Origin of the sequence: Salipiger aestuarii (genome assembly GCF_003259905.1) — a bacterium.
Classification (GTDB): Bacteria; Pseudomonadota; Alphaproteobacteria; order Rhodobacterales; family Rhodobacteraceae; genus Salipiger; species Salipiger aestuarii.
Map to the genome: position 1 here is coordinate 1 of NZ_QLMG01000027.1, position 51,549 is coordinate 51,549.

Annotated in this window: 46 protein-coding genes and 1 pseudogene; 25 read left to right on the top strand and 22 right to left on the bottom strand. The window is 65.5% G+C overall.

What is annotated here, in order from left to right:
* Nucleotides 1-291: pseudogene (locus ATI53_RS14140) on the top strand (hypothetical protein); the annotation flags it as partial.
* On the opposite strand, the gene ATI53_RS14145 reads toward ATI53_RS14140, so the two are convergent.
* From ATI53_RS14145 to ATI53_RS14180, 8 genes are all read right to left on the bottom strand, one after another.
* Complete coding sequence (locus ATI53_RS14145; protein WP_009503564.1) at nucleotides 288-968, bottom strand: hypothetical protein; 681 nt, start codon at nucleotides 966-968, stop codon at nucleotides 288-290. The pseudogene ATI53_RS14140 and the gene ATI53_RS14145 sit on opposite strands and share 4 nt — an antisense overlap.
* Before the next feature lie 36 nt (nucleotides 969-1,004).
* Nucleotides 1,005-1,697 (bottom strand): DUF1194 domain-containing protein, encoded by a 693-nt coding sequence (locus tag ATI53_RS14150; RefSeq protein WP_111550676.1) that lies wholly within the window; start codon nucleotides 1,695-1,697, stop codon nucleotides 1,005-1,007.
* A 99-nt stretch (nucleotides 1,698-1,796) separates the two neighbouring features.
* Nucleotides 1,797-2,435, bottom strand: a complete 639-nt coding sequence (locus ATI53_RS14155; RefSeq protein ID WP_009503562.1) for an adenosylcobinamide amidohydrolase — start codon at nucleotides 2,433-2,435, stop codon at nucleotides 1,797-1,799.
* Nucleotides 2,436-2,459: 24 nt separating this feature from the next.
* Nucleotides 2,460-4,418, bottom strand: a complete 1,959-nt coding sequence (gene parE / locus ATI53_RS14160) for a DNA topoisomerase IV subunit B (RefSeq protein ID WP_009503561.1) — start codon at nucleotides 4,416-4,418, stop codon at nucleotides 2,460-2,462.
* Between the two features lie 82 nt (nucleotides 4,419-4,500).
* On the bottom strand, nucleotides 4,501-4,788 hold the full coding sequence (locus tag ATI53_RS14165; protein WP_009503560.1) for a hypothetical protein: 288 nt from the start codon (nucleotides 4,786-4,788) through the stop codon (nucleotides 4,501-4,503).
* A gap of 84 nt (nucleotides 4,789-4,872) precedes the next feature.
* Complete coding sequence (locus ATI53_RS14170) at nucleotides 4,873-5,466, bottom strand: outer membrane protein (RefSeq protein WP_009503559.1); 594 nt, start codon at nucleotides 5,464-5,466, stop codon at nucleotides 4,873-4,875.
* Nucleotides 5,467-5,851: 385 nt separating this feature from the next.
* Nucleotides 5,852-7,342: a replicative DNA helicase gene (locus ATI53_RS14175; protein ID WP_009503558.1), complete on the bottom strand. Its 1,491-nt coding sequence runs from the start codon at nucleotides 7,340-7,342 to the stop codon at nucleotides 5,852-5,854.
* Between the two features lie 226 nt (nucleotides 7,343-7,568).
* Nucleotides 7,569-8,246 (bottom strand): orotate phosphoribosyltransferase, encoded by a 678-nt coding sequence (locus tag ATI53_RS14180; RefSeq protein ID WP_009503557.1) that lies wholly within the window; start codon nucleotides 8,244-8,246, stop codon nucleotides 7,569-7,571.
* Between the two features lie 194 nt (nucleotides 8,247-8,440).
* Here ATI53_RS14180 and pyrC point away from each other — a divergent pair, with 194 nt between their 5' ends.
* Nucleotides 8,441-9,475 (top strand): dihydroorotase, encoded by a 1,035-nt coding sequence (gene pyrC, locus ATI53_RS14185; protein ID WP_009503556.1) that lies wholly within the window; start codon nucleotides 8,441-8,443, stop codon nucleotides 9,473-9,475.
* 28 nt (nucleotides 9,476-9,503) lie between these two features.
* On the opposite strand, the gene ATI53_RS14190 is transcribed toward pyrC, so the two are convergent.
* Entirely contained in the window at nucleotides 9,504-10,700 is a 1,197-nt protein-coding gene (locus tag ATI53_RS14190; RefSeq protein ID WP_111550677.1) for a cytochrome b/b6 domain-containing protein, read from the bottom strand.
* A 203-nt stretch (nucleotides 10,701-10,903) separates the two neighbouring features.
* On the opposite strand from ATI53_RS14190, the gene fabD reads away from it, so the two are divergent.
* From fabD to ATI53_RS14230, 8 genes are all read left to right on the top strand, one after another.
* Complete coding sequence (fabD, locus tag ATI53_RS14195; RefSeq protein ID WP_009503554.1) at nucleotides 10,904-11,845, top strand: ACP S-malonyltransferase; 942 nt, start codon at nucleotides 10,904-10,906, stop codon at nucleotides 11,843-11,845.
* A gap of 77 nt (nucleotides 11,846-11,922) precedes the next feature.
* Nucleotides 11,923-12,660 (top strand): 3-oxoacyl-[acyl-carrier-protein] reductase, encoded by a 738-nt coding sequence (gene fabG, locus ATI53_RS14200; protein ID WP_111550678.1) that lies wholly within the window; start codon nucleotides 11,923-11,925, stop codon nucleotides 12,658-12,660.
* A gap of 217 nt (nucleotides 12,661-12,877) precedes the next feature.
* Nucleotides 12,878-13,111 carry an acyl carrier protein gene (locus ATI53_RS14205; protein ID WP_007800270.1) on the top strand — a complete coding sequence of 78 codons (234 nt, stop codon included), beginning with the start codon at nucleotides 12,878-12,880 and terminating at the stop codon, nucleotides 13,109-13,111.
* 242 nt (nucleotides 13,112-13,353) lie between these two features.
* Nucleotides 13,354-14,670: an aspartate aminotransferase family protein gene (locus ATI53_RS14210; RefSeq protein ID WP_034451911.1), complete on the top strand. Its 1,317-nt coding sequence runs from the start codon at nucleotides 13,354-13,356 to the stop codon at nucleotides 14,668-14,670.
* A gap of 51 nt (nucleotides 14,671-14,721) precedes the next feature.
* Complete coding sequence (locus tag ATI53_RS14215; RefSeq protein ID WP_111550679.1) at nucleotides 14,722-16,173, top strand: aldehyde dehydrogenase family protein; 1,452 nt, start codon at nucleotides 14,722-14,724, stop codon at nucleotides 16,171-16,173.
* Nucleotides 16,170-16,673, top strand: a complete 504-nt coding sequence (locus tag ATI53_RS14220; RefSeq protein ID WP_146609932.1) for a hypothetical protein — start codon at nucleotides 16,170-16,172, stop codon at nucleotides 16,671-16,673. Before ATI53_RS14215 ends, ATI53_RS14220 begins: the two co-directional genes overlap by 4 nt.
* A 70-nt stretch (nucleotides 16,674-16,743) precedes the next feature.
* On the top strand, nucleotides 16,744-16,938 hold the full coding sequence (locus ATI53_RS14225) for a hypothetical protein (protein ID WP_009503549.1): 195 nt from the start codon (nucleotides 16,744-16,746) through the stop codon (nucleotides 16,936-16,938).
* A gap of 24 nt (nucleotides 16,939-16,962) precedes the next feature.
* Nucleotides 16,963-17,262, top strand: a complete 300-nt coding sequence (locus ATI53_RS14230) for a hypothetical protein (protein ID WP_111550681.1) — start codon at nucleotides 16,963-16,965, stop codon at nucleotides 17,260-17,262.
* A gap of 345 nt (nucleotides 17,263-17,607) precedes the next feature.
* Here the strand turns inward: ATI53_RS14230 and edd are convergent, their stop codons facing one another.
* Nucleotides 17,608-19,413 (bottom strand): phosphogluconate dehydratase, encoded by a 1,806-nt coding sequence (gene edd / locus ATI53_RS14235; protein WP_111550682.1) that lies wholly within the window; start codon nucleotides 19,411-19,413, stop codon nucleotides 17,608-17,610.
* Between the two features lie 218 nt (nucleotides 19,414-19,631).
* Here edd and ATI53_RS14240 point away from each other — a divergent pair, with 218 nt between their 5' ends.
* Complete coding sequence (locus ATI53_RS14240) at nucleotides 19,632-20,825, top strand: RSP_2647 family RNA methyltransferase (protein WP_111550683.1); 1,194 nt, start codon at nucleotides 19,632-19,634, stop codon at nucleotides 20,823-20,825.
* Nucleotides 20,822-21,376 (top strand): RSP_2648 family PIN domain-containing protein, encoded by a 555-nt coding sequence (locus ATI53_RS14245; protein ID WP_009503545.1) that lies wholly within the window; start codon nucleotides 20,822-20,824, stop codon nucleotides 21,374-21,376. The genes ATI53_RS14240 and ATI53_RS14245 overlap by 4 nt, the downstream gene beginning before the upstream one ends.
* Here the strand turns inward: ATI53_RS14245 and ATI53_RS14250 are convergent.
* A complete protein-coding gene (locus tag ATI53_RS14250; RefSeq protein ID WP_111550693.1) occupies nucleotides 21,373-22,068 on the bottom strand; it encodes an NAD-dependent deacylase in 696 nt (231 codons plus the stop codon). The genes ATI53_RS14245 and ATI53_RS14250 overlap by 4 nt on opposite strands.
* A 53-nt stretch (nucleotides 22,069-22,121) precedes the next feature.
* Between ATI53_RS14250 and ATI53_RS14255 the strand changes: the two genes are divergently transcribed.
* Nucleotides 22,122-22,574, top strand: a complete 453-nt coding sequence (locus ATI53_RS14255; protein WP_009503543.1) for a low molecular weight protein-tyrosine-phosphatase — start codon at nucleotides 22,122-22,124, stop codon at nucleotides 22,572-22,574.
* Here the strand turns inward: ATI53_RS14255 and ATI53_RS14260 are convergent.
* From ATI53_RS14260 to secG, 3 genes are all read right to left on the bottom strand, one after another.
* Nucleotides 22,562-22,744 carry a hypothetical protein gene (locus ATI53_RS14260; protein WP_009503542.1) on the bottom strand — a complete coding sequence of 61 codons (183 nt, stop codon included), beginning with the start codon at nucleotides 22,742-22,744 and terminating at the stop codon, nucleotides 22,562-22,564. The genes ATI53_RS14255 and ATI53_RS14260 overlap by 13 nt on opposite strands.
* 480 nt (nucleotides 22,745-23,224) lie before the next feature.
* Complete coding sequence (gene pyrG / locus ATI53_RS14265) at nucleotides 23,225-24,868, bottom strand: CTP synthase (protein WP_009503541.1); 1,644 nt, start codon at nucleotides 24,866-24,868, stop codon at nucleotides 23,225-23,227.
* A gap of 175 nt (nucleotides 24,869-25,043) precedes the next feature.
* On the bottom strand, nucleotides 25,044-25,424 hold the full coding sequence (gene secG / locus ATI53_RS14270; protein WP_009503540.1) for a preprotein translocase subunit SecG: 381 nt from the start codon (nucleotides 25,422-25,424) through the stop codon (nucleotides 25,044-25,046).
* A 309-nt stretch (nucleotides 25,425-25,733) separates the two neighbouring features.
* Between secG and ATI53_RS14275 the strand changes: the two genes are divergently transcribed.
* On the top strand, nucleotides 25,734-26,675 hold the full coding sequence (locus ATI53_RS14275; protein ID WP_034451904.1) for a DMT family transporter: 942 nt from the start codon (nucleotides 25,734-25,736) through the stop codon (nucleotides 26,673-26,675).
* On the opposite strand, the gene ATI53_RS14280 is transcribed toward ATI53_RS14275, so the two are convergent.
* Entirely contained in the window at nucleotides 26,596-27,285 is a 690-nt protein-coding gene (locus ATI53_RS14280; protein WP_009503538.1) for a thiamine diphosphokinase, read from the bottom strand. The genes ATI53_RS14275 and ATI53_RS14280 overlap by 80 nt on opposite strands.
* Nucleotides 27,286-27,423: 138 nt before the next feature.
* On the opposite strand from ATI53_RS14280, the gene ATI53_RS23625 reads away from it, so the two are divergent.
* Nucleotides 27,424-30,078, top strand: a complete 2,655-nt coding sequence (locus tag ATI53_RS23625) for a hypothetical protein (protein WP_205912146.1) — start codon at nucleotides 27,424-27,426, stop codon at nucleotides 30,076-30,078.
* 106 nt (nucleotides 30,079-30,184) lie between these two features.
* Here the strand turns inward: ATI53_RS23625 and ATI53_RS14290 are convergent, their stop codons facing one another.
* Nucleotides 30,185-30,643, bottom strand: coding sequence for an Lrp/AsnC family transcriptional regulator (locus ATI53_RS14290; RefSeq protein ID WP_111550694.1), 459 nt, complete (start codon nucleotides 30,641-30,643; stop codon nucleotides 30,185-30,187).
* Nucleotides 30,644-30,727: 84 nt separating this feature from the next.
* Between ATI53_RS14290 and ATI53_RS14295 the strand changes: the two genes are divergently transcribed.
* The 7 genes from ATI53_RS14295 to ATI53_RS14325 all read left to right on the top strand — a co-directional run bounded on the left by ATI53_RS14295 (nucleotide 30,728) and on the right by ATI53_RS14325 (nucleotide 40,324).
* Nucleotides 30,728-31,867 carry a type III PLP-dependent enzyme gene (locus ATI53_RS14295; protein ID WP_111550684.1) on the top strand — a complete coding sequence of 380 codons (1,140 nt, stop codon included), beginning with the start codon at nucleotides 30,728-30,730 and terminating at the stop codon, nucleotides 31,865-31,867.
* Nucleotides 31,868-31,947: 80 nt separating this feature from the next.
* A complete protein-coding gene (locus ATI53_RS14300) occupies nucleotides 31,948-34,239 on the top strand; it encodes a xanthine dehydrogenase family protein molybdopterin-binding subunit (RefSeq protein WP_009503534.1) in 2,292 nt (763 codons plus the stop codon).
* 331 nt (nucleotides 34,240-34,570) lie between these two features.
* Nucleotides 34,571-36,256, top strand: coding sequence for a putative transporter (locus tag ATI53_RS14305; protein WP_240778584.1), 1,686 nt, complete (start codon nucleotides 34,571-34,573; stop codon nucleotides 36,254-36,256).
* 40 nt (nucleotides 36,257-36,296) lie between these two features.
* Nucleotides 36,297-36,740, top strand: coding sequence for a CoA-binding protein (locus tag ATI53_RS14310; RefSeq protein ID WP_009503532.1), 444 nt, complete (start codon nucleotides 36,297-36,299; stop codon nucleotides 36,738-36,740).
* Between the two features lie 155 nt (nucleotides 36,741-36,895).
* Entirely contained in the window at nucleotides 36,896-37,639 is a 744-nt protein-coding gene (locus tag ATI53_RS14315) for an RNA methyltransferase (RefSeq protein WP_009503531.1), read from the top strand.
* Nucleotides 37,640-37,706: 67 nt separating this feature from the next.
* Entirely contained in the window at nucleotides 37,707-38,852 is a 1,146-nt protein-coding gene (gene ctaA, locus ATI53_RS14320; protein WP_009503530.1) for a heme A synthase, read from the top strand.
* The gene (locus ATI53_RS14325) at nucleotides 38,849-40,324 is read left to right on the top strand and encodes a carboxypeptidase M32 (RefSeq protein ID WP_009503529.1); all 1,476 of its coding nucleotides are present in this window, start codon (nucleotides 38,849-38,851) and stop codon (nucleotides 40,322-40,324) included. The genes ctaA and ATI53_RS14325 overlap by 4 nt, the downstream gene beginning before the upstream one ends.
* A 112-nt stretch (nucleotides 40,325-40,436) precedes the next feature.
* Here the strand turns inward: ATI53_RS14325 and purL are convergent, their stop codons facing one another.
* The 3 genes from purL to ATI53_RS14340 form a co-directional block, all read right to left on the bottom strand.
* Nucleotides 40,437-42,596, bottom strand: a complete 2,160-nt coding sequence (purL, locus tag ATI53_RS14330) for a phosphoribosylformylglycinamidine synthase subunit PurL (RefSeq protein ID WP_009503528.1) — start codon at nucleotides 42,594-42,596, stop codon at nucleotides 40,437-40,439.
* A 61-nt stretch (nucleotides 42,597-42,657) separates the two neighbouring features.
* Entirely contained in the window at nucleotides 42,658-43,227 is a 570-nt protein-coding gene (locus tag ATI53_RS14335; RefSeq protein ID WP_009503527.1) for a DUF6151 family protein, read from the bottom strand.
* Nucleotides 43,228-43,474: 247 nt separating this feature from the next.
* Nucleotides 43,475-44,380 (bottom strand): LysR family transcriptional regulator, encoded by a 906-nt coding sequence (locus ATI53_RS14340; RefSeq protein WP_009503526.1) that lies wholly within the window; start codon nucleotides 44,378-44,380, stop codon nucleotides 43,475-43,477.
* A gap of 165 nt (nucleotides 44,381-44,545) precedes the next feature.
* Between ATI53_RS14340 and ATI53_RS14345 the strand changes: the two genes are divergently transcribed.
* The 3 genes from ATI53_RS14345 (at nucleotide 44,546) to ccmE (ending at nucleotide 49,394) form a co-directional block, all read left to right on the top strand.
* Nucleotides 44,546-47,968 (top strand): indolepyruvate ferredoxin oxidoreductase family protein, encoded by a 3,423-nt coding sequence (locus ATI53_RS14345; protein WP_111550686.1) that lies wholly within the window; start codon nucleotides 44,546-44,548, stop codon nucleotides 47,966-47,968.
* A gap of 66 nt (nucleotides 47,969-48,034) precedes the next feature.
* Nucleotides 48,035-48,847, top strand: a complete 813-nt coding sequence (locus tag ATI53_RS14350; RefSeq protein ID WP_111550687.1) for a glutamate racemase — start codon at nucleotides 48,035-48,037, stop codon at nucleotides 48,845-48,847.
* Between the two features lie 97 nt (nucleotides 48,848-48,944).
* Nucleotides 48,945-49,394 carry a cytochrome c maturation protein CcmE gene (gene ccmE, locus ATI53_RS14355; protein ID WP_009503523.1) on the top strand — a complete coding sequence of 150 codons (450 nt, stop codon included), beginning with the start codon at nucleotides 48,945-48,947 and terminating at the stop codon, nucleotides 49,392-49,394.
* Between the two features lie 96 nt (nucleotides 49,395-49,490).
* Here ccmE and grxD read toward each other — a convergent pair whose 3' ends face one another.
* From grxD to xth, 3 genes are all read right to left on the bottom strand, one after another.
* On the bottom strand, nucleotides 49,491-49,853 hold the full coding sequence (grxD, locus tag ATI53_RS14360) for a Grx4 family monothiol glutaredoxin (protein ID WP_009503522.1): 363 nt from the start codon (nucleotides 49,851-49,853) through the stop codon (nucleotides 49,491-49,493).
* 85 nt (nucleotides 49,854-49,938) lie between these two features.
* The gene (locus ATI53_RS14365; protein ID WP_009503521.1) at nucleotides 49,939-50,181 is read right to left on the bottom strand and encodes a BolA/IbaG family iron-sulfur metabolism protein; all 243 of its coding nucleotides are present in this window, start codon (nucleotides 50,179-50,181) and stop codon (nucleotides 49,939-49,941) included.
* 92 nt (nucleotides 50,182-50,273) lie between these two features.
* On the bottom strand, nucleotides 50,274-51,053 hold the full coding sequence (gene xth / locus ATI53_RS14370; RefSeq protein WP_009503520.1) for an exodeoxyribonuclease III: 780 nt from the start codon (nucleotides 51,051-51,053) through the stop codon (nucleotides 50,274-50,276).
* Nucleotides 51,054-51,549: the final 496 nt, after the last annotated feature.

Genomic DNA, 51,549 nt, shown 5'->3' on the forward strand with positions numbered 1-51,549 from the left:
AAGCCGCCTCAGACCGACGGTATGATCCCCTTTTATGGTTTGAAGCCAAACTATTGCGGGGCAAGGGAACGGTTCAGCGGTCGCATTGAAGAGGGGCTGCAAAGCCATCCCCTCCGATCCGGCAAGGAACTGGAAACCACGCTGCTCCGCTATGCCTGGGCTTCCTACCAGCAGCTTCCGCAATCAGCCTTGAGCAGCAAGACGCCCTTGCAGGCGATGAAGGACTGGCACGAGCTAAAGCCGGAACTGATTAACAAGCAGCCGTATTGTCTCCCGGGATGTGACAGCTAGCGGCAGATGCCGTCGGGCTGGATTCCCGCCCAGGGCACCACCACCTCGGGCTTGTCCAGCGCCGCCTCAAGCCGCGCCACCGGCATTTCCGCCCCGATCATGTCGCGCAGCCGCTTCGTGCGCGGGGCGTCGGGGTCAAGCACATGGCAGCAAACGTATTCCTCGACGATCGCGCCCTGCTGTTCGTAGCCATGATCGAGAAACCGCGCCGCACCGTCGGGATCGAAGAGGTAGGGGTCGGCTGACGCCCCGTGTTCGGTCATTGCCTTGATCGGCGTATAGCCGGTGCGCGCCCGATTCTGCCATTGCCACACATGCACCGCCTCATGCGCGAGCAGCATCGCGTCCAGCAGGTCGATACGGTCGGGGTAATCCGGCAGGAAATCGTCGCGATACAGGTCCTTGCGGTAGAACACCCGTTGAAACAGGGTCATCGCTCCGGGGGACACCGACACCGTTTCGCCCCTGGACGGCGGCCAGATCCGTTCCATGCAGGTCAGGCGCGGGCGAATGGGCCGCGTATAGCTGACCGACCCCGCCGCCAACCCGTCGTGAAACCGGATGCGCGACGTATCCAGCTGGTCGCCCTGGATGGCGCGCAGAAAGGCGGATTCGTTCGGGGTCAGGGACCGTCCGCAGGACACAAGCAACAGCAAGGCGATCAGGATCAGGCGCATGCGTGCACCAAAGCCCGCCTTGGGTCCGGGCGCAAGTCACCGCCGCGTGACGACCTGTTGGCCGGGCATCGTCCCCGAAATTTCAAGGATCAGCTTGCGCTTGACCGCCTCGGCGAAATCCGCGCGGCTGTGGGCGGCGACGACGAAGGCGCCGTTGCCGCCGATGACGCGGTCTTTGTAGGTCTGCGCAAGGCCGGGGTAGCGTCCTGCGTCGCGCAGGATCGGCAGGGCGTTGATGGTGATGCCACTGGCAACCACGGCATCGCGGGCCTGTTCGATGCCCGGCCCCGAGAAATTGCCCGCGCTGTCACCGGAAAAGTCGATCACCCTGCGCCAGCCGTCCAAATCGTTGCGTTCGATCAGGGCCTTGCCGGTCAGCAGCGCGCGGCCAATGGCGTTGCGCCCGAACGCCATGCGCGGGCTGGTCAACAGCCTGTCGGCAAAGACGGCGGCGTCTTCGCGGTTTGCGATGCGCATCCATTTCACCACCTGGCCCTGGTTCGCGGCCCATTCCACATAAGTAACGGCAATGTGCCCATAGGCCGTGTTGCCGATCACGGCGAGCACCTCGGGGTCGGTCATGGCCTGCGCGTAGCCTTCGCGCTGGAACATCAACTCATTGGCGGTGATCGACCCGGACGCATCGGCCAGCAGCACCAGTTCCAGATCGGTGTCCTGCGCCAGCGCGGGGCCGGCCAGCAGAGCAAGGGCGAGTGTCAGGCAGCGCATGTCCGGTTCTCCGATCCGGGGCAGGTCAAGGTTAGCTGTCCGGCCGCGTTTCACAAAGCGCCGCGCGCCGATGCTGACGGCAACGTGAGCGTGTGGCCGTCACCACGCCGCGCTTTCGCGCAGCCAGTCGTGGATGGCGGCGGCGGTGGCGTCGTGCGCAGCGCGCCCCAGCGCGTGGCCAACGGCTGTGTGCTTGCCCGCAAAGGGCCGGGTGCCGGGCGGCGCGGCCACGGCGATGCAATCGGTGCCCGTGCCGGTGGCGTGGCCGCCGGGCAGGTCGATCCGCGCGTCAAGCACCGCAAGCGTGCGGGCCTCGGCCACCAGGGTGATCGCCTCGACCAGAGCGATGTCGCTCAGCGGTTGCGACAGGCGCAGGGCGACGTTGATCGTGCCCCACTCTTTCCAGGTCCGGGGCTGGCGTGTTCCGATCCGCTCGGCATTGCCAAGGCCCGCCGTGACGATCGCGGTTGCACGGACATCGTCCACGGTGGCCTGCCGGACGACATGGGCCGCGATCTTGCGCGAGGTCAGGAAGCAGACGGCATCCTCGGCGCCGATGCGGCGCAATTCGCCCCGCAGCCAGTCGGGCACGTCAAGTTCGGGGGTCAGATCGGCGTTGCGCACCTGGCGCCACAGAATGCGCCGGGCGGTTCGATAGCCGCCGTTATGGGGCGCAAAGCTGAGCACCCGCATCGGCTGGCCAAGGTCAAAGGTCAGCCAGGGCGGCAGCAAGCGCATGACCTTCTTTCCCGGACGGGCGTCTTACACGTCCAGCTCTTCGACAAACCGCGCGTTTTCCTGAATGTACTGATAGCGCAGCTCGGGTTTCTTGCCCATCAGCCGTTCGACCAGATCGCCGGTTTCGCCGGGTTCGTCCTCGTCGATGGTGACGCGGATCAGCTTGCGGGTGGCCGGGTCCATGGTGGTTTCCTTGAGGTCCTTGGCATCCATTTCGCCAAGACCCTTGAACCGCTGCACGTCGATCTTGCCCTTGCCGCCAAGGCCCCTGGCCAGCATGTCCTCTTTTTCGGTGTCATCGGCCACATAGATGCGCCGCGCGCCCTGCGTCAGCCGGTACAGCGGCGGACAGGCCATATACAGGTGCCCCTGGTCGATCAGCGGGCGCATCTGGGTGTAAAAGAACGTCATCAAAAGGGCTGCGATATGCGCGCCGTCGACGTCGGCGTCGGTCATGATGATGATCTTTTCATAGCGCAGATCGTCGACGTTGAACTTCGTGCCCAGCCCGACGCCAAGCGCTTCGCACAGGTCACGGATTTCGGCGTTCGAGCTTAGCTTGTTCGATGCGGCGCCCAGCACGTTGAGGATCTTGCCCTTGAGCGGCAGCAGCGCCTGGGTTTCGCGGAACCGCGCGCCCTTGGCCGATCCGCCGGCCGAGTCGCCTTCGACGATGAACAATTCGGTGCCTTCGCGGGATTTGGCGGAACAGTCGGTCAGCTTGCCCGGCAGGCGCAGTTTCTTGGTGGCCGACTTGCGGGCGGTTTCCTTTTCCTGTCGCCGTTTCAGGCGCTCTTCGGCGCGCAGCACAAGGAAATCCAGGATCGCCCCGGCGGATTTGGTATCCGACGCCAGCCAGTTGTCGAAATGGTCGCGCACGGCGCCTTCGACAAGGCGCTGCGCTTCGGTGGTGGCGAGGCGATCCTTGGTCTGGCCGACAAATTCCGGCTCGCGGATAAAGCACGACACCAGGGCGCAGCCGCCGGTGATAAGGTCGTCGCGGGTGATCTGCGCGGCCTTGCGGTTGTTCACCAGCTCGCCGTAGGCGCGGATGCCCTTCAGGATCGCCGACCAGAAGCCCGCCTCATGCGTGCCGCCCTCGGGGGTGGGAACGGTGTTGCAATAGCTCTGGATGAAGCCATCGCGCGAGGGCGTCCAGTTGATCGCCCATTCGACCTTGCCGGGGGTGTTGAATTTCTCCTTGAAATCAACCGTGCCGCCAAAGGGCTTGTCGGCGTAGACAGAGGCACCCGACAGGGTTTCGCTCAGATAGTCGGACAGGCCGCCGGGAAAGTGAAAGGTCGCCTCGGTCGGGGTTTCCGCGTCGTCGATGGCGGATTTCCAGCGGATTTCGACGCCGGAAAACAGATACGCCTTGGACCGCACCATCTTGAACAGGCGCGCGGGCTTGAAGCGGTGCGCGCGAAAGATCTGTTCGTCGGCATGGAAGGTCACGGTGGTGCCGCGCCGGTTGGGGGCCGCCCCGATCCTTTCGACGGGTCCAAGCGGGATGCCACGCGAAAACCGCTGTTCGAACAGCTCCTTGTTGCGCGCGACCTGCACGACCATGGAATCGCTCAGCGCGTTGACCACCGACGCACCGACGCCATGCAGACCGCCCGATGTCTCATAGGCATCGCCCGAGAACTTGCCGCCCGCGTGCAGGGTGCACAGGATGACCTCCAGCGCGGATTTGCCGGGAAACTTGGGGTGCGGGTCGATGGGGATGCCGCGCCCGTTGTCGCGGATCGTCACAGCGTGATCGGCGTGCAGTTCCACCTCGATGCGGTTAGCATGGCCCGCGACCGCCTCGTCCATCGAGTTGTCGAGCACTTCGGCCACAAGGTGATGCAGCGCCCGTTCATCGGTGCCCCCGATATACATGCCGGGTCGTTTGCGGACCGGTTCCAGCCCTTCGAGCACCTCGATGGACGAGGCATCATAGGTCGTGGCTTCGGTTCCGGCGAGAAGGTCATCGGCCATGGGCTGCTGCTCGTGTTTTGCTGTTCTTGTGTGCAGCAAGTATGGCAGAGCGCGGGGGCGGGGGAAAGCCCGGTGGTGCCGCTCAGGCCGGGTCACGCGGGGAAAGGTCGGACCAGCCTTCGCCCATGGCCACGATACAGGATGTGCCCGACGCATAGGCGATGATCATCGTCCAGTCGCCGCGGTCGTCAAGCCACAGCTCGACCACCTCTTCGGGGTTGCGCAGCCCGGTCGAGGCCAGCGAGGCGCCAAATCGCGATGTCATACGGTGGGCCATGCGCGGGCTGGGCTCGCACAGCACCTCGGCGATGGGCGAGGCGGCAAGGGCGGGCTGGCCAAGCATCATGAGAATCGCAAGCGGGATACGCATGCACGCGATCGTAACGGATTAATGACGCCTGACAAGAAAATGCCCCGAGGCCGCGCCTCGGGGCATGATGCGATCCGGTCAGGATCAGAAGCGGTAGTTCACGCCGAGCGTGGCGGTTGTCGCGCCGACCTCAAGATCCGTGTCGTCGAAGTCTTCGAAGACGTTATAGCTGACTTCGCCGTTCAGGGTGACGTTGGGGGCGACATAGGTCTCGACGCCCACACCGACGAAATAGCCGTCGGACGAATCGGAATCGTCGGTCGTGGCGTGGGCATAGCCCGCGGAACCGTAGTACAGCGCGTTGCCGCGGTCATAGCCAAGACGTCCACCAAGCTTGGCCATGCTGTCCATGTTGCTGCCGTCGTCGAGTTCGAGGTCGGTGCCCTGGTAGTCCAGCACGCCGCCCGCGACCCAGTCGCCGTAATCACGATCATAGGTGCCGCGCAGGCCGTAGACGCCGCCGCCCTCGTTTTCGTCGTATTCGGACGTGCCCGAGCCAAGCTGCAGGCCGAGCGAGGCGCCGGTCCAGTCGGTGCTGGCGGCGGGCGGCGCGACAGACACGACAGGGGCCGCGGGCCGTTGTTCGACAGGCGTGGAGTCAAGCGAACCGGCAAGCACCGGGGTTGCAAGAACCGGGGCCGCGAGAAGGGGAAGGATGAAAAGCGGTTTCAGAGACATGGTAATTTGCTCCTGTGTTTGTTGATTCGGTGCCGCGTACGTTGTGAATGCGGACAGACCTTCCCAGCTGAGATAGGGCACTGTGAGGGCTGTTTCCCGCTTTTTCAGGTCACAACATCGTGCTGTTGCAGCGATGCACCGAAATGCCGGTTTTGCCGGGGGATGAGCATAAAATCGCCTGCCCTGACCGCCCCAAGCACGGGCCTGTGTGGGGCTGGCGCCACACCGAGGGAACCCTGATTGCGACCAGCCGCCACATTCGGCTATCATGCCACGACCCATATGGCAAAGGGTCGCCCGGGACGTCCCTTTGATGCCAGGTCGGACGCAAGCGCGCCGCGGTCGGGCGCAGTCCCTTGCCGCGGCGTTTCGGCGGGCAGGCGGATCAGAACGCCGCGTCGCGGGCCTCTTGCTGCCAGGCCTTGGCAAGGTTGCCAAAGCGGGTGAACTGGCTTTCGAACGACAGCTCGACCGTGCCGATGGGGCCGTGTCGCTGCTTGCCGATGATGATCTCGGCCTTGCCGTGCAGGCGCGCCATCTTTTCCTGCCATGCGGCCATTTCATCCAACCGATCATCCGACGGTTTTTCGCGTTCGGTGTAATATTCCTCGCGGAACACGAACATCACCACGTCGGCGTCCTGTTCGATCGAGCCCGATTCCCGCAGGTCGGATAGCTGGGGCCGCTTGTCCTCGCGCGATTCAACCTGACGCGACAGCTGCGACAGGGCGATCACCGGGATGTTCAGTTCCTTGGCGATGGCCTTGAGGCCCATGGAGATCTCGGCGATTTCCTGCACCCGGTTTTCGGCGGTGCCACGCAGAAGTTGCAGGTAGTCGACGATCAGGATGTCCAGCCCATGCGTCCGCTTGAGCCGCCGCGAACGCGCCGCAAGCTGCGAAATCGGCAGCGCGGGGGTGTCGTCGATGAACAGGGGGCAGGCTTCAAGCTCTTTGGCGGCATCGACAAAGCGGCGGAATTCGCGTTCGTCCATGTCGCCCTGACGGATCTTGTGCGAGCTGATTTCCGACGCTTCGGCCAGAATACGGCTGGCCAGCTGTTCCGCGCTCATTTCCAGCGAAAAGAACCCCACGACGCCGCCATCCACGGCGCCCTCGGTGCCATCGTGGCGCTGTCCGCGCCGGTAGGCCTTGGCGATGTTGAAGGCGATGTTGGTGGCCAGCGATGTCTTGCCCATCGACGGACGCCCCGCAAGGATCAAAAGGTCGGACGGGTGCAAGCCGCCCAGCTTCTTGTCAATGTCATCAAGGCCGGTGGAAATGCCCGCCAGCCCGCCGTCGCGCTGATAGGCGGCGTTGGCCACATGCACCGCATCGGTGACAGCGCGCAGGAACGACTGAAAGCCACCGTCGGTGCTGCCCTGTTCGGCCATCTTGTACAGCGCCTGTTCGGCTTCGACGATCTGTTCCTTGGGTTCGGATTTCACATCGACCTTGGCGGCCTTGTCGGCGATGTCGCGCCCCAGCCGGATCAGATCGCGCCGCACCGACAAATCGTAGATCATCTGCGCATAGTCCCGCACCGCAAAGCTGGACACCGCGGCCCCGGCAAGGCGCACCAGATAGGCCGGCCCGCCCAGTTCCTTCAGCCCCTCGTCCGCTTCCATGAACGCCTTGAGCGTCACGGGTGAGGCAAGGTTGTTCTTGGCGATTCGCGCCGCGGCGATTTCAAAGATCCGCGCGTGCACAGGTTCGTAGAAATGCCCCGAATTCAGGATCGCCGCGATGCGGTCGTAGACATCGTTGTTGGTCAGGATCGCGCCCAGCAGCTGCTGTTCGGCCTCGATCGAATGCGGCATGGTCTCGGCCTGCTCGACCTCGATGCCGGACGCGTTGAATGCGCTGTGATCGTTCATTGCTCTGCCCCTATGTCCCGTCTGCCGTCGCGGTTCGTGCGCTATAGCCAAAGCCGCGGCCGGGACCAATCTGGATATGTTTGTGGAGAACTGGCGGACAACCGCGGGATGACTCGGCGCGGCGCCCGGCTCTCGGCTCATATCGTAGCAGATCGCAGGATTCTCGCAACATCTGGGGTGGGGCTGCGCGATTCGGCGGCGGATTATTTGCCCCGCCGCCCATTCGTCATGCGCTGTTTCTTGCCTGCCAGTCGCGCGGGTCCGCAAGGAACGCCTCGACCTGCGCCAGGGTGTCCGCGCCGAACCCGCCGCGGGCCCTGGCCTCGGTCAGAACGTCGTGCCAGGTGCACAGGTAATGCAGCGAGACGCCGTGGTCGCCCAGCGTCCCGACCGTCTCGGGGAAGATGTCGTAATAAAAGATCACGGCCGTGTGCGCGCAGGTGGCGCCGGTTTCACGGATGGCATCGACAAAGGACAGCTTGGAGCCGCCATCGGTGGTCAGATCCTCGACCAGAAGCACCCGCTGGCCTTCGCTCATCACGCCTTCGATGCGGGCGTTGCGTCCATAGCCCTTGGGCTTCTTGCGCACATAGGTCATCGGCAGCGCCATACGTTCGGCCACCATGGCGGCAAAGGGGATGCCGGCCGTTTCGCCGCCGGCGATATTGTCGAACGCCTCGAACCCGGCGTTGCGCATCACGGTGACGGTCAGGAAATCCATCAGGGTCGAACGCACGCGCGGAAAGGAATTGGGCTTGCGACAGTCGATATAGACCGGCGAGGGCAGGCCGGAGGCCAGCCGGAACGGTTCGCCCTCCATGAAATGCACCGCGCCGATTTCCCACAGCATGCGGGCGGTCAGGCGGGCCATCTCTTCGGGCGACGGATAGGACGAGGGGATCATGGGGCGCGCTCCTGTTCGGGTTGCGTTTCCTCTAGCGCGAAGCTGGCGGTATTGAGAACCCCCGTTGGTGCCGTTACCCGGTTTCTTCCGGCTGCCATCAACCCGGCGGCGTGCCCTGTGCGTCAGATCCCCGCGCGTCAGATCGCCGTGCCCCGCCTCTGGTCGGTCGCGCTGCCGCGTGGTATCGCGGCGTCATGACCCAGATCACCCTGCGCCGACCCGACGACTGGCACCTGCATCTGCGCGATGGCGAGATGCTGCGCGCCGTGGCCCCCGAAAGCGCGCGCCATTTTGGCCGTGCGATCATCATGCCCAACCTCGTGCCCCCGGTCGTCACCGGCGCCGAGGCTGCGGCCTATCGCGACCGTATCCTTGCGGCGCGCCCCGAGGGCAGCGGGTTCACGCCGCTGATGACGCTGTACCTGACGGAACAAACCGATCCGGCGGATGTGGTGCAGGCGGCGCGTGACGGCATCGTGACGGCGGTGAAACTGTACCCGGCGGGGGCGACGACCAATTCGGCCTCGGGGGTGCGCGATTTCGACAAGGTGCGCCGGGTGCTCGACGCCATGGCCGAGGCGGGCATACCGCTGTGTGTCCACGGCGAGGTGGTCGACGGGGATGTCGACATCTTTGACCGCGAGGCGGTGTTCATCGACCGCGTGCTCGATCCGATCCGGCGCGCGACGCCGGGGCTTCGGGTCGTGATGGAACACATCACCACGCGCGACGGCGTCGATTACGCCCGCGCGGGCGGCGATACGCTGGGCGCGACGATCACCACGCATCACCTTGTCATCAACCGCAACCATATCCTGGTGGGCGGGATCAAACCGCATTATTACTGCCTGCCGGTCGCCAAGCGCGAAAGCCACCGCCGGGCATTGGTCGAGGCGGCGACCTCGGGCGATGCCAGCTTCTTTCTGGGCACCGACAGCGCACCGCACACCGATCCCGCCAAGGAAAGCGCCTGCGGTTGTGCCGGGTGTTTCACCGCGACCAACACGGTGTCGATCCTTGCCGCGGTGTTCGAGGCGGCGGGCGCGTTGCACAAGCTCGAATCGTTTGCCTCGCTCAACGGGCCGGCATTTTACGGGCTGGCGCCCAACGAAGACACGCTGACCCTGCGCAAGGGCGATCCGGTGGCCTATCCGCCCAAGCTGAATACCGGGGCGGGCCCGGTGACGGTGTTCGACCCCGGCTTCCCGCTGCACTGGCGGGTCGACTGATCGCGCCCTCGCGCCGCCGCCTGCTGTTTCACCTGGCGGCGCGGGTCGCCACCAGGTCCACCAGTACTTCGACGTCATAGGCCAACTGGCCCGGATCAGTCATGCCCGTGCCGACGGCGTAGTCGCGCCGGTCCAGCGTGGCCTGCCCGGTCATCCGCGCCGTGTCGCCGTCGAGCGTCAGATCGAAGGGCAGGGTGATCGGCACCTCGGCATCCTTCAGCGTCAGCGTGCCCTGGGCCTCGCGCCCGGTTTCGGTGCGCAGCAGCGTCGCGGAAAAGGTTGCGGTGGGAAAGCTGTCCGCAGCCAGGAAATCCGGCCCGAGCGCCTGTTTCGACACCGACCCGAGCGTCAGCGAAGGCACGCTGATCCGGACGGTGACATCGCCTTCGGGGCCGGGGGTGTCCCGCGGCTGCCAGGCGATGGCGGCGGTCCAGTCGGCAAAGCTGCCGGTCACTTGCGCCCCCATCTGCGTGACGCGGATGGCCAGCGTGCCGTCCTGTATCTGCCAGTCGGACACGGCAGGCTTCAGGTGCGCGGCGGGGCGCGTTGCGTTCGTGCCCAACAGACCCGCGGCGGCGGCGCCTCCGAACAGCGCGACCCAGGCCAACAGCGCCAGGGCGGCGGGGGCGGCGTGCGATGTCCGCACCGCCGGGTTCCCGCCGGGGGTACCGCGCACCATGCGGGCCAGGGTGGCATCCCGGTCGATCGCCGCGTGCCTGATCGCGCCGGTCACATGCAGCGCCAGCATCCCCACAAGCAGCCATTGCGACAGGAAATGCACCGTCGCAAACGTTTCGGCAACGGCGGGCGCGGTCGGCACCATTGGAAGGTTCTGCCCCAGTGGCCACCAGATCGGAGCGAACCCTTCGGTCGCGGCGTGTTCGATCCAGCCTGTCAGCGGCACGATGACCAGTGCGGCATAAAGTGCCCAGTGCACGGTTTCGGCCAGCAGGGTTTCGGCCCGGCGTTCGGGATGCAGCGGCACCGGGCGCGTTTGACCCAGCGCCCAGACGATCCGCGCCAGCGCGATGGCGAAGAGTCCGACGCCCAGCGTCTTGTGGGCGGAAAACAGCGTGGTCTTGGTGGCGATCTGCGCCGCCTCCTGCATTGGCCACAGATGGGCGGTCCAACCCAGCGGCACCATGATCGCGATGCCAAGCGCGATGGCCCAGTGAAAGAACCGCGTGAGTCCGCCATAGGCGGTGGAGGTATTGGAAAGCGACATGGGGCAGCTCCTGTCACGCAAACGGCGTTGGCGGAATATCTGCCCTGCAAGGCGCCAGGGCGCAATTCCGGCCCCGCGCACAGGACTCGTGCGGCCCGCGCTGGCGTTGCGGTGACGAGCGTTGCGAAACCGCGCCGGGGACGTTAAGGAACGCCCCCAACGCGGGCGCAAGGCGCCTTTGACGCATCAACGGAGGGGTTCCCATGTCGCGCGCATTCATCTTCCCGGGCCAGGGGGCCCAGACCATCGGCATGGGCAAGGCGCTTTGCCAGGCCTACCCTGCGGCCCGTGCCGTGTTCGAAGAGGTCGACGCAGCCCTGGGCGAATCCCTGTCCGCGCTGATCTGGGAGGGCGAGGCCGAGACCCTGACCCTGACGCAGAACGCCCAGCCGGCCCTGATGGCGACCTCGCTTGCCGCGATGCGCGCGCTTCAGTCCGAGGGCGTGCAGGTCGGGGCGGCGTCGTTTGTCGCGGGGCATTCGCTGGGCGAATATTCGGCGCTGACCGCCGCGGGATCGCTCGGCGTGGCGGACGCGGCGCGCTTGTTGCGCACGCGGGGTCTTGCGATGCAAAGCGCGGTGCCGGTGGGCGAAGGCGCGATGGCGGCTCTGTTGGGCCTTGACCTTGCGACCGCGCGAGAGGTCGCCGCCGAGGCGGCGGCGGACGGGGGCGTCTGCGCTGCGGCCAACGACAACGACCCCGGTCAGGTGGTGATTTCGGGCAGCAAGGCGGCGGTCGAGCGGGCGGTCGACATCGCCAAGGCCAGGGGCGCCAAGCGGGCGATGATGCTGCCGGTCAGCGCGCCTTTCCATTGCGCGCTCATGGCGCCCGCCGCCGAGACGATGGCGCGGGCGCTGGCCGAGGTCGAGATCAAGGCGCCCGCCGTGCCGCTGGTGGCCAATGTGCGCGCGCAGGCCGTCACCGACCCGGCGCAGATCCGGGCGCTGCTGGTCGAGCAGGTGACCGGGTCGGTGCGCTGGCGCGAGTCGGTGGAATTCATGGTGGCGCAAGGCGTGACCGAGTTCTGGGAAATCGGCGCGGGCAAGGCGCTGTCGGGCATGGTGCGCCGGATCAACCGCGCCTCCGGCGTGCACAGTATCGGCACGCCCGACGATGTCGCAAAGGTGCTTGCGGTGGCGCAGTAGGCGCGTTGCGCTTGCGGACCGTGGCGCCGACAGGGCATCACATATCTGGATGAAACACGGAAAAACAGGGGTGAGCAATGTTCGATCTGACGGGAAAATGCGCGTTGGTGACCGGCGCATCGGGCGGCATCGGTGGCGAGATCGCAAGGGCGCTGCATGCGGCGGGCGCGACGGTGGGGCTTTCGGGCACGCGCGGCGCGCCGCTGGAGGCGCTGGCGGCCGAACTGGGCGAGCGGGCTTTCGTGTTGCCGTGCAACCTGTCCGACCCCGAGGCGGTTTCGGCCCTGCCCAAGCAGGCGATCGCGGCGATGGGCGCGGTCGATATTCTGGTGAACAACGCGGGGATCAACCGCGACAATCTGATCATGCGGATGTCGGATGAGGACTGGCAGTCGGTGATCGACGTGAATCTTACCGCGACATTCAAGCTGTGCAAGGGCGTGCTGCGCGGCATGATGAAGGCGCGCTGGGGCCGGATCGTGAACATCTCATCCATCGTGGGGGCCACGGGAAACCCCGGCCAGGGCAATTATGCCGCATCCAAGGCCGGCATGATCGGCATGTCGAAATCGCTGGCCTTCGAGGTCGCAAGCCGGGGCATCACCGTCAACGCCGTGGCGCCGGGCTTTATCGAAACCGCGATGACCGACAAGCTGAACGACGAGCAGAAGACGGGCATTCTGGGCCAGATCCCGTCGGGTCGCATGGGCTCGGCGCAGGAAATTGCTGCGGCTGTGCTGTATCTTGCAAGCCCCGAGGCGGGCTATGTCACGGGCAGCACGCTGCATGTGAACGGCGGCATGGCGATGCTTTGACAGCGCGGGTCCTGGCGCGGCGGAAAGCATTTGCCATCCCGCGCGGCTGTGGTATAGGCGCGCAAGGATTAGGGCCAGGGGCGCGGGGAACCGCGTTGCAAGGCCTGTCCCGGAACGACCGGGACGAGCCGCCCGAAACCGGGCGACATGAGCCGGCACCCCGGTGGGGCGAAGGCAGAGATGGGCGAGTGGCCCGGAAAGATGTGAGGACGGAAGTATGAGCGATATTCCTGATCGCGTGCGCAAGATCGTGGTCGAGCACCTTGGCGTTGAAGAGGACAAGGTGACCGAGAGCGCCTCGTTCATCGACGATCTTGGTGCGGACAGCCTGGACACGGTCGAGCTGGTGATGGCCTTCGAGGAAGAGTTCGGGATCGAAATCCCGGATGATGCGGCCGAAACGATCCAGACCTTCGGTGACGCGGTCAAGTTCATCAAGGAAGCCTCGTAAGCGCGTCTTTCGGGTCGGTTGATTTATGAAAACGGCGTTCCTTGCGGAGCGCCGTTTTCTTTGTGTCTGATGTGGGATGGGGACGGCGCTCGTTCCTGTGGAACGTCGCCCCGCCCACCATCCCGTCGAGATGGTGGGCGATCCGGGGTTCGCGGCCGGTGCGGGGCGCTTTTGCGATTGTCCAGGCCCCGCGCGCGGGCGTAGCGTTGCGCAAGACAACAGGTCAGGCTGAGGGAACCGGGATGACAAGAGCGGACAGGAGCATTGCGCGCGACGAGTTGTGGCAGCAGGTGGATGACCACGTCATGCGCTATGGGCCAGTGTTTGAGACGCGGGTGATCCTGTCGGCCGCGGGGTCTTTCATGACCGCTGGCGACGGGCAGCGCATTCTGGATTTCACCTCCGGACAGATGAGCGCCGTTCTTGGGCATTCGCATCCCGAAATCGTGCGCACGGTGCGCGACCAGATCGGACGGCTGGACCATCTGTTCAGCGGGATGCTGTCGCGCCCGGTGATCGACCTGTGCACGCGGCTGGGGCGTATGGTGCCGGGGCTGGAAAAGGTGATGCTGCTGTCCACGGGGGGCGAATCGAACGAGGCGGCGATCCGTCTGGCCAAGGTGGTGACCGGCAAGCATGAGATCGTCGCGTTTTCGCGCAGTTGGCACGGCATGACGGGGGCTGCCGCCGCGGCCACCTACAGTGCGGCGCGACACGGGGCGGGACCCGCGGGGGTTGGCAATTTTGCCATTCCCGCGCCGTACGCCTATCGGCCGCGATTCACCCATGCGAATGGCACGCTTGATTGGCAGAGCGAACTGGACGACGCATTTGCCATGGTCGATGCGCAATCGACCGGCAGTCTTGCGGCCTTTATCGCCGAGCCGATCCTGTCGTCGGGCGGGATCATCGAGCTGCCCTTGGGCTATCTTGCCGCGCTTCGGCAAAAATGCCGGGAACGCGGCATGTTGCTGATCCTGGACGAGGCGCAGACGGGCATGGCGCGCACTGGCGACATGTTTGCCTTTCAGCGCGATGGCGTGGTGCCCGACATTCTGACGCTGTCAAAGACGCTGGGGGCGGGGTTGCCGCTGGCCGCCGTGCTGACCAGCCGCGCGCTGGAGCAAGAGGCGTATGACAAGGGCTATATCTTTCTGACCACCCATGTGTCGGACCCGTTGCCCGCGGCTGTGGGGCTGACCGTGCTTGACGTCATTGAGCGCGAGGGCCTGGCGGCGCGTGCCGTCACGGCGGGCGCGCGGTTGCGCGACGGTCTGATGTCGCTGCATCGTCGGTTCGACTGTGTTGGCGATGTGCGCGGGCGCGGTCTGTTGATGGGGCTGGAAATCGTCACCGACCGGGCCAGCCGTGTGCCCGATCTGGACATGGGCGACCGGATCGCGGCAGAAGCGATGGCGCGCGGACTCAGCATGAACATCGTCAGGGTTCCGGCGATGGGCGCGGTGTTCCGCATCGCTCCGCCGCTGACCGCGAGCGATGAAGAGATCGATCTTGGGATCTCGATCATGGCCGAAGCGATTTCCGCAGCGGGGGGCTAGAGCCGGGCACCCGGCGGCGCTATCGTCGCTTCGAACCGACAGGAGACCGCCATGACCGTCTTTGATACCCCGCTTCGCTCTGGCCATTTCATCGCGGGGCGGTACATCGACGGGGAGGGCGCGATCGAGGTCGGCTCGCCCTCGACCGGGGCCGCGCTTGGCGCGATCGCATGCGCGGATGCCGATGTGGTGGACAGGGCTGTGCAGGCGGCGCGCGCGGCGCTGGTGTCTTCGGGGTGGGCCGGACGTGCCCCCCGCGAACGGGTGCGCGCGATGCACGCCTGGGCCGATCTGATCGACGCCGAGGCCGCGACCATCGCGCGGCTTGAGGCGGTGTGTTCGTCGCGCCCCCAGGCCGAGGCGCGCGTCGGCGACGTGGTGACCAGCGCCGAGCAGATCCGCTTTTTTGCCGAGTTCGCGGATAAGGAAGCGGGCACGCTGGTGCCGACCTCGGACGCGGCGTTCGGGTTCATCGACGACGCCCCTTACGGGGTGATCGGGGCGATCACACCCTGGAACTTTCCGCTGAACATGGCCGCATGGAAGCTGGGCGCGGCGCTGGCGGCGGGTAATGCGGTGGTGATCAAGCCATCGGAAATGACCCCGTGGACAACGCTTTATGTGGCCGAACTGTCGGTCAGGGTTGGCATACCCGAGGGGCTGATAAATGTGGTGATGGGCGACGGGCCGGTCACGGGGGCCGCGATCACCGGCCATCCGGGCATCGACAAGGTCTCGTTCACCGGCTCGACCCGCGCCGGGGCCGCGATCATGGAAAACATCGCCAGAACAGGCATCAAGCCGATGACGCTGGAGCTGGGCGGCAAGAGTCCGATGGTGGTGTTCGCTGATTGCGACCTGGATCACACCGCCGATTGCATCGCGCGCGGCATCCTGCCCAACGCCGGGCAGTTCTGCGTTGCAGGCTCGCGCGTCATCGTGCAGGACAGCATCGCCGAGGCGCTGGCCGACCGGCTGAAAGACCGCTTCGCTCGGGTGGTGCCGACCGACACGCTGGCCGACACGCCCGGCTTTTCGCCCATCATTTCCGACAAGCAGCTGCGCCGCATCGACGGCATCGTGCAGGCTGCCGTGGGTCAGGGGGGCGAACTGTTGTGCGGCGGTGGGGCCTTTGACCGTGCGGGGGCGTTCTACAAGCCCACCCTGATTGCGGGCGTCACCGAAACCAGCCCCGCGGTGACCGAGGAAATCTTTGGCCCCGTCGCCACGTTTCAGACCTTTGCCACCGAGGATGAGGCGATGCAGCTTGCCGGTCACCCGACCTATGGGCTGTGCGCGGGGCTGTTCACCCGCGATGTCGGCCGCGCGCTGCGCCTGACCCGCAGGCTTGAGGCGGGCACCGTCTGGGTCAATCGCTATGGGCGCACCCGCGACCACATCCTGCCCACGGGCGGCTGGAAGGCATCCGGTCTTGGCAAGGATCTGGGGCGCGAGGCCTATCACGGCAACCGGCGCACGAAATCGGTTCTGATCGACCTGTGAGCGGAATTTCGGAAAAGACACTTGTGGCCGCGCTGGTCAGCTATGCGGCGCAGGACGGGCTGGGCGAACAGGTCGCCTGGCCCGACATCGAGGCGGCCATCGCCACGCTGGCGTGCGATCCCGTGGGCCCCAAGGCGTTGCGGGAGGCGGTGCGCGCCATGAACGACCGCGACGTGGTCGAAACGCTGGAAGACTGGTTGCTGTCCGAAGTGGCCCGGCGCGAGGCCGCCGCCCGCGCCGCCGCCCGCCCATCGGAAAAGATCGTGGCGCCGATCCAGTCGGTCAGCTTTGGCGCGGGCGTCACGGCGGCGGCGCTGGCTTTGGCCGGAACGGTGAGCTTGGTGCCTGCGGCGATCATGGGCACGGCCGCGCTGTGTTCGGGATTTGCGGCAAGCTGGTACCGGATGCGCTTTGCCCGCGCCGAGGACGATGCCCAGGCCGAGGCCGCCGCGATCCGGCGCCTGGCGGAAATCTGCGCATCCGAAAAGCGGAACAATTAGGCATCTCGCGGCGTTATGGTGGCAATCCGCTTCGGGGGATGCTATATATGGCTCGTCAAGGAGGACCTGAATGACCTCGTTCGAAATCGCCCTGAGCGTCGGATCCGTGGCTGCGGCCGCATCGTCCATTGCCTATATGGCGCATCTGCTGCGCTCCAGTGTCCAGCCGCTGCGTGTATCGCGCGACCGGCTTGATCGCTTTGTGCAGAACGCGCCCTACCATCGTCTCGACAAGCGCCTGACCGGGCGCGGCCTGACGAAATAGTATCGTCGATTCATCCGTGTATGGATGAACCGGCTGACCGGCCCGCCGCATGTGGCGGGCCTTTTTGATTTCAAAGCAACGGATTGGCAGGCGTATTTAACGCACCGTGATGATCTGTTGCGGGACCAAATAATCTTCGAGTGCGTATATCGGCATATCGTTGCCGTAGCCGGGCCGCGCAAGCGCGCTATGGGGCGGCTTTCGGTCTCCCGGATGAAATGCGTGTTCACCCTGGCGCAGCCATCCGAGGACATCCAGCGCGCACCCGGCGTCGCCCGACCATACCGGCCGCCCTGGCTGTCATTCGCGCAGGTTACCGGCTGATCTGGCTTGTCGAATCGGGTGATCGCCACCACGGGGCCGAAGCCCTTACGCTGAGCGACGTCGCCGGTTTGCGCTGCGTCCCCGGTCGTCCCGGACGCGTCAAGGAACCCTGTCGCCCTCGCGATCGGGCAGCGGGCGATCCAGCGGCCGTCCAGACTGAAACGCCGATATCGTAGCAATTGTCGCGTGCGGCGTCATCCGGCCGCGCAGGCCGATGACAGCGCAGCCCCGATGACCGGTCCACGTTCGGTCACCGCCACGAAATACTGCAAGTGTCCGGGGGCGAGCGAAAGCCCCGCTCTTCTTGTGAATCAAGCAGAGCGGGAAAGGAAAGTCAGCGCAAGGTCAGACGACCACCGCCGCGCCATTCGACGCCAGCCCGACGTTTTCGCGGAAGGCGGCGAACAACTCGCGTCCGACGCCATGGCCATTGCCGGCCAGATCGGCCACGATGGGGTCGCGATCCTCGAACCCCTCGGTGAGGCAGGCGAGCGTGCCGTTCACCGCATCCACCCGCACAATATCGCCGTCGCGCAGTTTCGCCAGCGGGCCGCCCGCCGCCGCCTCGGGCGAAACGTGGATGGCGCTTGGAACCTTGCCCGACGCGCCCGACATGCGGCCGTCGGTCACCAGCGCCACCTTGAGCCCGCGATCCTGCAACACCGCAAGCGTGGGCGTCAGCGAATGCAGTTCGGGCATGCCGTTGGCCTTGGGGCCCTGGAAGCGCACGACCACGATGGTGTCGCTGGTGAATTCACCGGCCTTGAAGGCGACCTTCACATCGTCCTGATCGTGGAAGACGCGGCAGGGGGCCTCGACGATGTGGCGTTCGGGGGCGACGGCAGAGACCTTCATCATGCCATGCCCGAGATTGCCGCGCATCTGGGACAGTCCGCCGGTCTTCTGAAACGGGTTCGACGCGGGGCGCAGGATCTTGTCGTTCTGCGTTTCGCGCGAGGCGGGTTCGTAGCGGACCACGCCGTCGCGCAGCTTGGGTTCCTGAGTGTACAGCGACAGCCCGTCGCCCGCGACAGTCTTGACGTCTTCGTGCACGAGACCGCCATCGAGCAGTTCGGCGATCAGGTACTGCAAGCCCCCGGCGGCGTGGAAATGGTTCACGTCCGCCAGCCCGTTGGGATAGACCTTGGCCATCAGCGGCACGACGGACGAGATCGCTTCGAAATCCTCCAGCGTGATCTCATGCCCGGCGGCGCGGGCCATGGCCGGCAGGTGGAGCACGAGGTTGGTGCTGCCGCCCGTCGCCATCAGCCCGACGATGCCGTTGACGAACGCCTTGGCATCCAGAATGTCGCAAACGGGGCGATAGTCATTGCCCAGCCCGGTGATCTCCAGCGCGCGTTTCGCCCCGGCCACGGTCAGCGCGTCGCGCAGCGGCGTGTTGGGGTTCACGAAGCTGGCACCGGGCAGATGCAGGCCCATGATCTCCATCAGCATCTGGTTGCTGTTGGCGGTGCCATAGAACGTGCAGGTGCCCGGACCGTGATAGGATGCCATCTCGGCTTCCATCAGCTTGTCGCGGCCGACCTCGCCGGTGGCAAACTGCTGACGGACCCTGGATTTCTCATCGTTGGGCAGGCCGGACGTCATCGGTCCCGCGGGCAGAAAGATGCCGGGGATGTAGCCAAAGGTCGCCGCCCCGATCACCAGACCCGGCACGATCTTGTCGCACACCCCAAGGTAGACGGCGGAATCGAACACGTTGTGCGACAACGACACCCCCGTGGCCAGCGCGATCACGTCGCGCGAAAACAGCGACAGTTCCATGCCGACCTGGCCTTGGGTGACGCCGTCGCACATCGCCGGCACGCCGCCCGCGACCTGTGCGGTACAGCCCGACGCGCGCGCCGCGTCGCGGATGATCTGAGGAAAGCGTTCGAACGGTTGATGCGCCGACAGCATGTCGTTGTAGGATGTCACGATGCCCAGATTGGCCGCCAGCCCTTCGGCAAGCGCGGTCTGGTCGCTGCCCATGGCGGCATAGGCGTGGGCCTGGTTGCCGCAGGTCAGGTGGGCGCGGCGGGGGCCTTCGTCGGCGGCGCGGCGCATCCGGTCAAGATAGGTGGCGCGCCGGGATCGGGAACGGGCCTCGATGGTCTCGGTGACCTTGGCGATCGTGGAATCGAGCGGCATGGGTCTCTCCATATCTGGCGTCGGCCTCGCGGCGGCGAGGCGCTGGCTTGGGAATTGAATTATACCGGTTAGCGTTAACAGTAAAGCGCGCGCGCGATAACAGTTGGGTGCGGGCACGGTGACGGGGCTGCCTGCGTATCGGGCAGCCGCGTCTGCCACATTTCGGGGCGGTTGTTTCGCGCATTCCCTTGGACGGGACAGCGCGCTATAGGGGCGGCATGAACGCTTCTCTTCCTGTCGTGCGCCTGACGCCGAAAGCCAACGCCCGCGCCCTGCGCCGCGGGTTCCCGTGGGTCTATTCCAACGAGCTGGTGCTGGACCGGCGCACCAAGGGGCTGGCCCCGGGTACGGTGGCGCTGCTTGAGGATTGCGAGCGCACGCCGCTGGGGCTTGTGGGCGTGACGCCCGGCTCCAGGATCGCGGCGCGTATGCTGGATCGCGACACCGGGACCAGCATCGACAAGACCTGGCTGACCGCGCGGCTGCGCAAGGCGTTGTCGCTGCGCGAACGGCTGTATGATGCGCCGTTCTATCGGCTGGTCCATGCGGAATCGGACGGGCTGCCGGGGGTGATCATCGACCGTTTCGGCGATGTCGCGGTGATCCAGCCCAACGCGGCCTGGGCCGAACTGCTGCTGCCGGAACTGGCCGAGGCGCTGGCCGGGGTGACGGGTGTGGGCTGCATCCTCAAGAACTCCGGGTCGCGCGGGCGCGCGCTGGAAGGTCTGGATGACGCGAACGCGGTGCTGCTGGGCGAGGTCCCCGCCGCGCCGATCGCGGTGCAGATGAACGGCGCCACCTATCTGGCCGACCTCACGGGCGGGCAAAAGACCGGCCTGTTCTTCGATCAGCGCCCGAACCAGGCTTTTGCTGCCTTGCTGGCACAGGGGCAGACCGTGCTGGACGTGTTCAGCCATGTGGGCGGTTTTGCGCTGGCGGCTTTGGCGCAGGGCGCGACATCGGCATTGGCGGTTGACGGATCGGCCCCCGCGCTGGCGCTGGCAACCGAAGGGGCGGCACGCATGGGGGCGGCGGACCGCTTTGCCACACGCCAGGGCGATGCGTTCGACACGCTCGCGGCCCTTGGCGTCGAAAAGGCCCGCTTTGGACTCGTGATCTGCGACCCGCCCGCATTCGCGCCCGCCAAACCCGCGCTTGAGGCGGGCTTGCGCGCCTATGAACGCATCGCCAAGCTGGCGGCACCCCTGGTGGACGAGGACGGCTATCTCGTGCTGTGTTCCTGCTCGCACGCAGCAGACCTCGGCAGCTTTACCGGCGCCTGTCTGCGGGGCATCGGGCGGGCCGGACGCCGCGCGCAACTGCTGCACACCGGCTTTGCCGGGCCGGACCATCCGCTGTTGCCGCAACTGGCGGAATCGGGTTATCTCAAGGCGCTGGTCTTTCGCCTTTGAAGGTGCTGCTGGACACCTGCGTGATCTATCCCACGGTGATGCGTGAAATCCTGCTGGGGGTGGCCGCGCAAGGTGTGTTCCAACCGCTGTGGTCCGCGCGCATCCTGGAAGAATGGGCGCTGGCCGCGCGCAAGCTGGGACCGATGGGCGAGGTCCAGGCGCGCGGCGAAATCGCCCGGGTGCGCGCCGCCTGGCCCAGGGCCGAGGTGCGGTACAAGCCCACGCTGGAAGCGCGGCTGTGGCTGCCCGATCCGAACGATGTGCATGTGCTGGCCGCAGCGGTCGCGGGCAGCGCCGATGTGATCGTCACCGAGAATGCCAAGGATTTTCCCCGCGGCGTGCTGGCCGAAGAAGGCCTGTCGCGCGTCGATGCCGACGGGTTCCTGCGCGGCTGTTTCGAGGGCAGCCCCATCCCTGTGCGCACCGCCTGCGAGGCCGTTCTGGCCGAGGCCCGCCGCCTGTCAGGCGACGACTGGACCATGCGCGGATTGCTGAAAAAGGCGCGCTTGCCACGGCTTGGCAAGGCGCTGGAACTTCAGGCCGGCGCCTAGCGGCTGTTCAGCAAACCCGCGACCCAGCGGGGCACTACCTTGCTGGCCGGGCCGACAAGATGGTCGTCAAAGGCGTGGCTGGTGTCGCTGTCGCGCAGGTTCATTTCGACCGTGCGCGCGCCGGAGTTGCGCGCTTCCTGCACGAAGCCTGCGGCGGGGTAGACCTGCCCCGACGTGCCGATGGCGGCGAAGATCTCGCAGTCTAGAAGATGATCCGAGATTTCGTCCATGTGATAGGGCATCTCGCCGAACCAGACGACGTCGGGGCGCGCGGCTGGCGCATGACAGGCCGGGCAGGATGCGCCCGGTGCCATTTCGGACGGCGAGTCCCACCGGTGCGCGCAGGCGGCGCACAGCGCCGTGGCCAGCGTCCCGTGCATGTGGATCGCCCGGGCGCCGGCCTTTTCGTGCAACCCGTCGACGTTCTGGGTGACGATCACCACCTCACCCGGCCAGTCGCGCTGAAGCTGCGCCAACGCGTCATGGGCGGCGTTGGGCGCGGCTGCGGCGGCCTCGGCCCGGCGCATGTTGTAGAAACGATGCGCCAGCGCGGGGTCGCGGGCGAATCCCTGGGGGGTGGCCACGTCTTCGATGCGATGTTGCGCCCACAAGCCGCCTTCGTCGCGAAAGGTGCCCAGCCCGCTTTCCGCCGAAATGCCCGCCCCGGTCAGAATCACGATCTTGTCCGCCATGCTGTTCCCCTTGTCCGCAAACCGATAGGCTGGCGCCAAAAGGAGGCCCCAGCATGACCCACAGTATCCTGTTCGTCTGTCTCGGCAACATCTGCCGGTCGCCCTCGGCCGAAGGGGTGCTGCGCGCCATGGCGCGCGATCGGGGGGTGCCTCTGGTGATCGACAGCGCGGGCACCGGCGACTGGCACATCGGAGAGCCGCCCTATGACCCGATGCAACAGGCGGCGCGGGCGCGGGGGTACGACCTGTCGTCGCTGCGCGCGCGTCAGGTCACGCCCGAGGATTTTTACCGTTTCGACCTGCTGATTGCGATGGATGACGCCAATCTGGACCATCTTCGCCGCATCCGGCCCGCAGACGGCACCGCGGATGTGCGCCTGTTCACCGAATATGTGCCGCGGACCGGCGCTACCCATGTGCCCGATCCCTATTACACCCGCGATTTCGACGGCACGCTCGACCTGGTGGAAACGGCGGCGCGGGGCCTGCTGGATCAGCTCGAATAAACCGCGCGGGCGATGATCCAGGTCACCGGCAAGGCCACGACCGCGCCGGTCAGCGCCGAGGCCACGATGGGCACAAGCGTATCGAACCCGGCGACCAGCGCGGCCACGATGAAACTTCCCGCGAGCGTCGCGCCGACCAGGGAATAAAGAATAGCGGCGAGTCTGAGCATGTGGCCTGTCTCCTGCGCGATTGGGTCGTGTTGCCCAGACATCACGGTTCTTGACGGCCTGCATTGATCCGGGTCAAGCGGCGGGCCGGGTACAAGGCCCGCGCCTTGCGCAGATCATTGAAGCGCCCCGCGGCTCGGCCTTGGGACAAGCCGGTCGAATGGCATCTCCCTTGGGTTTGTCAGCATGACGCACTTGTTTCTCGCAGCGCGCGCGCCCCGGTCGTGCGCCCCCCCATCGGGGGCGCGGCCTTCGCCGCCACCTTGACGGGCTGTTTTCCCAGGCGCGTCTGGCGGCCCTGTCCGTTCTTTCGCATGACCGAACCGGGGGCCCTTGCGGATGCGCGCGGCGGTCTGGCCGTGCGGCCCGCCATACGGTTTTCCGCCCCGCCCCCGCGCGGGCAGGGCGATTGGCCAAACAGACAAAAACGGCGCCGCCCCCGCCGGGACCGCGCCGTTGTTTCATGCCGTAACCTTATCCGGTCAGACCAGCCGCGATACCTCTTTGGCGGCGCGCACGAAATCGCGGAACAGCGGGTGCGGCGCAAAGGGCTTTGATTTCAGCTCGGGGTGGAATTGCACACCGATGAACCACGGGTGATCGGGCCATTCCACGATTTCCGGAAGGCGGCCATCGGGGGACATGCCGGAAAAGCACAGCCCGCTTTGCTCCAGCGCCTTGCGGTATTTCACATCGACCTCGTAGCGGTGACGGTGGCGTTCGTCGATGGCCTGTGTGCCATAGACCGATGCGACTCTGGAACCTTCGGTCAGCACCGCGTCATAGGCGCCAAGGCGCATGGTGCCGCCCTTGTCATCCGCAACCGACCGGTTGACCCGCTGGTTGCCCTGCACCCATTCCTTGAGGTGGTAGACCACCGGTTCAAACCGCTTTTCGCCCTTTTCATGGTCGAATTCCTCGGACCCCGCCTTGGCGACTCCGGCGACATTGCGCGCCGCCTCGATCACCGCCATCTGCATGCCCAGACAGATGCCCAGATAGGGGATCTTGTGTTCGCGAGCGTATTGCGCGGCCTTGATCTTGCCCTCGGTGCCGCGCTCGCCGAAGCCGCCCGGCACCAGGATGGCGTCGTATTTTTCCAGATAGGGCGCGGGATCTTCGCGTTCGAACAGTTCGGCGTCGACCCAGTTCAGGTTGACCCGCACCCGGTTTGCCATGCCGCCGTGGGTCAGCGCCTCGGCGATGGATTTATAGGCGTCTTCCAGCTGCGTGTACTTGCCGACAATAGCGACGTTGACCTCGCCCTCGGGGTTGTGGATGCGTTCGGAAACGTCCTCCCACTTGGCAAGGTTGGGGCGGGGCGCGGGGGTGATCTGGAACGCATCCAGCACCGCCTGATCCATGCCTTCGCGATGATAGGCCAGCGGCGCGTCGTAGATCGACGACAGATCCTGCGCGGCGATCACCGCGTCCGGGCGCACGTTGCAGAACAGGGCCAGCTTTTCGCGTTCCTTTTGCGGGATCGGCCCTTCGGAGCGGCAGACAAGAATGTCGGGCGCAAGGCCGATGCTGCGCAGTTCCTTGACCGAATGCTGCGTGGGCTTGGTTTTCAGCTCGCCGCTTGCCTTGATATAGGGCAACAGCGTCAGGTGCATGAAAATGCACTGGCCGCGCGGCTTGTCCTGGGCGAACTGGCGGATCGCCTCGAAAAACGGCAGGCCTTCGATGTCGCCAACGGTGCCGCCGATTTCGCAGAGCATGAAATCGACCTCGTCGTCGCCGATCGACAGGAAATCCTTGATCTCGTTGGTGACGTGCGGAATGACCTGAATGGTCTTGCCAAGGTAATCGCCGCGGCGTTCCTTTTCCAGCACGTTGGTATAGATGCGCCCCGATGAGATGGAATCGGTCTTGCGCGCCGAAACGCCGGTGAAGCGTTCGTAATGCCCAAGGTCCAGGTCGGTTTCCGCGCCGTCATCGGTCACGAACACCTCGCCATGTTCGAACGGCGACATGGTACCGGGATCGACGTTCAGGTAGGGATCGAGCTTGCGCAGCCTGACCGAAAAACCGCGCGCCTGTAGCAGCGCGCCCAAGGCGGCCGACGCGAGGCCCTTGCCGAGCGAGGAAACAACACCGCCGGTGATGAAGATATAACGTGCCATGAAGGGCCGACCCCGTGAATGTCTGCATTGAAAGGACTCCCGCGGCCCATCGGAACCGCAGCATCACGGGAGTCCACATATAAGAGATTCGCGGCACAAAGTCCAGACGACCGCAAGATACTGTTGCGGTGCGGCGCGCGGCCCTCAAGGTGTTGTATTCGTAGAGAGACGCGCCTCAGTCGGCGCGCGGAACCAGCGGCGCGTTGGCATCGGCGCCCGTGTCTTCGGCGGCCGGGGGCGGAAGCAACGCATCGGTATCGAGCGTGCCGTTGTCGCTGGCGGGCGAATCCGACGGGGTTCCGCCGGTCAGCCGGTCCATGACCGATACGCCCGACGCGTCCTGCGCCGCCAGAATCGTCAGCGTCAGCGACGTCACGATAAAGGCCGCCGCAAGGATCCAGGTGACCTTGCCCATCGCGGTCGCGGCCGCGCGCTGGCTCATGGCACCGCCACCGCCGCCCATGCCGAGCCCGCCACCTTCGGACCGCTGAAGCAGCACGACGCCGATCAGTGACAGAGCGAGAATGAGATGGACGATAAGGATGACGTTTTGCATGGATGGTCCCGAAGCCTGCGGTCTTGGCGCGCTGTCTAGTGGAACCGGGGCAGGGGCGCAACCCGGCGTTTGCGCCTTTGCCGGGTGCCATGCTCGGGGTACTTCGGGGCCGACGGCGCGTCTGGCGCCATGGCCGAGATGGCCGGGATGGACGGGATGACGCGAGGGCGAGGTCGCTGCGCGGCCCCGTGCCCCGCCGAAGGTTGACGCTAAGTCGCGTCAGCGTCGCGACAAAGTTGTCTTGTCGTTTGCCTCAATTATCCAAGGTGGCATCTTGCCCGTTATCCGGGTGCCCGCTAGCGTTTGCCCATGAAAAAGGACAATCCCCTTCTTGGCATGACCCTGATGCTGGGGTTTTGCATTCTCGCGCCGCTTGCGGATGCCATCGCCAAGCTTCTGGGGGACAGGGTGCCCATCGCGCAGCTTGTGTTCTTTCGCTTTGCCATCCAGCTTGCCGTGCTGGCGCCGCTGATGTTCGCAACGGGGCGTACATGGCAGATGACGCGCGCGGTCTGTGCGCTCGCCGCGCTGCGTACGGTGATGCACATCGTCGGGATTGCGATGATGGTGACGGCCGTGCGGCACCTGCCGCTTGCGGATGCGGTGGCGATCGCCTTCATCATGCCGTTCCTGATCCTGATCCTTGGCAAGCTGTTGCTGAACGAAGAGGTCGGCCTGCGCCGCCTGGGCGCCTGTGCGGTGGGATTTGCGGGCACGCTGATGGTGGTGCAGCCCGCGTTCCAGACCTTTGGCTGGCCCGCGCTGCTGCCGCTTGGGGTGGCGGTGAACTTTTCTCTGTTCATGATCGCGACGCGGCGGATGGCGCGCGACATCGACGCGATCTCGCTTCAGGCGGTGTCGGGGCTCATGGCGGTGGTCATCGTCGGGCCGGTGCTGCTTGTGATGCCGGCGGGGGTCGCGGCCGAACTCGCCTGGGTCGGGTTCCCCGAGGGCACGACCGGCTTGCTTCTGGGCATGGGCGTGATCGGCACCTTTGCGCATCTGCTGATGACCTGGTCGCTGCGCTACGCGCCCGGGGCGACGCTGGCGCCGATGCAGTATCTGGAACTGCCCTTTGCCATGGTCCTGGGGTTTGTTCTGTTCAATGAACTGCCAAACCCGCTGGCCACCGTGGGTATCTGCGTCATCATGGCGGCGGGGCTGTTCATCTTCATTCGGGAACGGGCCACACAGCGGGCGCTTCGCGGAGACCTTGCGCCAGAGCCTGGCGCCATTCCAGCGGCAGAATGACCAGCATCAAAGGGGCATCGACCGTCAGCGTCACCCGCCCGGCGACGGCCTCGTTCGAGGTGCCCACGCGGGCGCCCGGCGCAAGGCAAAGCCCGTCGATGGGCCAGCGCAACCCATCGCTGCGCCCGCTTACCCGCCCCAGAGGATAAAGCGAGACCCTGACCCCCGGCGCAAGCGTCAATGCCAGCCGGGGCGGCGCAAGCGCAAGGCAGTCCCTGGACCCCAGAAGCACGCAACGCCGGTCGGCGTGCCGCACGAGCGCGGTCAGCGCCGCAAGCTGATGGTCGATCCGATGCCCCAGAAATCCCATGCCCCAGACCAGCGGCGCGGCGATGTTGCGCAGGCATTTGTCGAAATCGGTGCTGTCCTGTTCGGCGATGTGATGAATACGCGAATGCGGCACCTGCGCGCGTGCCCGCGCCGTGATCGAATCGAGATCGCCGATCACCGCGTCGGGCATCACGCCGCGTGCCAGCAGCGCATCGGTGCCGCCATCGGCGGCCACGCGCAGCTTGCAGGCCTGGGCAAGCTGGTGCAGCATGTCGGGGTCGCTTTTGCCACCGCCCACCAGCAGGACGGGATTTTCGGACCGAACAATCGGATGATTCATGGCGAATTAATGGCCTTTTGGCAAACAGACCACAATGGCGCCATGAAATGATACGCTAGATACCCTAGATTCGATCAGCTTTGGTCGCGGAGCATATGGTAAACACACTGTTGCACAGCGATAGAAAGTGAGCAGCACATGGTGAGTTCGAGCAAGATCCTCACGGTCTCCTACGGCACCTTTTCCTGCACGGCTGAGGGATTCGAAGATCCGCTCGACGTGGTCAAGGAGACGACGCATTTCTTTCGCGGCGTGGTTCGCGACGACAGGTTCTTCGGGGCCGAGCCGCCGCAGTTCGATCCTGAAATGGCCGCAGAGATATTGCAGGCGCAACTCGCCCCGTCGCATGGCGAGGGGCAGCTGACGCTGGGCAATCCCTATGGCACGGCGACGGGCTCATCCGGGGCCTCGTCCGGAGCGATGAGCGCGGCTCTGGCCGCGGGGCCGACGATTCAGCGTGGGCCACCGGATGCCGCCGGCGCGCAGCGTGCGCCGCAGACTGCCACGCCGGGCGATCCGTCCCGTCGCGTGTCCGAACCCGAAACCTCTGATTCCGACGATGCGCCGGTCCATCAGGATGTCACGACCGAGGTTCTCGCCGCGCTCGCCCGCCAGGACCGGTGGGGCCATGACGAGCCGGGCCATGACGAGCCGGGCCGCCTTGCCGAACCGGACATCGCCACTGCCGCCGATGACCAGAGAGAAGCCCAGACCACTGACAGGCTCCGGCACGGTACCGAAGAACGGGCGCCGGACAGCATCGCCTCGCTGGTTGCATCCGGAAACATCGCGGATGACCGCCCCGACGATCTGATCCTGCTCGAGACCGGTGCCGCGCCGATGGCTCCGGCACAGGGCCTCGCGGATCCGGATACCGTGTCGGACAAGTTGCAGCGCATCCGGGCCGTGGTGGCACGGGGCGACACCCCGGCCGCACCGGCGGATGCGGCGGATGCCCCCGCCGACAACCTGTTTGCCGGGTCGGGGCCGGAAATCGACCTCGAAACCGGCGACTATACCAGCCCTTATGCCGACGACATCGAAGACGAGACGGTCCTTGACGCGCCATTCGAAGCTGACCGGGACGCGGCCCCGGCCCGGGTGATCGGCGACGACCTGACCGGCGACATGCCGCCCGATGACGAATCCGACATGGGCCTCTTTGACGAAGATCAGGGTGTCGCGGACGAAGAACTCGGCGGCGCCGACCATGCGCAAGACGACCGCGATGCCGCCGAAGCCGCGCCGCATGCCGATGCGTTTTGGGCGGATGAACTGGCCGAAGACGACGGGGACGAGGACCTCTTTTCCGACGTCGATTTGGCAGAGGGCGCTGTCCCCGGCACGCCCCTTGGTCATGCCGCCGAATGGCCGTCCGAAACCGGAACGCGCCGCGCGGCGCCGGTGCCGCCCGCTGCCGGTCCAGACGGCCCACTGCGCCCGCGGGCGCGGGTCATCAAGGTCAAGCGCACCGCCTTCGATGCGGCGGTGGCCAGGGGCCTGATCGCGCCCGACGACGCGGATGGGGCCGACACGGTCAGCAGTCTCAGCTCGGAAGACGAAGACGATCTTGCCCGCGAACTCGAAGCGGTGCGTGCCGAACTTCAGGCGGGCTTTGCCCAGGCGTGGGACGACGACGATACCCCCACCGAACGCGCCGAAGAAAATGTCGCGCCGCCGCGTCATGCCGAAACGGGCGATGACTGGCTGCTGGGCGAGGGTTGGGAAGATGACCTCGACGAAGACATGACCGAAGCGGCGCCCGCCGACGCGCCGCGCCAGGCGGGTGCGATGCTGCGCGAACAGGCACCCGTTCCGCCGGACGGCACCCCAGCGGCACAAGCGCCGATGCCTGTCACCGAACAGGTCGGCGCCCCCATGACGCCAAGCCTGACGGAGGCGGTAAGCCAGATCGTGGCCGGCGCCGAAGACGACGATTTCGGCACCGCCCGGCACGGCGCGCCCGACACCGCCCAGGACGACCTGGACAACATGGCGGTCGCAACCGGCGACGACGGCGATACCGATGAAAACCGGTCGCTTTCGGTCACCGCGCATCTGGCCCGCATGGCGCAGGAAGACGTCCGCAAGGCGATCAAGATGTCCAGTCCGGGCCGCGTGATGCTGACCGAAACAAGCGTCGAGGACAACGATGCCTCGCGCATCCTGGACGAGACCAATTCCCAGCTGCGCGAACCCGAAGGCAACCGCCGTCGCAGCGCGATTGCGCATCTGCGCGCCGCCGTGGCCGCGACCCGCGCCGACCGGCGCCTTGGGCGCAAGAAAGACGCCGAAAAGGCCTCCGAACCCTATCGCGAGGATCTGGCCGACGTGGTACGCCCGCGCCGCCCCGAAGCTCCGGCCGTCCACACCGACCGCCCGGTCGATCAGACGCGCGCCGCGCCGCTCAAGCTGGTGGCCGAGCAGCGTGTCGATTCCGCCCGTGTGTCCACGCGCCCGCGCCGGGTTCGTGTTGCCGATATCGACGAGGATACCGGCGACAGCGATTCCGGCTTTGCCGAGTATGCCGACAGTGTCGGCGCCCGGGATCTGCCCGAGCTTCTGGAGGCGGCGGCCGCCTACATGTCGTTTGTCGAGCGCCGCGAACAGTTCTCGCGCCCGCAGCTGATGACAAAGGTGCGCCAGGCCGAACAAAGCGAATCCAGCCGCGAAGACCGGCTGCGGACCTTCGGCCAGCTTCTGCGCGAGGGAAAAATCGAAAAGACTCGCGGCGGCCGGTTCACCGCGTCCGAGCGGATCAGCTTCAAGCCGGACGCGCGCGCCGCCGGGTAAGCGGCGCCAACGTGCGATGTGCAGCGGCGGGGGCCTTGGCCTCCGCCGTTTTACGTTTCGCGCCCCCAGACGGCCGGGTATCCCGACCCCCGCGTACGGGCGAGTCCTAGCCACGCCGGTCCAGCTTGGTCGACAGGTGGATCAGGCTTTCCGAACTTTTCACACCACGCGCCTCGGCGATGCGGTCAAGGCTGCCGTCCAGCTCTTGGGTCGAGCCGGCGCAAAGCACGACCATCAGATCGAACCGGCCCGACGTGGTGTGCACCGTCTCGACGGTGGACAGCTGGCGCAGCCGCGCAAGCACCTCGGCCTGGGCGCGCGGCTCGATGCAGACAAGCACGGTTGCGCGCACCGCTTCCTTCAGCGCCGTTCCGCGCCGGATGGTGAACCCGGCGATGGCGCCGCGCGTCACCAGCCGTTCGATCCGCGCCTGAACGGTTGTGCGCGCCAGTCCAAGCCGACGTGCAAGGTCGGCCACGGGCATGCGCGCATTTGCCGCCAGCAGCGCCACCAGCGCCCGGTCGGTTTCGTCGATCTGCGAAGTCTGTCCGTCGTTTTGTGCCATCTTGCCCGCAAACTGACAGAACTGCCGGGCGATATCGAGCGTATTTTCGCCCAGACTGGGGGAAAGCAGCAGGAGGCACAACGAATGGGCATCACGGCAGGTGACAGGCGCGGGCTTCTTCCGTCCCCGGAGACATGGCTCGCGGCGATGCAGCCGGACGATCCGCTGTTCTTTTTCTGCCCCGAACGCCTTGCGCGCATCGCCGGGCGGTTCCGGACCGGCTTTCCCGGTCTTGTGACCTATGCCGTCAAGGCAAACCCGGCGCCCGAAATGCTGGAGGGCCTGGCGCTGGCGGGGATGCGGGCCTTTGACGTGGCCTCGCCCGAGGAGATGGATCTGGTGCGCGCGCATGTGCCGGGCGCGGTGCTGCATTACCACAACCCGGTGCGCTCGCGCAGCGAGGTCGCCGCCGGGATGGCGCGCGGCTGCGCTTCGTGGTCCGTGGATCGGCTGAGCGAACTGGAAAAGCTGGCGGGTCTGCCCAAAGACACCGAGATCGCCGTACGCCTGAAGCTGCCCGTCACGGGCGCTGCCTATGATTTCGGCGCCAAGTTCGGCGCCGAGCCGGCGCTGGTCTTGCAATTGCTGCGCCGGGTCGTCGATCTGGGGCTGAGGCCGTCGCTGACCTTTCACCCCGGCACGCAATGTCGCAGCGCCGACCCTTGGGCCCGCTACATCCAGGTCGCGGGCGCGCTTGCGCGCGAGGCAGGCGTCACGCTGCACCGGCTGAACGTGGGGGGTGGATTTCCATCGGATCGTGGCGAAGGTGCCCCGGATCTGGACGCGATCTTTGACACCATCGGGCGCAGCGCGGGCACGGCGTTCGACACCGTACCCCAACTGGTGTGCGAACCCGGCCGCGCATTGTGCGCCGAAGCCTTTTTGCTGGTGCTGCGCGTCAAGGCGATCGACGACGCGGCGATATTCGTCAACGATGGCATCTACGGCGGCATGGCCGAATGGCGCGACTTGGGGCCGATGGGGCGCATCCGTGTGATGGCCCCCGATGGCCTGCCGCGGCCTGGCCCGGCGCGCGGGCGCATCGTCTTTGGCCCGACCTGCGACAGCCTTGACCGGCTTCCCGACCCGGTGCCGCTGCCCGAGTCGCTGACCGAGGGAGATTACATCGTACTGGAAGGCATGGGCGCCTATTCGCGGGCCCTTGCCACCGGATTCAACGGTTACGGCGCGCGCAGGATCGTGCGTCTTGCCCCGGTCGGCTAGGAAAACCGCGCCTTCGGCTGGACAGTGCCGCGCCGCCTCGCCAAAGTCCGCGCATAGCAATGCCAGGCGAGGGGATCCCCATGGAAAAGTTCGGCAAGAGCCAGTCGATGAAACGCAGCGAGGACGTCCGGTTCCTGACCGGGCACGGGCGCTATGTCGACGATATCGCCCCGGAGGGATCGCTGCGCGCCTATCTGCTGCGCTCGCCGGTGGGTCACGCCACCATCACCGCGCTCAATGTCGATGCGGCGCGCGCGGCGGAGGGTGTCGCGCTTGTGCTGACGGTGGACGATCTGCTGGCAGCCGGCGTCAACATTGCCATGCCCGGCGCCGTGGTCGACAACCGCGACGGCACCAAGGGGGCCGCGCCCGAACGCCCGCTTCTGGCGCGCGGCAAGCTGCGCCATGTGGGCGAGCCGGTGGCGCTGGTCGTGGCCGAGACGCTGAACCAGGCGCGCGACGCGGCCGAGCTGATCGAACTGGAGTATGACGAACTGCCCGCCCACATGGGCTTGCACACCGGCACCGAGGCCATCCACCCCGAGGCTCCCGACAACCGCGCGTTTGACTGGGGCATGGGCGACGAGGCGGCGACCAACGCGGCGTTTGACAAGGCCGCGCGCGTGGTCCGGCTGGAGGTGGGCGACAACCGGGTGATCGTCAACGCGCTGGAAGGGCGCGGCTGTTACGCCGAATGGGATGGCGCGCGACTGCACGTCGCCTTCAACGGGCAGGGCGTGTGGGGGATGAAATCCCAGATGGCCAGGGCCATGAACCTGCCCGAAGACGCGGTGCGCATCACCAACCCCGATGTCGGTGGCGGTTTCGGAATGAAGGCGGCGTCCTATCCGGAATATTTCGCGGTGGCGCAGGCGGCGCGGGTGCTGGGCCGTCCGGTGCGCTGGATTTCCGAGCGCACCGAGGGGATGCTGTCGGACCATGCGGGCCGTGATCTGGTCACCATGGCCGAACTGGCATTCGACGATGCCAACAAGATCCTCGGCTATCGCATTCACACGCTGTGCAACCTTGGTGCCTATAACTCGGGTTTTGGCCAGCCGATCCAGACGCTGCTGTTTTCCAGGGTACTGACCGGCACATACGACATTCCCGCCGCCTACATGCGGGTTGAAGGATTCTATACCAACACCACCCAGGTCGATGCCTATCGCGGCGCCGGCCGCCCCGAGGCGATCTATGTCCTGGAACGGGTGATCGACCGGGCGGCGCACGAACTGGGGCTGGACCCGGTCGAGCTGCGCAAGATCAACTTCATCAAGGATTTCCCGTACCTTACGGTAACGGGTGAAACCTATGACGTGGGCGATTTTCCCCGCGTGCTGGATCATGCGGTCGCGGACGCGGATGTCGCGGGCTTTGCCGCCCGGCGCGCCGCGTCGCAAGCCAATGGCAAGCTGCGCGGGCTTGGGCTGTGCTATTACATCGAATCGATCCTTGGCGATCCGTCCGAGGACGTGAAGGTGGAATTCACCCCCGAAGGTGGCGCGCGGATCTATGTCGGCACCCAGTCGAACGGGCAGGGTCACGAGACGGTCATCGCAAAATTCCTGTCAGATCATACCGGCATTCCGTTCGAACAGATCGCGTTTGTCCAAGGGGATAGCGATCTGATCGCGACGGGCGGCGGCACCGGAGGGTCGCGCTCGGTGACGACGCAGGCCAATGTGACGCTGGCGGCGGTGAGCCGGATGATCGAGGGTTTCAGCGCTTTTTTCGCCGACGAATCCGGTGTCGCGGCCGCTCAGGTCAGCTTTGACGACGAACGCTTCCGCGCCGAGGGGTCGAACCTGACGCCGACGATGCTTGAACTGGCTGAGATGGCGCGCCAAAAGGGGCGCGACGACCTGCTGACATGGCAGGTGCGCGACACGATCGCTGCGCGCAGCTATCCCAACGGCGCGCATTTTGCCGAGATCGAGATCGACCGCGACACCGGCGTCTGCAAGGTGGTGAAATACACCGTGGTTGACGATTTCGGGAACCTCATCAATCCGATGCTCGCCGAAGGCCAGGTACATGGCGGCGTCGCGCAAGGGCTGGGGCAGGCGCTGTGCGAACAGGCGGTGTTTGACGACGACGGCCAGCTCTTGTCGGCAAGTTTCATGGATTACGCCTTGCCGCGCGCCGATGACATGCCCTTTGTCAAGTTCGATGTCGAACCGGTGCCGTCGACTGGCAACCCGATGGGCATGAAGGGCTGCGGCGAGGCCGGAACGGTCGGCTCCCTCGCCGCAGTGTCGAACGCGGTGCAGGATGCGCTGTGGCCGATGGGCGTGCGGCAGGTGGACATGCCGTTCACCCCGATGCGGCTGTGGACGCTGATGGGCGGGGCAAGACTGGCGGCGGAATAGGCGGCAACCCCGACAAGACGCGGATTGTCAATTTCTTTCGTCACGGTTTCGCGATTGGACTTTCAATCGTGGCAAACGCGCCCATATCCCACTCAGGACGCGAGAACGGAACTCTCGCGAGACCTTCACTGTCCCTCGTTCCACACTGGCGTCCAAGGTTTCCTTGGGCGCCTTTTTCTTTGCGCCCCGGGTCTTTGGACCGATCCGCCGCCGTTGTGCGACGATTTTACCCGGCGCCGCGCCGGGCGCTTCGCTTGACAGGCCGCCCCGCCTGGGTGGACACGAAACCGGGGTGGAGCCTGTAAACGCGTTTTGCGAAGGGGCAACGGCCGTGACATTTCTCATCGAGTTTCTGACGGGCCGCCTGGGTGAGGTGGCTTTGACCACGATTGCGATTTCGCTGTCCGCCGTGCTGGGACTGCTGCTGGGGCGGCTGGGGATCAAGGGGATCGGGCTGGGCATCGGGGGGGTGCTGTTTGCCGGCATCGCGCTTGGGGACCTGACCGCGCGCGTGGGCATTCGCTTCAGCGCCGAGATGTTCGAGGTGCTGCGCGAATTCGGGCTGATCCTGTTTGTCTTTACCATCGGGGTGCAGGTCGGGCCCGGCTTTTTCGCCTCTCTTCGCAAGGCGGGGTTGCAGTTCAACCTTGCCGCTGTCGCCATCGTGGCGCTTGGGGTGCTGGTGACCGTGGCCGTCGGGCTGGTGTTCGACGTGCCTGTGCCGCAGCTTGTCGGGCTGATGTCGGGGGCGGTGACCAACACGCCGGGCCTGGGCGCCGCAGTGCAGGCGCTGAGCGACGTTGGCGCCGGCCCGGCGGATGTGGCGGCGCCGCCGCTGGGCTATGCCATGGCTTATCCGTTCGGCATCGTCGGCATTCTGCTGACGATGCTGCTGGTGCGCTTTGCGCTCGGGGTCGATGTCGCCGCCGAGGCCGAGGCGTTCGACAGCGCCCGCCGCAAGGGCGCGGCAGCCAGCCTTCCGGCGCTGAACGTTGCGGTGCGCAACGGCAATTTCGACGGCCGGCCGTTGGTCGAGGTTCCAGGGCTGTTCGACGACGGGCTGGTGGCGTCGCGGATGAAGGGCGCGCAGGGGCTGATCGTGCCGCGCCGGGACACGGTGCTGCACCTGGGCGATGTGCTGCATCTGGTGGGGCCTGCCGAAAAGATCCACGCGATGCAGATGATCCTGGGGGAGGCGGTCGAAACGCCGCTGTCCACCAAGGGCACCGATCTGCGCTGGGGCCGCATGGTGGTGACCGACAGGCACGCCACGTCCCACCGGCTGCGCACGCTGGCGCTGGACGAGGCCTATGGGGTGACGATCAGCCGGATCATGCGGGCGGGGGTCGAGCTGTCTCCGCGCGCCGACAGCACGCTGCAACTGGGCGATATCGTTACGGTGGTGGGCGCCGGGGATGCGATCGAGACCGTGCGCGGGGTGCTGGGCGACCAGCACGCCAAGCTGGACATGGTGGATTTTCCGGGGCTGTTCGCGGGCATTGCGCTGGGGGTTCTGCTGGGGTCGATCCCGCTTGCGGTGCCTGGGTTGCCGGCGCCGCTGAAGCTGGGGCTGGCGGGTGGGCCGCTGGTGGCGGCGATCTTGCTGGGGCGGCTTGGCAGCTGGGGGCCGTTCATCTGGGTGATGCCTCCGGTTGCGAACCACGCGCTGCGCGAGCTTGGCATCGTGTTGTTTCTTGCGGTGGTGGGGTTGAAGGCCGGAAGCCGCTTTGTGGACACGCTGTTGAACGGCGACGGGCTTGCCTGGATCTTTTACGGGGCGCTGATCACGCTGATCCCGTTGCTGGCGGTGGGGGTCGTGGCTCGGGCGGTGTTCGGCTTCAACTACCTGTCGCTGTGCGGCGTCCTTGCCGGGTCGATGACCGATCCGCCCGCGCTGGCCTTTGCCAATGCGCAAAGCACGGCCCCCGCCGCGGCCATCGCCTATGCCAGCGTTTACCCGTTGGTGATGGGGCTGCGGGTCTTTGCGCCGCAGCTGCTGGTCTTGCTGCTGATGTAGGGGCTTGACCTCTGGCGGGCTGGCATGTGCTAGATGGGACATGACCGATGATGGACTGAAACGGATTCTGGACCGGACGCGGGTGATTGCGGTGGTGGGTCTTTCTCCCAACCCGGCGCGGCCCAGCCATTATGTTGCGCGCTATCTCAGCCTGCGCGGCTATCGGGTGATCGGGGTGAATCCCGGGCATGCGGGCGCGACGCTGTTTGGCGAGACGGTGCGCGGGGTGCTGTCTGAGCTGCCGCCAGAGGTGGACATGTTGGATATCTTTCGCCGCTCCGAGGCGGTGGGGCCCATCGTCGAGGACGGGCTTGCGCATCTGCCCCTGCTGTGGACGGTATGGATGCAGGTCGGGGTGGTTCACGAGGGCGCAGCACAGATGGCGCGGGCGCGGGGCCTTGACGTGGTCATGAACCGCTGTCTGAAGATCGAGCATCAGCGTCTGACGGGGGAGCGGCGCGAGGGCGGGTCAATACCGGCGTGATCTTATCGACAGTGCAAGCGACGGGGTCGGACGCTGTCTGCCCTTGGCAGAGGCGCCCCGCCCGCCGTCCCTTGCGCCATGGCCGGCGGCCAGACTGACGGCTTGCCCTTGGCGGAAGGCAGGCTTAGTCAGGCCGCAAAGGTGACGGAGGGGCGATGCCCAGCGATCTGAGACAGCCCGCGTTCGTGCTTGTGCGCCCGCAGATGGGCGAAAACATCGGTGCGGCGGCGCGGGCGATGTGGAATTTCGGTCTGGACCGGATGCGGCTTGTCAATCCTCGGGACGGGTGGCCCAACCCGGCTTCGGTGGCGATGGCCTCCGGGGCGGGGCGGTTGCTGGACGAGGCCGGGCTGGCGCCGGATGTGGCGGGGGCGGTCGGCGATTGCGACCTTGTGTTTGCGACGACCGCCCGGAACCGCGGCCTGACCAAGCCGGTCTATTCCCCCGAGGAGGCGATGCGCACGGCGGCGGCGCGGCTGGCCGACGGCGGCAAGGTCGCGGTGATGTTCGGGCCAGAACGCGCGGGGCTGGAAAACGCCGATGTCGCCCAGGCCAACGCCATCATTTCCGTGCCGGTGAACCCGGAGTTCCCGTCGCTGAACCTGGCGCAATGCGTCTTGCTGTGTTCCTATGAATGGCGCCGTGCCAGTGCCGCCATCGCCGCGCGGCGTGACGAGATGGCGGGCGCCGAGTGGGCGAGCGCGATCGAGGTCGAGAAGCTCGCCGAGCATTACGAACAACGTCTGGATGCGGCGGGGTTCTTTTTTCCCGACCACAAGGCGGCGTCGATGAAGCTGACCCTGCGCAATCTGTGGAGCCGGATGCCGCTGACCCGCGAGGACGTGCGGGCGCTGCATGGGATCATGCGACAGATGGTGCGCTGGAAAGAGCGCGGCTGAGCGGGCCGCTTGAACCGGGCTGGCGACGCCCTATCGTTCGCCGCGACATGACGACATGAGGTGATCCATGGCCGAAAAGCGCAAGCTCTTTGAAGAGGTCGGAACCGAACAGCCCAGGGTGGCCCCGGCGGGGGGTATGATCGACCGGAAACAGGGCGGGGCGCGGGGTGCGATCCGCATCTGGTTGATGGTGATCTTTGCCCTTGTGGCGGTGATGATCCTGGTGGGTGGGCTGACGCGGCTGACCGACGCCGGGCTGTCGATCACGGAATGGAAGCCTTTGACGGGCGCGTTGCCACCGATGAACGCCGCTGATTGGGAGGCCGAGTTCGATCTGTATCGCCAGATCCCGGAGTTCGAGTTGCAGAACGACCAGATGACCCTTGCCGAGTTCAAGGGCATCTATTGGTGGGAATGGGGACATCGCCAGCTGGGCCGGGTGATTGGCCTGGTCTGGGCGGTGGGCTTTGTCGGATTTCTCGTGGCGCGCAAGGTTCCGACGGGCTGGGTGCCGCGACTGCTGGGCCTGGGGGCGCTTGGGGGGCTTCAGGGCGCGATTGGCTGGTGGATGGTGTCTTCGGGGCTGGATGGGGACATGCTGGATGTCGCGTCCTATCGGCTGGCCATTCATCTGGGGCTGGCCTTTGTCATCTTCGGGCTGATTGCTTGGTATGTGTTTGCCCTTGGGCGGCCCGAGCGAGAGCTGATGCAGGCGCGTCGGGTGCGCGAGGCCAAGCTTTTTTCCATGGGCACCGGGCTGATGCATTTCGCCTTTTTGCAGATCCTGTTGGGCGCGCTGGTGGCGGGGATCGACGCGGGCCGCTCCTATACCGATTGGCCGCTGATGGCGGGCGGGTTCATTCCGCCTCAGCCGTTCCAGCTAGCGCCCTGGTGGCGCAACTTCTTCGAGGAACCCGGCCTTGTGCAGTTCATGCACCGGATGGCGGGCTATCTGCTGTTCGCCTTCGGCGTCGCGACCTGGCTGCGGGCGCGCAAATCGCCCAATCCGGACACGCGACTGCGGTTCAATGCGGTGATGGCGATGCTGACGGTGCAGGTTGTGCTGGGCATCGTGACGGTGCTGTACGGCGCTCAACTGCACATCGCGATCACCCACCAGTTGGGCGCGGTGCTGTTGTGGGTGCTGATCGTCAGAGCCCGCTTTGGCGCGCAATATCCCAAGGTTCAATCCATCAGGGGCCGCCTGAAATGACCGTTTACGACGATATGATGCGCCATCAGCGCGAAACCGGCGCGCTGGCGCAGGTGGCGGGGCGGCTTGGCTGGGATCAGGAAACCGTGATGCCCCAGGGGGCCGGGGATCAGCGCGCCGAGGAAGGCGCCGCGATGGAGGCGGTTCTGCACGCCCGCCGCACCGATCCGCGGATCGGCGCGTGGCTGGACGCGATCGACCCCGCCACGCTGGACGATGAGGCGCGTGCCCAGATCCGGCACATTCGACGGTCCTATGATCGGGCGATGCGGGTGCCGGCGGATCTGGCCACGGCGCTGGCGCGGCTGACCAGCCGGTCGCATCAGGCCTGGGCGCGCGCGCGGGCCGATGACGATGTGGCGTCGTTCCTGCCGGTGCTGTCCGAGATCGTCGCGCTCAAGCGCGAGGAGGGCGCGGCACTGGCCGCGGGGGGCGACCCGTACGATGCGATGTTGCAGGATTACGAGCCGGGAACCAGTGCCGCCCAACTGGGGGCGATGTTCGACGCGCTTCGGCCCCGTTTGGTGGCGCTGCGCCAGGCCTGTCTGGAGCGCCCGCAGCCCGCGCCGCTGACCGGCAGGTTCGATGCGAAAACGCAGATGGCGCTGTCGCGCAAGCTGGCCGGAGTCTTTGGCTACGATTTCTCGCGCGGGCGGATCGACAAGGCGGTGCATCCGTTCAGCTCCGGGTCGGGGGATGACGTGCGCATCACCACGCGCACCAGCGAGATCGATCCGTTCAACTGTGCCTATACGACCATTCACGAGGTTGGCCACGCGACTTATGAACAGGCGATCCGCCCGGCCTATCGGTTCACGCCGCTGGGTGAAGGGGTGTCCATGGGGGTGCATGAAAGCCAGAGCCGGATCTACGAGAACCAGCTGGGCCGGTCGCGCGCATTCACCGCGTGGCTTCATGGCGAGATGACCGAGGCGTTCGGCGATCTGGGGCTGGACGGGCCGGAGGCGTTTTACGCGGCGGTCAACCGGCTGGAAAACGGGTTCATCCGCACCGAGGCGGACGAGGTGCAGTATAACCTTCATGTGCTGCTGCGGTTCGATCTGGAGCGGGCGTTGATTTCCGGGGATCTGTCTGTGGGGGATCTGGAAGCGGCCTGGAATGACCGTTTCGCGGCGGATTTCGGCTTTGCGGTGGATCGTCCATCCAACGGCGTGCTGCAGGATGTGCATTGGTCGGCCGGGCTGTTCGGCTATTTCGCCACCTACACACTGGGCAATGTCTATGCGGGGTGTCTGCACGAGCGGTTGCGCGATGCGGTGCCGGATCTCGATGCGCAGATGGCAGCGGGGGACCTGTCGGCGGCGACGGGCTGGCTGCGTGGGCATGTGCAGCAACATGGCGGGTTGTTTGAGCCGCGCGAGGTCATCACGCGGGCCTATGGGCGTGCGCCCGACGAGGGGCCGTTGCTGGCCTATCTCGAAGCGAAGTTCGGGGCGCTCTACGGGCTGTAGGCGGCTGAAGCCGCGGGGGGGCGCTGCCCCCCGAACCCCCCGGAGTTTAAGGGCAAGATGAAGGAGGGCGGCGGCGCGGAAGGGCGCCGCCGTTTTCCGGTCGGGGTGTTGTTCAGGAGAATGTTGCGCCGAAGCTGGTTTTGTAGATGGCTTGCAGCTCGGCCAGCGGGGCCTCGGCCGTGCCGAGCCTGACCGTGTCGCCGGTGAATTTGCCCACGCTGCCGATGGTCACGCCGGCTTTGCCTGCTTCGATCATCAGGGCTTCGGCGCTGTCGTAGTTGCAGGCGATCAGGTAGCGGCCCTGATCTTCTCCGAACAACTCGGGTGTGTCGCCGGTGTCGAGATGGATGCCGGTGCCCGAGGCTTCGGCCATTTCGAAGGCGGCCATGGCAAGGCCGCCATCGCTGAGATCGGTGCAGCAGTTGATCCAGGCGCGGTTGTTGCGGATGAAGTCGCCGTTGCGGCGTTCTTCGTTCAGGTCGACGTGGGGGGCGTCGCCGTCTTCGCGGTTGAACACCTCGGCCAGCAGCGCCGACTGGCCCAGGTGGCTGCCGGGTTGGCCGACCAGCAGCGCGACGTGCCCGTCGCGGGCATAGCCCAGGATCGGGTCCTCGCCCGCGGCGATCAGGCCCACGGCGCCGATGGTGGGGGTGGGCAGGATGCCGGTGCCGTCGGTCTCGTTGTAAAGCGATACGTTGCCGGACACGATGGGCATGTCGAGCGCGATGCAGGCTTCGCCGATGCCGCGCAGGGCCTGGACGAACTGGCCCATGATTTCGGGTTTTTCGGGGTTGCCGAAGTTGAGGTTGTCGGTGGTGGCCAGCGGCAGCGCGCCCACCGCAGTCAGATTGCGATAGGCCTCGGCCACGGCCTGACGGCCGCCCTCAAGCGGGTTGGCCTTGACGTAGCGCGGAGTCACGTCCGAGGTGAAGGCCAGTTTCTTGTCCGTGCCATGCACGCGGATCACGCCGGCGCCAAAGCCCGGAATGCGCATGGTGTCGGCCATGACCTGGCTGTCGTATTGTTCGTAGACCCATTCGCGCGAGCAATAGTTCGGCGAGGCCAGCAGCGCCTTGAGCCCGTCGATGGGATCGACGCCGGGGACGTCTTCGAGCGGCGCGGCGGGGTCGGGTTCGGTCCAGGGGCGGTCGTATTCCGGGGCCGAGGAGGACAGGCGCGACAGCGGCATGTCGGCTTTGACCTCGCCGTTATGGACCACGACAAAGCGATCCTCGGCGATGGTTTCGCCGACGATGGCGAAATCGAGATCCCACTTGTCGAACACGGCCTTCGCCTCGGCCTCCCTGGAGGGGTCGAGCACCATGAGCATGCGTTCCTGACTTTCGGACAGCATCATTTCATAGGCGGTCATGTTCTTTTCGCGCTGGGGCACCTTTTCCAGATCAAGCCGGATGCCAAGGCCGCCCTTGTCGCCCATTTCCACCGCCGAACAGGTCAGGCCTGCCGCGCCCATGTCCTGAATGGAAATGACCGCGCCGGTCTGCATCAGTTCCAGCGTCGCCTCCATCAGGCGTTTTTCGGTGAAAGGGTCACCGACCTGCACCGTGGGGCGCTTGGCTTCGATGGTTTCGTCGAATTCGGCGCTGGCCATGGTGGCGCCGCCGACGCCGTCCCGGCCGGTTTTCGCGCCCAGATACACCACGGGGCGGCCAAGTCCGCTTGCGGCAGAGTAAAAGATCTTGTCGGTGTCCGCGAGTCCTGCCGCAAAGGCATTGACCAGGCAGTTGCCGTTGTAGGCGGGGTGAAAGCGCACCTCGCCGCCCACGGTCGGCACGCCGAAGCAGTTGCCATAGCCGCCGACGCCCTCGATCACGCCATGCACCAGCTGGCGGGTCTTGGGGTGGTTCTTGTCGCCAAAGCTCAGCGAATTCATCGCCGCGATGGGGCGCGCGCCCATGGTGAACACGTCGCGCAGGATTCCGCCGACGCCGGTGGCCGCGCCCTGATAGGGTTCGATATACGAGGGGTGGTTGTGGCTTTCCATCTTGAACACCACCGCCTGACCGTCGCCGATGTCCACCACGCCGGCATTCTCGCCGGGGCCGCAGATCACCTGCGGGCCACTGGTCGGCAGGCCCTTGAGGTGGATCTTGGAGGACTTATAGGAGCAATGTTCGTTCCACATCGCCGAAAAGATGCCCAGTTCGGTGAACGTCGGCTCGCGGTCGAGGATTTGCAGGATGCGCGCGTATTCATCCGGCTTGATGCCGTGCGCCTCGATCAGATCGGTGGTAATCGCCGGTTCCTGCATGTCCGTGTCCCTCTGGCCAGTTCAGGCGCTCTTTACGCCAAGGGCGCGGACGTTGGAAGGTCTAGGATAAAACCCGGGCGCCGGTTTTGCGTTCGGTGGCGGACAGGATGCGCGCCCCGCGCACGGGTGCGCCGTCGGGGCCAAAGAAGGGGGTGTCGCGCCGCCCCTGCGCCAGGGCGGTCAGGGCACGCAGCATGATCCCCGCGCCTGCCGCGCCGAACCCGTGCTGCTTGACGGGGCGACGCGCGCTCTCGGTAAAGACGCGCGCGCGCGTCTTGCCGAAATCCTTGCGCCCGTGCGGGACGACGATGCCGACAAAGGGCATCAGCGGTTTGGGCAACGTGTTGGCGACGGGCGTTCCGCAGCACCCGGCATGCCAGCGCAGCAATCCCTTGGGAGACAGGCGCAGCAGCGCCAACCGATCCGCACCGGCGGTGATTTCGATCTGGTCGGGCAGGGTCTGGAACAACGCGGTGCCCCCCGCGTCATCCAGCGCATCCTCCGCGCCAAGGGCGTGCGCTGCCGCCTGGCAATCCGCGCAATGGCAGATCACCAGCGCGCCCGGCGCCCGATCGGCGACGCGCCAGCGCAGGGTGCCGCAGCGGCAGGCAAGAGCGCGGTGATCTGACATGGGGGCCTCCTGTGGGGACTCATGTGTGAAAGCCTAGCCGGGACTTCGCAGGCGCGCCAAAAAAAAAGGCCGAGCACAAAGCTCGGCCGAAGTCCAACAGGGAGGTATGAAGATGATGCGCCGCAGGGCGCTTCAACCTTCATATGCCAAATATGTTATCGGTTCTGAGTCGCGCAACCCACAAGATGTCGCAGATGCAGCATTTCCGCCATGACTGTGGCACATGGCTCACACTTTTAGCGAGAGTTCAGCCCGCTCCCATCGCGCGAAGCTGCCTGCGGTGCGAAAAGATCTCATCCTGTACAAAATCGCGGAATGCCGAGACGCGCTTGGAATGGCGCAGCTCTTCGGGATAGGCGAGGAAGACCGGCACTTCGTTGCTTTCGATCTCGGGCAGGACGCGCACGATCGACGGGAAATCCTCAATGATGTAATCGGGCAGGACGCCGATCCCCAGATTTGCCACCACCGCCTGCAACACGCCGAAGTAGTTGTTCACCGTCAGCGCGGTCTGGATGTCGTAGGTCAGCACTTCCTGAACCATCAGCTTGCCGGCGGCGACCTGGGCCGAAGACGGGCTCTGGCAGATCAGCCTGTGCGTCGACAGATCTTCCAGCGTTTCGGGCACGCCCCGGCCGGCAAGATATTCCGGCGACGCGTAAAGACGCATGCGGATCGACATCAGGCGCTTGCGGATCAAATCGGCCTGGCTGGGTTCTTTCATGCGGATGGCGATGTCGGCCTCGCGCATCGGCAGGTCAAGCACGCGTTCTTCCAGCATGAGGTCGATCTTGAGATCGGGGAATTTCTCGTACAGCTTGGTCAGGCGCGGCGCCAGCCACAGCACGCCAAAGCCGTGGGTCGTGGTGACCTTGAGTTCGCCGAACACCTCTTCTTCGCTGTCGCGGATGCGCGCGGTGGCGGCGTCGATGCGTTTGACCATGCTGGCGGTGGCATCGAACAGCAATTCGCCCTGTTCGGTCAGAATCAGCCCGCGCGCATGACGATGGAACAGGGTCGTGTTCAGCGATTCTTCCAGCGCCCGAATCTGGCGTGACACAGCCGATTGCGACAGATGCAAAGCATCGCCGGCGTGTGTCAGGCTGCCTGCGTCGGCAACAGCGTGAAATATTCTTAGCTTGTCCCAGTCCATATCTTTATCCATCCCGGCCAGCGCGACCTGTATACGACACAAAGGGTAAATGGGAACCACCACTTTCCTGCTCATCGGAAAAGGCGAAAAAACCCCTAGGAGGGTCAGTCATTTTGACCTAATATCGGGGCCAAATGCCCATGATAAGAGCGAAGGGAGGCGTATATGGCCAAACAGGACATCACCCTCGAAGACCGGTTCGACCTCACGCGGTCTCCGGTCTTGCTGAATGGCACCCAGGCGCTGGTCCGTCTGATGCTGATCCAGAAAGCGCGCGACCGGGCGGCAGGACTGAACACCGCCGGGTTTTGCACCGGCTATCGCGGCTCGCCCCTGGGGGCGGTCGATCTTCAGATGCGCCGGGCGCAGAAACACCTCGATGCCGCCGACATCCGCTTTCAGGAAGGTCTGAACGAAGATCTGGCGGCGACCGCGCTGTGGGGCGCCCAGCAGGCCGAACTGCGCGGCGAAGGGCGCTATGACGGCGTTTTCGGGCTGTGGTACGGCAAGGGGCCGGGCGTTGACCGGTCCGGCGACGTGATGCGCCACGCCAACATGGCGGGCACGTCGCGACACGGCGGCGTCATCATGGCAATGGGAGACGACCACACCGGCGAAAGCTCGACCGTGCTGCATCAATCGGAATGGGCGTTGGTGGATGCCTATATGCCCGTGGTGTCCCCCGCGGGCGTGCAGGAGATACTGGATTACGGCGTCTATGCCTGGGCGCTGTCGCGCTTTGCGGGGGTGTGGGTCGGTCTCAAGACCATGAAGGACACGGTCGAGGCGACGGCGGTGGTCGATGGGCGGCCTGACCGCATGTCGCTTGTGGTACCCGATTTCGACATGCCCGAGGGCGGGTTGAACATCCGACTGGGTGACACGCCCCACGCGCAGGAAAAGCGCGTCATCGACTACAAACGCTTCGCCGCCGAGGCGTTTTCCCACGCCAACCGCATGGACAAGCGCATCTGGGGCAAGCCGGGGGCCAAGATCGGTCTTGTGGCGGCCGGCAAGAACTGGCTCGACCTCGTGCACGCGCTGTCGCTGCTGGGCATTGACGAGGCCGAGGCCGAGCGCCTTGGCATCACCACCTACAAGGTCGGGCAGACCTTTCCGCTGGACATGCGCGGCTTTCACGACTGGGCCGAAGGGCTGGATCTGATCGTCGTGGTCGAGGAAAAGCGCAAGCTGATCGAGGTGCAGGTCAAGGAGGCGATCTTTGACGACCGCCGCGGCCGCCGGGTCTATGGCTGGCACAGGGGGGGCGGTGCCGGGTCGATGCACGGGCCCGAACTGTTTCCGACGCAGGGCGCGCTGGATCCCATCATGATCGCCGAGCGGCTGGGGCAGATTTTCGTCGACGAAGGGCGTGGCACGGATCGAATCCGGGCCGGCCTGCAATCTCTTGAAACCGCGCGAAAATCTGACAACGCGCCAGAGATCGCGGCCCGCCTGCCGTATTTCTGTTCGGGCTGCCCGCACAATTCGTCGACCAAACTGCCGGAGGGCGCGCGCGCCTATGCGGGCATCGGGTGTCACTACATGGTGCAATGGATGGACCGGGAAACCACCGGGTTCACCCATATGGGGGCCGAGGGCGCGAACTGGATTGGCGAGGCGCCGTTTTCCACAAGAAACCATGTCTTTCAAAACCTTGGGGATGGAACCTACAACCACTCCGGGGTGCTGGCGATCCGTGCCGCCCTGGCTGCGGGCACCAATATCACCTACAAGATCCTGTATAACGACGCGGTTGCCATGACCGGGGGGCAGCCCAACGAGGGCGGGCTGACCGCCGACCGCATCGCCCGCGAATTGTTGGCTATGGGGGTACAGCACCTGTCGCTCGTCTATGACGAAAAGGAAGATATCGACTTTAGCCTGTTCCCGCAAAATATTGAGAAACATGAGAGATCCGAGATGGATGCCGTGCAGAGACGCTGCGCCGACATTCCCGGTGTCTCGGCCATTCTGTATATTCAGACCTGCGCCGCCGAAAAACGCCGCCGCCGCAAGCGCGGTGCGTTCCCGGACCCCGACAAGCGCGTGTTCATCAATACCGATATCTGCGAGGGCTGCGGTGATTGCGGCGTGCAATCGAACTGTGTGTCCATCGTGCCGGTCGAAACCGAACTGGGCCGAAAGCGCGCCATTGACCAGTCAAGCTGCAACAAGGATTTCTCTTGTCTCAAGGGGTTCTGCCCGTCCTTCGTAACCTTGAAAGGGGCAAAGATCCGCAAGGGCGCAACCGCCGCGCTTGACCTGCCCGATATGCCGTTGCCGCAGTTGCCCGCGATCAATGGCACCCATAACGTGGTCATCACCGGCGTCGGCGGCACCGGCGTGGTGACCATCGGTGCGGTGTTGGCGCAGGCGGCGCAGATTGCCGGGCTTGGCGCGGGGATGATGGAAATGGCGGGGCTCGCACAAAAGGGCGGCGCGGTGCACATCCACCTGCGCCTTGCGCAAAAACCGGAAGACATCAGCGCGGTGCGCGTCGCCATCGGCGAAGCGGATGCGCTGATCGGCGGCGATCTTGTGGTCAGCGCCGGATCGAAAACCCTGGGCCTGACCCGCACGGGCCGCACCGGCGCTGTGGTCAATGCGCACGAAATCGTCACCGGGGAATTCACCCGAGATCCCGAATTTTTCATTGCGAACGATCGGTTGAAGCTGTCTCTTGAGGCGCGGATGCAAGAGCGCCTGGCCCTGTTCGATGCCACCGAACTGGCTCGGATCACCATGGGAGATTCCATTTTCTCGAACATGATGATCCTTGGCGCGGCCTGGCAGCGCGGACTTGTGCCGCTGCCTCATGATGCCATCGCGGACGCGATCCGGCTGAACGGCGCAGCGGTCGACAAGAACCTGCGCGCCTTTGAAATCGGTCGTTGGGCGATGCTGTACCCGCAGGAGGCCGCGGGTCTGGCCTCGCCGAACGCCACCGAGAAACCCAGGACGCTTGCCGAACAGATCGCCTATCGCGAGGCGCATCTGACCGCTTATCAAAACAAGCGTCTGGCAAAACGCTATCGTGCGCTGCTGGACCGCATCAGCGATGCCGGGCTGCGGGACGCGGCAGCAAAAGGCTATCACAAGCTGCTGTCATACAAGGACGAATACGAAGTCGCCCGCCTTCATCTGGACACCCGCAAAAAGGCGCGGGACACGTTCGAAGACGGATTCGAGATGCAGTTCCACCTGGCACCACCCCTTCTGACCCGAACCGGCTCGGACGGACGCCCAATCAAGAGAACCTACGGCAAGGGCATGTTGACGGCCTTTGGCATTCTGGCCAGGCTGAAGGGCCTGCGCGGCACGCCGCTTGATCCCTTCGGGCGTACGGCGGAACGCAAGATGGAACGCGCCCTGATCGCGCAATACGAGCGCGACATGGATGAGGTTCTGTCGAAACTGACACCCGCCACGCTTGAGGCGGCCACCGCGCTTGCCCGGCTTCCGTTGCAGATTCGCGGCTTCGGCCCAGTGAAAGAGGCCAACGAACGCGAGGCCGGCAAACGCCGCGAAGAGCTGCTGTCGGTGATCCGCGCCGGGGGCGTGCCGTTCGCGAAAGCGGCGGAATAGGTCGCGATGGATTCTCGCCCCGAAGCCCCGTAAGAAAGATCTCAACACGAGGCAGGAGGCAGGCCCATGGCGGTTGGTGTGTTCGATTCGGGGTTGGGCGGGCTGACGGTGCTCGACAAGGCGCAAAAGCGCCTGCCAGAGGTGCCCTTCGTCTATTTCGCCGACAGCGCCCACGCTCCTTATGGCGTGCGCGATGCGGATGACATCTATGACCTGACCACCAGGGCGGTCGAACGCCTGTGGGAGGCCGGGTGCGATCTGGTGATCCTGGCCTGCAACACCGCCAGCGCCGCTGCGTTGCGCCGCATGCAGGAAACATGGCTTCCACGCGACAAGCGGGTGCTGGGGGTGTTCGTGCCGCTGATCGAGGCGATGACCCGGCGTCAGTGGGGCGACAATTCCCCGCCGCGCGAGGTGGGCGTGCAGCATGTGGCGCTGTTTGCCACCCCGGCCACGGTGCGCAGCCGTGCCTTTCAGCGCGAACTGGCGTTTCGCGCCATTGGCGTCGATGTCGAGGCGCAGGCCTGCGGCGGCCTTGTCGACGCCATCGAAGAGGGCGACATGATCCTGGCCGAAGCGCTGGTGCGCAGCCATGTCGATGCCTTGATGCGCAAGATGCCGGCGCCACAGGCGGCGATTCTTGGCTGCACGCATTACCCGCTGATGGAAGAGATATTCCAAGAGGCGCTTGGCCCCGGTGTTGCGGTCTATTCGCAGGCCAGTCTTGTGGCGGACTCGCTTGCGGATTATCTGAAACGCCACCCGGACATGCTTGGGCCGGGAACCGAAACGATGTTCATGACCACCGGGGATCCGCGCAAGGTGTCGGGCCACGCCACGCGGTTTCTGCGACGCCAGATCACGTTCGGCGCGGCCTAGGGCATATTGACCTTTGTCACAGACGCGTGGTGCGCCCCAAGCTATATTGACTTGTGAATGTGCCATACGCGACAACAGCCGCTCAGGGGGAAATGCCATGTCGCTCAAGTCGCTGAAAAAGCAACGCCGGATTCAGGTCATCGCGCTTGCCGCGGTGGCGCTTGCGGTGTCGACCGCGCTGATCGGCTACGCGATGCGGGACGGAATCAACTTTTTCCGCTCGCCGAGCCAGGTCGTCGAGCTGCCCCCCGGGCCGCATGAGACGTTCCGCATCGGCGGCCTTGTGCAATCCGGTTCGCTTGTGCGCGGTGATGGACACGAGATCCGGTTCCTCGTGACCGACGGCGGGGCAAGCGTGCCCGTGGTCTTTGCCGGGGTACTGCCGGATCTGTTCGCCGAGAACCAAGGCATGGTCGGCACGGGGCGATATATCGAAGGCGTGTTCCGCGCCTCTGAAATTCTGGCCAAGCACGATGAAACCTACATGCCCAAAGAGGTCATCGACGCGCTGAAGGCGCAGGGCGTTTACGAAGACCCCAACAGCTAAGATCCTTGCGCTTTCGCTGACAGGGCGCCAGCGGTCCCGGCATAGAAAAACACCCCCCGCAGGGCGGAGAGCGGTTTCAGACGCTGCCAGGAAGGCCTAGACGTTGGCTTCGCGGATCTTGTCCGCAGCGTCCTTGTTGTAGTCGACGTGGCATTGTTCGAACAACTTGTCGAGCTCGCCCGACAGCGTCATTTCGGTGATGATGTCGCAGCCGCCGACGAATTCGCCCTTGACGTAAAGCTGGGGAATCGTCGGCCAGTCGGAAAATTCCTTGATGCCCTGGCGGATGCCGTCATCGGCCAGCACGTTCACGTCGTGAAATTCGACGCCCATGTAATTGAGCACCCCCGCCACGCGGCTGGAGAAACCGCATTGCGGCATGGTCTTGGTGCCTTTCATGAAAAGCACCACGTCGTTGGCTTTCACCGTTTCTTCGATCATTGTCTTTGCGTCGGTCATGTCCGTCTCCGGTTTGAGGTGCGGCGACGCGCGCCGCTTTGTGTCGTGCCGGCGGATCGGGCCGTCGCCCGGACCGGGGCCGATTTCAGTCGGGGGCCTTGGTGGTCAGCGCCAGCGCATGCAGCGCGCCGTTGTTGCCATCCATCTTGCCCTTGAGCGCCGCGTAGACGGCGCGCTGCTGCTGAACACGGTTCTGGCCACGAAAGCTTTCGTCGATCACCTCGGCGGCATAATGATTGCCGTCACCGGCAAGGTCGGTGATGGTGATGCGTGCATCGGGGAAGGCAGCCTTGATGAGCTGCTCGATCTCCGTCGCTTCGATGGCCATTGCGTGGGTACTCCGCTGTCTGTTTCTTCAGCTCAGATGTAAGCATCGCGGGCGTGACACGCAAGCGGCGAGCCAAAGACAGCAGGCCAAAGTCAGCAGGCCAGACGGACCCAGACCGGGACATGATCGGATGGCTTGTCGCGGCCACGGATGTCGCGGTCGATCGCCACCTCTTCGAGCAGGTCGGCGGCCTGCGGCGTCAGCAGCAGGTGGTCGATGCGGATGCCGTTGTTGCGCTGCCAGGCGCCCGCCTGATAATCCCAGAAGCTGTAGTGCCCGGCGCCCGGGTGGCGCGTGCGAAAGGCATCGGTGAAGCCAAGGTTCAGGATGCGGCGGAACGCGGCGCGGGTTTGGGGCAGGTACAGCGCGTCTTCGGTCCAGGCGGCGGGTTTGGCCGCATCCTCGGCCTGGGGGATGACGTTGTAATCCCCGGCCATGATGGCGGGCATCTCGTCGGCCAGAAGCAGGCGGGCGCGGGTTTCCAGGCGGCGCATCCAGGCCAGCTTGTAGTCGTATTTCGGCCCCGGTGCCGGGTTTCCGTTCGGCAGGTACAGCCCGCACAGCCGCACCGCCTGTTCCCCCACGACCGTCGCTTCGATCCAGCGGGCCTGTTCGTCGTCGGTGTCGCCGGGCAGGCCACGGGTGACATCCTCTAGCGGCAGTTTCGACAGGATGGCGACGCCGTTGAACCCTTTCTGACCGTGGGTTTCCACCTGCCAGCCAAGATCTTCGAAGTGTTCGCGGGGGAAACCCTCGTCGACGGATTTGATTTCCTGAAGCAGCGCGACGTCGGGCTGCGCCTCGTCGAGCCACTGGGTCAGGGCCTCGATGCGGGCCTTGATGCCGTTGATGTTGAAGGTTGCGATCTTCATTGGACCCTCCGCGCTGCGGCCAAAGCTATCGCCGATGCGGCCCTCAGGGGCAAGGGCGTGCGGTTTTTGGCGCGGCGATTCGCAACTTGCCGCTGGGTAAGACTTGCCAATTTTGCCATGAATGCAGGTCGCAAAAATTTATCCACAGAAAATTTCAACCTGTGGGAAAGACGGAATTTTCTTTTTCGCTCTTCTTCTGGCAGTTTTACCGAATGTGGAGAACTCGTGTATAATTCAACCTATGGAAGAAACCATATTGCAAGAAACACGTTAAAAAAGAAACCCTGAACCCACTTGAAAGACCTAACCAAAAACAGGGGTTCCCAATGTCCGCAGTACTCAAGCATGTGGTTTCTGAACAATTCGTTGACGTTTTCGGCGCTGATGCGTTTTCCGGCGAAGGCCTTGACATGGCGACGTCCTGCGCGGCACCCGCCGAGCTGACTTCGGCCTTCACCTCCTGCGCGGCACCCGCCGAGCTGACCTCGGCCTTCAC

What these genes read in the sequence shown, in the direction of transcription:
- ATI53_RS14145 (WP_009503564.1), bottom strand. Translation starts at nt 968, where the DNA reads ATGCGCCTGATCCTGATCGCCTTGCTGTTGCTTGTGTCCTGCGGACGG.
- ATI53_RS14150 (WP_111550676.1), bottom strand. Translation starts at nt 1,697, where the DNA reads ATGCGCTGCCTGACACTCGCCCTTGCTCTGCTGGCCGGCCCCGCGCTG.
- ATI53_RS14155 (WP_009503562.1), bottom strand. Translation starts at nt 2,435, where the DNA reads ATGCGCTTGCTGCCGCCCTGGCTGACCTTTGACCTTGGCCAGCCGATG.
- parE (WP_009503561.1), bottom strand. Translation starts at nt 4,418, where the DNA reads ATGGCCGATGACCTTCTCGCCGGAACCGAAGCCACGACCTATGATGCC.
- ATI53_RS14165 (WP_009503560.1), bottom strand. Translation starts at nt 4,788, where the DNA reads ATGCGTATCCCGCTTGCGATTCTCATGATGCTTGGCCAGCCCGCCCTT.
- ATI53_RS14170 (WP_009503559.1), bottom strand. Translation starts at nt 5,466, where the DNA reads ATGTCTCTGAAACCGCTTTTCATCCTTCCCCTTCTCGCGGCCCCGGTT.
- ATI53_RS14175 (WP_009503558.1), bottom strand. Translation starts at nt 7,342, where the DNA reads ATGAACGATCACAGCGCATTCAACGCGTCCGGCATCGAGGTCGAGCAG.
- ATI53_RS14180 (WP_009503557.1), bottom strand. Translation starts at nt 8,246, where the DNA reads ATGATCCCCTCGTCCTATCCGTCGCCCGAAGAGATGGCCCGCCTGACC.
- pyrC (WP_009503556.1), top strand. Translation starts at nt 8,441, where the DNA reads ATGACCCAGATCACCCTGCGCCGACCCGACGACTGGCACCTGCATCTG.
- ATI53_RS14190 (WP_111550677.1), bottom strand. Translation starts at nt 10,700, where the DNA reads ATGTCGCTTTCCAATACCTCCACCGCCTATGGCGGACTCACGCGGTTC.
- fabD (WP_009503554.1), top strand. Translation starts at nt 10,904, where the DNA reads ATGTCGCGCGCATTCATCTTCCCGGGCCAGGGGGCCCAGACCATCGGC.
- fabG (WP_111550678.1), top strand. Translation starts at nt 11,923, where the DNA reads ATGTTCGATCTGACGGGAAAATGCGCGTTGGTGACCGGCGCATCGGGC.
- ATI53_RS14205 (WP_007800270.1), top strand. Translation starts at nt 12,878, where the DNA reads ATGAGCGATATTCCTGATCGCGTGCGCAAGATCGTGGTCGAGCACCTT.
- ATI53_RS14210 (WP_034451911.1), top strand. Translation starts at nt 13,354, where the DNA reads ATGACAAGAGCGGACAGGAGCATTGCGCGCGACGAGTTGTGGCAGCAG.
- ATI53_RS14215 (WP_111550679.1), top strand. Translation starts at nt 14,722, where the DNA reads ATGACCGTCTTTGATACCCCGCTTCGCTCTGGCCATTTCATCGCGGGG.
- ATI53_RS14225 (WP_009503549.1), top strand. Translation starts at nt 16,744, where the DNA reads ATGACCTCGTTCGAAATCGCCCTGAGCGTCGGATCCGTGGCTGCGGCC.
- ATI53_RS14230 (WP_111550681.1), top strand. Translation starts at nt 16,963, where the DNA reads ATGAACCGGCTGACCGGCCCGCCGCATGTGGCGGGCCTTTTTGATTTC.
- edd (WP_111550682.1), bottom strand. Translation starts at nt 19,413, where the DNA reads ATGCCGCTCGATTCCACGATCGCCAAGGTCACCGAGACCATCGAGGCC.
- ATI53_RS14240 (WP_111550683.1), top strand. Translation starts at nt 19,632, where the DNA reads ATGAACGCTTCTCTTCCTGTCGTGCGCCTGACGCCGAAAGCCAACGCC.
- ATI53_RS14250 (WP_111550693.1), bottom strand. Translation starts at nt 22,068, where the DNA reads ATGGCGGACAAGATCGTGATTCTGACCGGGGCGGGCATTTCGGCGGAA.
- ATI53_RS14255 (WP_009503543.1), top strand. Translation starts at nt 22,122, where the DNA reads ATGACCCACAGTATCCTGTTCGTCTGTCTCGGCAACATCTGCCGGTCG.
- ATI53_RS14260 (WP_009503542.1), bottom strand. Translation starts at nt 22,744, where the DNA reads ATGCTCAGACTCGCCGCTATTCTTTATTCCCTGGTCGGCGCGACGCTC.
- pyrG (WP_009503541.1), bottom strand. Translation starts at nt 24,868, where the DNA reads ATGGCACGTTATATCTTCATCACCGGCGGTGTTGTTTCCTCGCTCGGC.
- secG (WP_009503540.1), bottom strand. Translation starts at nt 25,424, where the DNA reads ATGCAAAACGTCATCCTTATCGTCCATCTCATTCTCGCTCTGTCACTG.
- ATI53_RS14275 (WP_034451904.1), top strand. Translation starts at nt 25,734, where the DNA reads ATGAAAAAGGACAATCCCCTTCTTGGCATGACCCTGATGCTGGGGTTT.
- ATI53_RS14280 (WP_009503538.1), bottom strand. Translation starts at nt 27,285, where the DNA reads ATGAATCATCCGATTGTTCGGTCCGAAAATCCCGTCCTGCTGGTGGGC.
- ATI53_RS23625 (WP_205912146.1), top strand. Translation starts at nt 27,424, where the DNA reads ATGGTGAGTTCGAGCAAGATCCTCACGGTCTCCTACGGCACCTTTTCC.
- ATI53_RS14290 (WP_111550694.1), bottom strand. Translation starts at nt 30,643, where the DNA reads ATGGCACAAAACGACGGACAGACTTCGCAGATCGACGAAACCGACCGG.
- ATI53_RS14295 (WP_111550684.1), top strand. Translation starts at nt 30,728, where the DNA reads ATGGGCATCACGGCAGGTGACAGGCGCGGGCTTCTTCCGTCCCCGGAG.
- ATI53_RS14300 (WP_009503534.1), top strand. Translation starts at nt 31,948, where the DNA reads ATGGAAAAGTTCGGCAAGAGCCAGTCGATGAAACGCAGCGAGGACGTC.
- ATI53_RS14310 (WP_009503532.1), top strand. Translation starts at nt 36,297, where the DNA reads ATGACCGATGATGGACTGAAACGGATTCTGGACCGGACGCGGGTGATT.
- ATI53_RS14315 (WP_009503531.1), top strand. Translation starts at nt 36,896, where the DNA reads ATGCCCAGCGATCTGAGACAGCCCGCGTTCGTGCTTGTGCGCCCGCAG.
- ctaA (WP_009503530.1), top strand. Translation starts at nt 37,707, where the DNA reads ATGGCCGAAAAGCGCAAGCTCTTTGAAGAGGTCGGAACCGAACAGCCC.
- ATI53_RS14325 (WP_009503529.1), top strand. Translation starts at nt 38,849, where the DNA reads ATGACCGTTTACGACGATATGATGCGCCATCAGCGCGAAACCGGCGCG.
- purL (WP_009503528.1), bottom strand. Translation starts at nt 42,596, where the DNA reads ATGCAGGAACCGGCGATTACCACCGATCTGATCGAGGCGCACGGCATC.
- ATI53_RS14335 (WP_009503527.1), bottom strand. Translation starts at nt 43,227, where the DNA reads ATGTCAGATCACCGCGCTCTTGCCTGCCGCTGCGGCACCCTGCGCTGG.
- ATI53_RS14340 (WP_009503526.1), bottom strand. Translation starts at nt 44,380, where the DNA reads ATGGACTGGGACAAGCTAAGAATATTTCACGCTGTTGCCGACGCAGGC.
- ATI53_RS14345 (WP_111550686.1), top strand. Translation starts at nt 44,546, where the DNA reads ATGGCCAAACAGGACATCACCCTCGAAGACCGGTTCGACCTCACGCGG.
- ATI53_RS14350 (WP_111550687.1), top strand. Translation starts at nt 48,035, where the DNA reads ATGGCGGTTGGTGTGTTCGATTCGGGGTTGGGCGGGCTGACGGTGCTC.
- ccmE (WP_009503523.1), top strand. Translation starts at nt 48,945, where the DNA reads ATGTCGCTCAAGTCGCTGAAAAAGCAACGCCGGATTCAGGTCATCGCG.
- grxD (WP_009503522.1), bottom strand. Translation starts at nt 49,853, where the DNA reads ATGACCGACGCAAAGACAATGATCGAAGAAACGGTGAAAGCCAACGAC.
- ATI53_RS14365 (WP_009503521.1), bottom strand. Translation starts at nt 50,181, where the DNA reads ATGGCCATCGAAGCGACGGAGATCGAGCAGCTCATCAAGGCTGCCTTC.
- xth (WP_009503520.1), bottom strand. Translation starts at nt 51,053, where the DNA reads ATGAAGATCGCAACCTTCAACATCAACGGCATCAAGGCCCGCATCGAG.